This window comes from Streptomyces sp. NPDC007264 (genome assembly GCF_042869095.1).
Taxonomy (GTDB): Bacteria; Actinomycetota; Actinomycetes; order Streptomycetales; family Streptomycetaceae; genus Streptomyces.
In genome coordinates this window covers 167,918-225,103 of record NZ_JBIAFD010000009.1, presented here as the reverse complement: position 1 = coordinate 225,103, position 57,186 = coordinate 167,918, and the positions used below count along the sequence as shown (strand labels likewise).

At 73.0% G+C, this 57,186-nt stretch carries 48 protein-coding genes, 1 pseudogene and 1 riboswitch (1 of these 50 running past the window's edge); of the genes and pseudogenes, 21 read left to right on the top strand and 28 right to left on the bottom strand.

Annotated elements, in window-relative coordinates; translation table 11 throughout:
- A protein-coding gene (locus tag ACFYMU_RS18085) for an SAV_2336 N-terminal domain-related protein (protein ID WP_388373875.1) crosses the window boundary here: on the top strand, positions 1–182 show its end. Its footprint begins 3,193 nt before the window's first position; the window shows 182 of its 3,375 coding nt (coding positions 3,194–3,375); the start codon falls outside the window, past its left edge; its stop codon occupies positions 180–182.
- A 67-nt stretch (positions 183–249) separates the two neighbouring features.
- Here ACFYMU_RS18085 and ACFYMU_RS18080 read toward each other — a convergent pair whose 3' ends face one another.
- The 5 genes from ACFYMU_RS18080 to ACFYMU_RS18060 form a co-directional block, all read right to left on the bottom strand.
- Positions 250–1,239, bottom strand: a complete 990-nt coding sequence (locus tag ACFYMU_RS18080; RefSeq protein WP_388373873.1) for a malate dehydrogenase — start codon at positions 1,237–1,239, stop codon at positions 250–252.
- A gap of 458 nt (positions 1,240–1,697) precedes the next feature.
- Positions 1,698–2,894, bottom strand: a complete 1,197-nt coding sequence (locus tag ACFYMU_RS18075; RefSeq protein WP_388373871.1) for a DUF2690 domain-containing protein — start codon at positions 2,892–2,894, stop codon at positions 1,698–1,700.
- Positions 2,895–3,216: 322 nt separating this feature from the next.
- Entirely contained in the window at positions 3,217–3,753 is a 537-nt protein-coding gene (locus ACFYMU_RS18070) for a helix-turn-helix domain-containing protein (RefSeq protein ID WP_388373869.1), read from the bottom strand.
- A gap of 313 nt (positions 3,754–4,066) precedes the next feature.
- Positions 4,067–4,579 carry a DUF3017 domain-containing protein gene (locus ACFYMU_RS18065; RefSeq protein WP_388373867.1) on the bottom strand — a complete coding sequence of 171 codons (513 nt, stop codon included), beginning with the start codon at positions 4,577–4,579 and terminating at the stop codon, positions 4,067–4,069.
- A complete protein-coding gene (locus ACFYMU_RS18060) occupies positions 4,569–5,423 on the bottom strand; it encodes a bifunctional methylenetetrahydrofolate dehydrogenase/methenyltetrahydrofolate cyclohydrolase (protein ID WP_388373865.1) in 855 nt (284 codons plus the stop codon). The genes ACFYMU_RS18065 and ACFYMU_RS18060 overlap by 11 nt, the downstream gene beginning before the upstream one ends.
- Before the next feature lie 262 nt (positions 5,424–5,685).
- On the opposite strand from ACFYMU_RS18060, the gene ACFYMU_RS18055 reads away from it, so the two are divergent.
- Positions 5,686–6,273 (top strand): hypothetical protein, encoded by a 588-nt coding sequence (locus ACFYMU_RS18055; protein ID WP_388373863.1) that lies wholly within the window; start codon positions 5,686–5,688, stop codon positions 6,271–6,273.
- A 233-nt stretch (positions 6,274–6,506) separates the two neighbouring features.
- Here the strand turns inward: ACFYMU_RS18055 and purH are convergent, their stop codons facing one another.
- Together purH and purN are read right to left on the bottom strand one after the other, a co-directional pair.
- On the bottom strand, positions 6,507–8,069 hold the full coding sequence (purH, locus tag ACFYMU_RS18050) for a bifunctional phosphoribosylaminoimidazolecarboxamide formyltransferase/IMP cyclohydrolase (RefSeq protein WP_388373862.1): 1,563 nt from the start codon (positions 8,067–8,069) through the stop codon (positions 6,507–6,509).
- Entirely contained in the window at positions 8,066–8,716 is a 651-nt protein-coding gene (gene purN, locus ACFYMU_RS18045) for a phosphoribosylglycinamide formyltransferase (RefSeq protein ID WP_388373860.1), read from the bottom strand. Before purN ends, purH begins: the two co-directional genes overlap by 4 nt.
- Before the next feature lie 338 nt (positions 8,717–9,054).
- Between purN and ACFYMU_RS18040 the strand changes: the two genes are divergently transcribed.
- On the top strand, positions 9,055–9,867 hold the full coding sequence (locus ACFYMU_RS18040; protein WP_388373858.1) for a hypothetical protein: 813 nt from the start codon (positions 9,055–9,057) through the stop codon (positions 9,865–9,867).
- A 34-nt stretch (positions 9,868–9,901) separates the two neighbouring features.
- On the opposite strand, the gene ACFYMU_RS18035 is transcribed toward ACFYMU_RS18040, so the two are convergent.
- Complete coding sequence (locus tag ACFYMU_RS18035; protein WP_388373856.1) at positions 9,902–11,917, bottom strand: DUF6350 family protein; 2,016 nt, start codon at positions 11,915–11,917, stop codon at positions 9,902–9,904.
- 96 nt (positions 11,918–12,013) lie between these two features.
- On the opposite strand from ACFYMU_RS18035, the gene ACFYMU_RS18030 reads away from it, so the two are divergent.
- On the top strand, positions 12,014–13,027 hold the full coding sequence (locus ACFYMU_RS18030; RefSeq protein WP_388373854.1) for a helix-turn-helix domain-containing protein: 1,014 nt from the start codon (positions 12,014–12,016) through the stop codon (positions 13,025–13,027).
- A 68-nt stretch (positions 13,028–13,095) separates the two neighbouring features.
- Here ACFYMU_RS18030 and sucD read toward each other — a convergent pair whose 3' ends face one another.
- From sucD to ACFYMU_RS17990, 8 genes are all read right to left on the bottom strand, one after another.
- Entirely contained in the window at positions 13,096–13,980 is an 885-nt protein-coding gene (gene sucD, locus ACFYMU_RS18025) for a succinate--CoA ligase subunit alpha (RefSeq protein ID WP_388373852.1), read from the bottom strand.
- 20 nt (positions 13,981–14,000) lie between these two features.
- Positions 14,001–15,182, bottom strand: coding sequence for an ADP-forming succinate--CoA ligase subunit beta (gene sucC / locus ACFYMU_RS18020; RefSeq protein WP_388373850.1), 1,182 nt, complete (start codon positions 15,180–15,182; stop codon positions 14,001–14,003).
- A gap of 475 nt (positions 15,183–15,657) precedes the next feature.
- Positions 15,658–16,254 (bottom strand): hypothetical protein, encoded by a 597-nt coding sequence (locus ACFYMU_RS18015; RefSeq protein WP_388373848.1) that lies wholly within the window; start codon positions 16,252–16,254, stop codon positions 15,658–15,660.
- Positions 16,227–17,258, bottom strand: coding sequence for a hypothetical protein (locus tag ACFYMU_RS18010; protein WP_388373847.1), 1,032 nt, complete (start codon positions 17,256–17,258; stop codon positions 16,227–16,229). The genes ACFYMU_RS18015 and ACFYMU_RS18010 overlap by 28 nt, the downstream gene beginning before the upstream one ends.
- 296 nt (positions 17,259–17,554) lie before the next feature.
- Complete coding sequence (locus ACFYMU_RS18005) at positions 17,555–18,688, bottom strand: hypothetical protein (protein ID WP_388373845.1); 1,134 nt, start codon at positions 18,686–18,688, stop codon at positions 17,555–17,557.
- 211 nt (positions 18,689–18,899) lie between these two features.
- Positions 18,900–20,096, bottom strand: a complete 1,197-nt coding sequence (locus ACFYMU_RS18000; RefSeq protein WP_388373843.1) for a VWA domain-containing protein — start codon at positions 20,094–20,096, stop codon at positions 18,900–18,902.
- Positions 20,093–22,492, bottom strand: a complete 2,400-nt coding sequence (locus ACFYMU_RS17995; protein ID WP_388373841.1) for a DUF5682 family protein — start codon at positions 22,490–22,492, stop codon at positions 20,093–20,095. Before ACFYMU_RS17995 ends, ACFYMU_RS18000 begins: the two co-directional genes overlap by 4 nt.
- Positions 22,493–22,634: 142 nt before the next feature.
- Entirely contained in the window at positions 22,635–23,864 is a 1,230-nt protein-coding gene (locus tag ACFYMU_RS17990) for an AAA family ATPase (RefSeq protein ID WP_388373839.1), read from the bottom strand.
- Positions 23,865–23,998: 134 nt separating this feature from the next.
- On the opposite strand from ACFYMU_RS17990, the gene ACFYMU_RS17985 reads away from it, so the two are divergent.
- The gene (locus tag ACFYMU_RS17985; protein WP_388373837.1) at positions 23,999–25,351 is read left to right on the top strand and encodes an SWIM zinc finger family protein; all 1,353 of its coding nucleotides are present in this window, start codon (positions 23,999–24,001) and stop codon (positions 25,349–25,351) included.
- A gap of 124 nt (positions 25,352–25,475) precedes the next feature.
- Positions 25,476–27,095, top strand: a complete 1,620-nt coding sequence (locus ACFYMU_RS17980) for a DUF5691 domain-containing protein (protein WP_388373835.1) — start codon at positions 25,476–25,478, stop codon at positions 27,093–27,095.
- A 324-nt stretch (positions 27,096–27,419) separates the two neighbouring features.
- Here the strand turns inward: ACFYMU_RS17980 and ACFYMU_RS17975 are convergent, their stop codons facing one another.
- Positions 27,420–27,836, bottom strand: a complete 417-nt coding sequence (locus ACFYMU_RS17975) for a cobalamin B12-binding domain-containing protein (protein WP_388373834.1) — start codon at positions 27,834–27,836, stop codon at positions 27,420–27,422.
- Positions 27,837–28,524: 688 nt separating this feature from the next.
- Between ACFYMU_RS17975 and ACFYMU_RS17970 the strand changes: the two genes are divergently transcribed.
- A complete protein-coding gene (locus ACFYMU_RS17970; protein ID WP_388373832.1) occupies positions 28,525–29,376 on the top strand; it encodes an esterase/lipase family protein in 852 nt (283 codons plus the stop codon).
- A gap of 254 nt (positions 29,377–29,630) precedes the next feature.
- Positions 29,631–31,166 (top strand): M23 family metallopeptidase, encoded by a 1,536-nt coding sequence (locus ACFYMU_RS17965; RefSeq protein ID WP_388373831.1) that lies wholly within the window; start codon positions 29,631–29,633, stop codon positions 31,164–31,166.
- Positions 31,167–31,224: 58 nt separating this feature from the next.
- On the opposite strand, the gene pcrA is transcribed toward ACFYMU_RS17965, so the two are convergent.
- Positions 31,225–33,756, bottom strand: coding sequence for a DNA helicase PcrA (gene pcrA / locus ACFYMU_RS17960; protein WP_388373829.1), 2,532 nt, complete (start codon positions 33,754–33,756; stop codon positions 31,225–31,227).
- Positions 33,757–34,242: 486 nt separating this feature from the next.
- Positions 34,243–34,412, top strand: a riboswitch (cyclic di-AMP (ydaO/yuaA leader).
- 8 nt (positions 34,413–34,420) lie between these two features.
- Between pcrA and ACFYMU_RS17955 the strand changes: the two genes are divergently transcribed.
- Together ACFYMU_RS17955 and ACFYMU_RS17950 are read left to right on the top strand one after the other, a co-directional pair.
- Positions 34,421–35,617 (top strand): NlpC/P60 family protein, encoded by a 1,197-nt coding sequence (locus ACFYMU_RS17955; protein WP_388373827.1) that lies wholly within the window; start codon positions 34,421–34,423, stop codon positions 35,615–35,617.
- Between the two features lie 531 nt (positions 35,618–36,148).
- The gene (locus ACFYMU_RS17950; RefSeq protein ID WP_388373825.1) at positions 36,149–36,631 is read left to right on the top strand and encodes a TnsA-like heteromeric transposase endonuclease subunit; all 483 of its coding nucleotides are present in this window, start codon (positions 36,149–36,151) and stop codon (positions 36,629–36,631) included.
- Between the two features lie 254 nt (positions 36,632–36,885).
- On the opposite strand, the gene ACFYMU_RS17945 is transcribed toward ACFYMU_RS17950, so the two are convergent.
- Together ACFYMU_RS17945 and ACFYMU_RS17940 are read right to left on the bottom strand one after the other, a co-directional pair.
- A complete protein-coding gene (locus ACFYMU_RS17945) occupies positions 36,886–37,056 on the bottom strand; it encodes a hypothetical protein (protein ID WP_388373823.1) in 171 nt (56 codons plus the stop codon).
- 249 nt (positions 37,057–37,305) lie between these two features.
- Positions 37,306–37,650 (bottom strand): hypothetical protein, encoded by a 345-nt coding sequence (locus tag ACFYMU_RS17940; protein WP_388373821.1) that lies wholly within the window; start codon positions 37,648–37,650, stop codon positions 37,306–37,308.
- An 11-nt stretch (positions 37,651–37,661) separates the two neighbouring features.
- Between ACFYMU_RS17940 and ACFYMU_RS17935 the strand changes: the two genes are divergently transcribed.
- Positions 37,662–39,095 (top strand): TniB family NTP-binding protein, encoded by a 1,434-nt coding sequence (locus tag ACFYMU_RS17935; RefSeq protein WP_388373819.1) that lies wholly within the window; start codon positions 37,662–37,664, stop codon positions 39,093–39,095.
- A gap of 114 nt (positions 39,096–39,209) precedes the next feature.
- Here ACFYMU_RS17935 and ACFYMU_RS17930 read toward each other — a convergent pair whose 3' ends face one another.
- The gene (locus tag ACFYMU_RS17930) at positions 39,210–39,578 is read right to left on the bottom strand and encodes a hypothetical protein (protein WP_388373817.1); all 369 of its coding nucleotides are present in this window, start codon (positions 39,576–39,578) and stop codon (positions 39,210–39,212) included.
- A 127-nt stretch (positions 39,579–39,705) separates the two neighbouring features.
- Here ACFYMU_RS17930 and ACFYMU_RS17925 point away from each other — a divergent pair, with 127 nt between their 5' ends.
- From ACFYMU_RS17925 to ACFYMU_RS17905, 5 genes are all read left to right on the top strand, one after another.
- The gene (locus ACFYMU_RS17925; protein WP_388373815.1) at positions 39,706–40,317 is read left to right on the top strand and encodes an SMI1/KNR4 family protein; all 612 of its coding nucleotides are present in this window, start codon (positions 39,706–39,708) and stop codon (positions 40,315–40,317) included.
- Between the two features lie 975 nt (positions 40,318–41,292).
- Positions 41,293–42,102, top strand: a complete 810-nt coding sequence (locus ACFYMU_RS17920; protein ID WP_388373813.1) for an ABC transporter ATP-binding protein — start codon at positions 41,293–41,295, stop codon at positions 42,100–42,102.
- Entirely contained in the window at positions 42,099–42,860 is a 762-nt protein-coding gene (locus ACFYMU_RS17915) for an ABC transporter permease (protein ID WP_388373811.1), read from the top strand. Before ACFYMU_RS17920 ends, ACFYMU_RS17915 begins: the two co-directional genes overlap by 4 nt.
- A gap of 15 nt (positions 42,861–42,875) precedes the next feature.
- Positions 42,876–43,667, top strand: coding sequence for a MerR family transcriptional regulator (locus tag ACFYMU_RS17910; protein ID WP_388373809.1), 792 nt, complete (start codon positions 42,876–42,878; stop codon positions 43,665–43,667).
- 60 nt (positions 43,668–43,727) lie between these two features.
- Positions 43,728–44,732 carry a tellurite resistance/C4-dicarboxylate transporter family protein gene (locus ACFYMU_RS17905; RefSeq protein ID WP_388373807.1) on the top strand — a complete coding sequence of 335 codons (1,005 nt, stop codon included), beginning with the start codon at positions 43,728–43,730 and terminating at the stop codon, positions 44,730–44,732.
- Here ACFYMU_RS17905 and ACFYMU_RS17900 read toward each other — a convergent pair.
- Positions 44,710–45,063, bottom strand: coding sequence for a hypothetical protein (locus ACFYMU_RS17900; RefSeq protein ID WP_388373805.1), 354 nt, complete (start codon positions 45,061–45,063; stop codon positions 44,710–44,712). The genes ACFYMU_RS17905 and ACFYMU_RS17900 overlap by 23 nt on opposite strands.
- Before the next feature lie 480 nt (positions 45,064–45,543).
- On the opposite strand from ACFYMU_RS17900, the gene ACFYMU_RS17895 reads away from it, so the two are divergent.
- Positions 45,544–46,608, top strand: coding sequence for an NlpC/P60 family protein (locus ACFYMU_RS17895; RefSeq protein ID WP_388373803.1), 1,065 nt, complete (start codon positions 45,544–45,546; stop codon positions 46,606–46,608).
- Between the two features lie 13 nt (positions 46,609–46,621).
- Here the strand turns inward: ACFYMU_RS17895 and ACFYMU_RS17890 are convergent.
- Positions 46,622–48,157: pseudogene (locus ACFYMU_RS17890) on the bottom strand (PLP-dependent aminotransferase family protein); the annotation flags it as partial.
- On the opposite strand from ACFYMU_RS17890, the gene ACFYMU_RS17885 reads away from it, so the two are divergent.
- Entirely contained in the window at positions 48,156–48,986 is an 831-nt protein-coding gene (locus ACFYMU_RS17885; protein WP_388373801.1) for an L-histidine N(alpha)-methyltransferase, read from the top strand. The pseudogene ACFYMU_RS17890 and the gene ACFYMU_RS17885 sit on opposite strands and share 2 nt — an antisense overlap.
- A 342-nt stretch (positions 48,987–49,328) precedes the next feature.
- Here ACFYMU_RS17885 and ACFYMU_RS17880 read toward each other — a convergent pair whose 3' ends face one another.
- The gene (locus tag ACFYMU_RS17880; protein ID WP_388374049.1) at positions 49,329–50,078 is read right to left on the bottom strand and encodes a LuxR C-terminal-related transcriptional regulator; all 750 of its coding nucleotides are present in this window, start codon (positions 50,076–50,078) and stop codon (positions 49,329–49,331) included.
- 17 nt (positions 50,079–50,095) lie between these two features.
- The gene (locus ACFYMU_RS17875) at positions 50,096–51,424 is read right to left on the bottom strand and encodes a PspC domain-containing protein (RefSeq protein ID WP_388373799.1); all 1,329 of its coding nucleotides are present in this window, start codon (positions 51,422–51,424) and stop codon (positions 50,096–50,098) included.
- A 151-nt stretch (positions 51,425–51,575) separates the two neighbouring features.
- Here ACFYMU_RS17875 and ACFYMU_RS17870 point away from each other — a divergent pair, with 151 nt between their 5' ends.
- Both ACFYMU_RS17870 and ACFYMU_RS17865 read left to right on the top strand, forming a co-directional pair.
- Complete coding sequence (locus ACFYMU_RS17870; RefSeq protein WP_388373797.1) at positions 51,576–53,024, top strand: PspC domain-containing protein; 1,449 nt, start codon at positions 51,576–51,578, stop codon at positions 53,022–53,024.
- Positions 53,011–53,283, top strand: a complete 273-nt coding sequence (locus tag ACFYMU_RS17865; RefSeq protein WP_388373795.1) for a hypothetical protein — start codon at positions 53,011–53,013, stop codon at positions 53,281–53,283. The genes ACFYMU_RS17870 and ACFYMU_RS17865 overlap by 14 nt, the downstream gene beginning before the upstream one ends.
- A gap of 74 nt (positions 53,284–53,357) precedes the next feature.
- Here the strand turns inward: ACFYMU_RS17865 and ACFYMU_RS17860 are convergent, their stop codons facing one another.
- The 3 genes from ACFYMU_RS17860 to ACFYMU_RS17850 form a co-directional block, all read right to left on the bottom strand.
- Complete coding sequence (locus ACFYMU_RS17860) at positions 53,358–53,888, bottom strand: DoxX family protein (protein WP_388373793.1); 531 nt, start codon at positions 53,886–53,888, stop codon at positions 53,358–53,360.
- A 126-nt stretch (positions 53,889–54,014) separates the two neighbouring features.
- Entirely contained in the window at positions 54,015–55,304 is a 1,290-nt protein-coding gene (locus tag ACFYMU_RS17855) for a hypothetical protein (RefSeq protein WP_388374048.1), read from the bottom strand.
- A 358-nt stretch (positions 55,305–55,662) separates the two neighbouring features.
- Positions 55,663–56,457 (bottom strand): class II aldolase/adducin family protein, encoded by a 795-nt coding sequence (locus ACFYMU_RS17850; RefSeq protein ID WP_388373791.1) that lies wholly within the window; start codon positions 56,455–56,457, stop codon positions 55,663–55,665.
- A 201-nt stretch (positions 56,458–56,658) separates the two neighbouring features.
- Between ACFYMU_RS17850 and ACFYMU_RS17845 the strand changes: the two genes are divergently transcribed.
- Entirely contained in the window at positions 56,659–57,162 is a 504-nt protein-coding gene (locus ACFYMU_RS17845; RefSeq protein ID WP_388373789.1) for a pyridoxamine 5'-phosphate oxidase family protein, read from the top strand.
- Positions 57,163–57,186 lie beyond the last annotated feature (24 nt).

Genomic DNA, 57,186 nt, shown 5'->3' with positions numbered 1-57,186 from the left:
CCGGCCGGGACGTGCCCGCCGATGCCGCCGGACGGCTGGGCCTCCACGTCGGCCAGGTGGTCCATGTCCCCTTCGACTCGGCGCTGCTGACGCCCGGGTGGGACGTTCACCGGCTGCGCCCCGCGACCACGAGGGCGTTCCTGGAACTCGCGGAACTCGTCGTCGCGCCCGAGACGCACTGATCCCCGGGCGGCGGGGCCACCCGGGGACCGGAGAGCACGACCGGCGAGGCCGGGCGGGGGGGGAACGTCAGATGAGGCCGAGCCCGCGGACCGCCTCGCGCTCCTCCGCCAGCTCCTGGACGGAGGCGTCGATGCGGGCGCGGGAGAACTCGTTGACGTCCAGGCCCTGGACGATCTCGTACTTGCCGTCCTTGCAGATGACCGGGAAGGACGAGATCAGGCCCTCGGGGACGCCGTAGGAGCCGTCGGACGGGATGCCCATGGAGGTCCAGTCGCCGTCGGCGGTGCCGTTGACCCACGTGTGGATGTGGTCGATCGCGGCGTTGGCGGCGGAGGCCGCCGACGACGCGCCACGGGCCTCGATGATCGCGGCGCCGCGCTTGGCGACGGTCGGGATGAAGTCCTCGGCCAGCCACTTCTCGTCGTTCACGACCTCGGCGGCGTTCTTGCCGGCGACCGTGGCGTGGAAGATGTCCGGGTACTGGGTGGCGGAGTGGTTGCCCCAGATCGTCAGACGCTTGATCTCGGTGATCGCGGTGCCCGTCCTCTTCGACAGCTGGGTCAGCGCGCGGTTGTGGTCCAGCCGGGTCATCGCGGTGAAGCGCTCGGCCGGTACGTCCGGGGCGGCGGCCTGGGCGATCAGCGCGTTGGTGTTGGCCGGGTTGCCGACGACCAGGACCCTGACGTCGTCCGCGGCGTGGTCGTTGATGGCCTTGCCCTGCGGCTTGAAGATGCCGCCGTTGGCCTCCAGGAGGTCACCGCGCTCCATGCCCTTCGTGCGCGGGCGGGCGCCCACGAGGAGGGCGACGTTGGCGCCGTCGAAGGCGACGTTCGGGTCGTCGCTGATGTCGATGCCCTGCAGCAGCGGGAACGCGCAGTCGTCGAGTTCCATGGCCGTGCCCTCGGCCGCCTTGAGCGCCGGGGTGATCTCCAGGAGGCGCAGCCTGACCGGCACGTCCGCGCCGAGCAGGTGGCCGGAGGCGATGCGGAAGAGCAGTGCGTAGCCGATCTGGCCGGCCGCGCCGGTGACGGTGACGTTCACGGGAGTGCGGGTCATGGCGTTCTCCGTATGACAGCTGGCGGTGGGGCGCCGTCGCCCCGGGGTAGCGGGATCCCACCGGCCGGCTCGCGGCCGGTACCCGCCGAAGACGATCGATCAATGGAACGAATGATCGATCTCTTGGCGTCAAGAGAGATCCAGCCGTCAGGCTATCGCGCATCCGGGACGCCGGACGGCCGGGCCCGTGTGGCCCGCCCCACAACCCGGGCGGCGGCCGCCTGCCCGAGACAGAGGGGGGAACTGGGCGGCGGCCGCCGTGGGGATGTCCTGCCGGACTCCCGTGGGGGGTAATCCTGCGCTTGCCCCGTGGCGGGACGCTCATGCGCGCCGCGCGGAGATTCTTTTCGGGAACAAGCGCGCGGTGCGCTTCCACGCGCCCTCCGGCCGACGGCTGTGCCCCGGCGCACACCTCTGTCCCGACGTCCCCCGGGGCCGCCGGACACGCGCTGTGCCGGCTATGCCGTGCACCCCTTCCGGCCCGACACCAGCGTCACGCATGCCTTCGCCTCGGCCGCGTCCTTCACCGCCAGCATCGGGGTGTACGCGTCCGTGTCCGCGGCCTGGGTGACCGAGCCCGTCTGCCTCGGGGCGGACGCGCCCGCCGACACCTGGACGCTGTCGCCCTGCGCCGCCCGGGTGATGCGGGCCCACGCGGCGCCGCACGTCCTGCTGTAGCGGACCTCGACGAGGGTCGTGCCGACGGTGACGCTGGTGGCCGTCGTCGCCCGGGTCCCGCCGCAGCCCATGTTCTCCGGGTCCTTGCCGGTGCAGCCCGCGCCGCTGCACTTGACGCCGGCGGGCAGGTCGGCGCTCGGGCGCGCCGATGTCGGGGACGGCGCGGGCCCGGTCCGGGGCTTCCTGCCGTCGCCGCCGGTGAAATGGAACACCGCCCCGATCACCACGAGCGCCCCGGCCGCGCCCGCGAGGAACATCGTCAGCCGGCGCCTGCGCCGCCGCCCGCCGGACGGGCCCCCGGCGTCCGGGCGGGCGTCGCGGGGCTCGCCGTCGGCCGTCGTCGGCCCGTACGGCCGGGGCGCGCCCGGCGTACGCGCCGACGCGTCCGGCGGCGCCGGAGGTCCCTGGGGCGCGGCGGCCGGCCCGCCGGCCCGTGACGGCCCCCGGTATCCGGCGAGCCTCCAGGAGTTGTGTCCCGGGGAACCGGCAGGCGACGGCCGTCCACCGCTGCCGGCGTCCGCGCCCCGGCCGCCCTCCGCGGCCGTCGGCCGCACAGGCGCGGCGGGAGCCGCCCCGGCCGGTGCCGCGTCCCCGGGGGCCACGGTGGTACCGCGGGCCGCCGTGCGGCCGCGGGCCTCGGTGTCGGGGGCCGCCCCGAACTCCCCGAGCGCGGCGCGCGCCTGGGCGATCCGGATGGCCTCCATCGTCCGGTCGCGGCGCATCTCCGAGCGGCTCCACGCGCGCTCGGCCAGCTCCCACATGGTGGTCAGATGGACGGGGTCGGTGCCGGTCACCTCGGCGAGAGCGACGATCGCGCCCTTCGGCGCGAGCAGCCTGCCGTCGAGGTAGCGCTCCCAGGACGTCTTGCTGTAGCCCGTGCGGTCGGCCACGGCGGAGACGCTCAGCCCGCCGCGGTCCACGAGCCGCCGCAACTGGCTCATGAACTCCTTCACCTGCGGGTCGAGTTCATCGGGCAAGGCCCTCCAACGAGGCATTGCTTCCCCCTCTTTCCCCCTGGTACGTGCCGGTGTTCCTCCCGCACGCGGTGCCCGCTGCCGAGTCCCCGTTCTGACTACCCATCGGGATGCGCCCGGCCAGGATGTCAGTTCCCGGGGTGAGGGCGCACGGGAGCATTCGGGTGGAAACGCGCACCGCCGCGTGCGCCTCCCGCCGGTCCTCGTTCCGGCCTCACCACGGTAGCCCCGACGGGCTCCGGGTCCGGTGCACGTCCTCCGACTTGTCAACATATCGACACAACAGAGACACGGTGGCGACCTCGGCGGGCACAGGGGGAACAGGTCACCCGAGCGTGACGGCTCCGACGAGGACCACGGCGAGCATCGTCAGCAGCGCGAGGAGCGCGACGAGCAGGAGGCGCCGTCCGGCGGGCCGCGACTCGGGCTCCTCCAGCCGGTCCCACCACGGAAGCGTCGGATCGTCCTCGTACTCCCCCGGCACCGGACCGGCACCCGGCGCCTGCGCCGGCGCGGGGACGGGGACGGGGGCGGGGACCGGGGCGGGCGCGGACACCGGAACCTGTGCCGGGGCCGGCTCCTGCGGGCGGGGCCAGGCGTGCACGGCCAGCTCCCAGCGCACGGCGAAGCGTTCCGCCTCCTCACCCGGGAGCCCCGCGACCCGGCAGAGCGCGGCGACCGCCTGGCGGGGCGGCGGCTGGCCGGCGTTCAGATAGCGCTGCCAGGAGGACTTGCTGTACGCGGTGCGCGCACCGAGGGCGACGAGGCTGAGACCGGTGCGGTCCTTGAGGAGCCGCAACTGCTCCACGAAGTGCCGTACCTCCGGCGGCAGATCGTCCGGCAGTGGCTGCCAGGCGCCCATTGCTCACTCCTCCGCGTTGCCCGGTCCCAGAGCCTTTTCCGTTCGATTGACGACGTCAGGGGCTGCATCGGTTCCGTTGCGGGGCCCGGACACCGTAGCGGAACGGTCACTTCCGTGCCACAGCGGACTGCCAGGTGTTGAACAGCTCCGGCCTGTGGATCAGGGTGTTTCCCGGGCGGCCCCGACCGCCCCCGGCGCCCGGCCTCCCACGGGGGAGAGGCCGGGCGCCACCGCGTGTCCGGGCCTCCGGAACGACGGACGGGCCGTCCTTCCGGGGGAAGGACGGCCCGCCGTGCGCGCCGCGGACGCTCCGTCAGGTGCGGATCGTGAAGTGCAGCGTGTCGTCCAGGAACGGTATCTCCAGCAGCGGATGGGGCTGGGCCATCATCGCGAGCAGCACGATGGCACCGCCGAGGATGCCGTAGGTGACCATGTCGGTGAAACGGGAGCGCACGGCGAGCATGCCCACGTCGGGCAGCATCCAGCGCATCACCGCGCCGCCCAGCAGCGCCGTCCCGATCAGGATCGTGCCGAAGCGGAACGCGTCCAGCGCCGTCACCAGCAGCCCGAGGCCGACGACGCCCAGCACGGCGAGGATCGGCCACTGCCGTGCCGGCGCGGGCGCGCCACGCGGCGCCGCCCGGCCGCCGCCCTCGGGCCGCGCGGTGTCGCGGGTGATCCGCGGAAAGCGCCGCGTCACACGCCGCGCCGTCCCCTCGGCGTCGGGGGCACTGACGGCGTCCCGCACCATGGGCTCGTCGTCGGCGTCCGGCCGCCGGGCGGCGGCCCCCCGCGGGATGCCCTCGGGCCTGTCCTCAGCCGACACTGCGCTCCGCCGCCTCGACCACGTTGACGAGCAGCTGGGCCCGGGTCATCGGGCCGACACCGCCCGGGTTCGGGGAGATCCAGCCCGCCACCTCGACGACGTCCGGGTGGACGTCGCCCACGATCTTGCCCTCCGCGTTGCGCGACACGCCGACGTCGAGGACGGCGGCGCCCGGCTTCACGTCCTCGGCCCTGATCAGGTGCGCGGAGCCCGCCGCGGCGATGATGATGTCGGCCCGCCTCAGGTGAGCCGCGAGGTCCCGGGTGCCGGTGTGGCACTGGGTGACCGTGGCGTTCTCGCTGCGCCGCGTCAGCAGCAGCGGCATCGGGCGGCCGATGGTCACGCCCCGGCCGACGACCACCACCTCGGCGCCCTTGATCTCCACGCCGTAGCGGCGCAGGAGGGTGAGCACGCCGTTGGGGGTGCAGGGCAGCGGCGCCGGCTCGTTCAGCACCAGGCGGCCGAGGTTCATCGGGTGCAGGCCGTCCGCGTCCTTGTCCGGGTCCATCAGCTCCAGGACCCGGTTCTCGTCGATGCCCTTGGGCAGCGGCAGCTGCACGATGTAACCGGTGCAGGCCGGGTCCTCGTTCAGCTCGCGGACGACCGCCTCGACCTCCTCCTGCGTGGCCGTCGCGGGCAGTTCGCGCTGGATCGAGGCGATGCCGACCTCCGCGCAGTCGCGGTGCTTGCCGGCGACGTACTTCCGGCTGCCGGGGTCGTCCCCCACGAGGATCGTGCCGAGTCCGGGCGTGACGCCCCTCTCCTTCAGCGCCGCCACGCGGGCGGTCAGATCGGACTTGATCGCGGCTGCGGTGGCCTTGCCATCGAGAATCTGGGCGGTCATGGTCCCCATCCTCCCGGATGACCCGCCCCGGGTTCCAATCCGGGCAGCTTCCGAAGGTCCGCGTCCGTTTCGACCCATGATCAGCGATGTTGCACTTGCACAACACATGGGAAATGACGCTGGACAAAGGTCCGATCGCTTAACCACGATGAACTGCACAGTGCCGCGGGCAGTGCCGGGGGGACGCACCGCATCTGTAGTACTTCCTCCGTACGGTGCCACGCGTCGTCCCCGCACCTGAACAGACGGAGGAACGATCGCCATGAGTTTCGGCGACCCCAACAACCCCTACGGTGCCCCCCAGGGCCAGCCCGGCTACGGATACCCCCAGGGCCAGCAGCCCGGTTACGGATACCCCTCGGCCCCTCCGGTCCAGCCGCCGTACGGCGGCTACCCGGCCGGTCCGGCGGTGATGCCGGGCAGTGTGAAGGCGGCGCGTGTGATGCTGTTCGTCCTGGGTGGCTTCCAGGTACTGGGCGGCGTCGGACTGATGGTGGCCAGCGCCTGGTTCGCCAACAGGTTCGAGGACGCTCTCTCCTCCAACAACGAGGTCTCGTCCGCGGACGCGAGCAGGGCCGCCGACTTCGGCGCCGGAGTCATGATCGTCATCGGCGCGATCGTGCTGGCCTTCGCCTTCTGGGGGATCTTCACCGGCGTGAAGTTCTCCAGCGGGGGCGGCGGCGTGCGCGTCTCCGCGATCGTGTACGCGTCGCTGGTCATCCTGTTCAGTCTCCTGAGCCTGGTGGGTGCCAACGTCTTCGCCCTGCTCAGCCTGGTCATGGGCATCCTGATCATCGTCTTCTGCGCCAACAGGAACGGCAGCGCGTGGTTCAACCGCCCCCGCTACTGAACCCTGCGCGCCCTTCGCTCCCACGGCCGTGTTCCGCCCTGTTCGGGGGGACACGGCCGCAGTGCGTTCCCCGCGGTGCGTTCCCCCCGGACCGCATCGGCGCGCCCGGCGGCGTCCGTTCCCGAACGGTGCCCTGCCGGTACCTTCCCGGACCGCGACGCACGTGATGCCGGGCCCGTCGGCCGACGGGCCCGGCATCACCGGGGGCTCACCGCTTTCGCCGCTCGCGCGGCTCAGTGGAAGAAGTGGCGCGTGCCCGTGAAGTACATGGTCACGCCCGCCTTCCGGGCGGCCTCCACGACCTGCTCGTCACGGATCGAACCGCCGGGCTGGACGATGGCCCTGACGCCCGCGGCGATCAGGATCTCCGGCCCGTCGGGGAACGGGAAGAAGGCGTCCGAGGCGGCGTACGCACCGCGCGCCCGCTCCTCGCCCGCCCGTTCGACGGCCAGCTTGCAGGAGTCGACGCGGTTGACCTGGCCCATGCCCACACCCACCGACGCGCCGTCCTTGGCGAGCAGGATGGCGTTGGACTTGACGGCGCGGCACGCCTTCCAGGCGAAGGCGAGCTCCCGCAGCTCCTCGGCGCCGAGCGCCTCGCCGGCGGCGAGGGTCCAGTGGGCGGGGTCGTCGCCGTCGGCCTGGAGCCGGTCGGTGACCTGGAGCAGCGCCCCGCCGTCGATCTGCTTGACCTCGGCGGGGTTGTCCGGGCCGGTCGGGGTCTTCAGGACCCGGATGTTCTTCTTCTTGGTGAGGGCGTCGAGCGCGCCCTCCTCGTAGTCCGGCGCGACGATGACCTCGGTGAAGATCTCGGCGACCTGCTCGGCCATCTCCCGGCTCACCGGCCGGTTGACGGCGATGACACCGCCGTACGCGGAGACCGGGTCGCAGGCGTGCGCCTTGCGGTGCGCCTCGGCGACGTCCGCGCCGATCGCGATGCCGCACGGGTTGGCGTGCTTGATGATCGCGACGCAGGGCTCGTCGTGGTCGTACGCGGCACGGCGCGCGGCGTCCGTGTCGGTGTAGTTGTTGTACGACATCTCCTTGCCGTGCAGCTGCTCGGCCTCGGCGAGGCCACCGCTGCCGTCGACGTAGAGGGCGGCGGGCTGGTGCGGGTTCTCGCCGTAGCGCAGGGTGCTCCTGCGCTCGTAGGTGGCGCCCAGGAAGTCGGGGAAGACCGAGTCGTCGACGGGCGCGTACGCGGAGGCGAACCAGGAGGCGACGGCGACGTCGTAGGCGGCGGTGTGCCGGAACGCCTCGGCCGCGAGCCGCTTGCGGGCGGTGAGGTCGAAGCCGCCGTCGCGGACCGCGGCGAGGACGTCGGTGTACCGGTCCGGGCTGGTGACCACGGCCACGGACGGGTGGTTCTTGGCGGCGGCGCGCACCATCGAGGGCCCGCCGATGTCGATCTGCTCGACGCACTCGTCGGGGGAGGCGCCGGAGGCGACGGTCTCGCGGAAGGGGTAGAGGTTGACGACGACCAGGTCGAACGGCTCGACCCCGAGGTCGGTGAGCTGCTGCCGGTGGGTGTCGAGGCGCAGGTCGGCGAGGATGCCGGCGTGCACCTTGGGGTGCAGGGTCTTGACGCGGCCGTCCAGGCACTCGGGGAAGCCGGTCAGCTCCTCGACCTTGGCGACGGGGACGCCCGCGGCGGCGATCCTCGACGCGGTGGAACCGGTGGAGACGAGCTCGACGCCGGCCTCGTGCAGTCCACGGGCGAGCTCTTCGAGCCCGGTCTTGTCGTAGACGCTGACGAGCGCGCGCCGGATGGGCCGCTTGGTGCTCTCGGCGGTCACTGGATAACTACCTTTCGTCCCTCAATGCGATAGCCGTTGCGGGCGAGCCGCCCCACGACCTCGACGAGCAGCCTTCGCTCGACTTCCTTGATGCGCTCGTGCAGCGCACTCTCGTCGTCCTCGTCCCGGACCTCCACCACGCCCTGGGCGATGATCGGTCCGGTGTCGACGCCGTCGTCGACGAAGTGGACGGTGCACCCGGTGACCCTCGCGCCGTACGCGAGCGCGTCCCGCACGCCGTGGGCTCCGGGAAAACTGGGCAGGAGGGCGGGGTGGGTGTTGATGAACCGTCCACCGAACCGCGCGAGGAACTCCTTGCCGACGATCTTCATGAACCCGGCGGAGACGACCAGGTCGGGCTCGTACGCGGCGACGGCCTCCGCGAGGGCCGCGTCCCACTCCTCGCGGCTGCCGTGGTCCTTGACCCGGCACACGAAGGTGGGCAGCCCGGCGCGCTCGGCGCGGGCAAGGCCCTCGATGCCGTCGCGGTCGGCTCCGACGGCGACGATCTCGGCCCCGTAGGCGGCGGCGCCTCGCTCGGCGATGGCGTCGAGGAGCGCCTGCAGATTGGTGCCGGACCCGGAGACCAGGACGACCAGGCGCTTGGCCGGGGACTCGGTGACGGTCTCGGCCACGGACTCGGCCACGGCGGGGCCCTTTCTCGGGGGTGTGTTCGTGGGGTCGCTCGGACGAGCGTTTGTATGGTCGTACGAATGCTTCGCGCCCCGGGATACGGGGAAGTCTACGAAACGGACGACCGTCAGCAACGATACCGGCACACCGGACGGCCCCCGCGGGACGGGGGCGTGGCCGGAAGGTAGCGTCTGGGGAGGAACCGCCCAGGGAAAGCGCTTCGCCGCGGGGAACGCCGTGCCTGCGCGGGACGTTGACCACAGACGGGCGCGCCTGCCCGGGCGCACCCGCTCGCGGCTGGTCCCGTGGACGAGCCGCCCGCCAGAACCACCGAGGGGAAGACGCACACCTGATGCCGGACCGCAGTCTCCGACTCCCTCCGCTGCTGCTGCGCGAGCGGCACCCTTCGCCCGTGCCGCCGCGGGAGAGCGAGGAGGCACCCGAGAGCAGGGGTGACTCCGCGAGCGGTGGCTCCGCGGGGGGCGGGCGGAGCCCCGAGGCGCCCGCGGACGACAACCCCTTCGCGCCGCCGCCCGAGGGCGCGCCGGACCGGCCGTGGCAGCCGCGGCACCCGGCGCCCGGCCAAGGGCAGGGGCACGGACAGGGACACGGGCAGGGACACGGGCAGGGGCAGGACGGCTCCGGCGAGGGCGGGCACTCTCCGTGGGGCAGCCAGTGGAGCGACCGGCAGCCGGGCCCCGCGGCGGGCGGCCACTTCGGTGAGCGTCCCGGCGGGCAGGGCGGCCCCGAGGGGTCCGGCGGCCCCGGCACGGGACTGCGCTGGGACCCCGCGGACCCGTCCCAGCGCCGCGCACGGTACGCGCTGCTGGCCGGCATGTGGGCCTTCTTCTTCGCCCTCTTCAGCTGGCCGTACGTGGCCCTGCTGCTGGGCGCGCTGGCGCTGTACTGGGGTGCGAGCGCGCTCCGGGCCAGGCCGCGCAACCCGAACTCCCCGGCGGCCACCGGCCGCCCGCAGACGACGGCGGCGATCAGCGGCCTGGTCACCGCCTCCCTGGCGGTCGCGATGGTGGCGGCCACGTTCACGGCCCAGCTGGTCTACCGCGACTACTACACCTGCGTGAACGACGCCCTGACCACCGCGGCGAAGCAGTCGTGCGACGACCTGCTGCCGAAGGACCTGCGCGGGGTGCTGGGCACCGGCTGAGCCGGGCGGCCGCGCCCGCCCGCTCCGGTCCTCCTCACGACCGGCCCTCGGACCTGCGGCCCGGTCCGCCGCCGTGGCCGGAACCGTTCGGAGAGGGATCCGCCTCGTCCGGCAGCACCTGTCCGGCCCACCGTGCCCGCCCCGCCTCGGGCGGCTCCGGATCGGGCCCCTCCGCCTCCTCCCCTGCACGCGAGGCGGAGCCCCGGCCACCGGCCGGGTCCCGGGGCAGGCTCCCGGTCAGGTCCGGGGGCAGACTCCCGCCCGGGTCCGGAAGCCGGCTCCCGGCCGGGTCCGGAGTGCGCACGGGGACCCAGCCCCCGGCCGGCCCCGGGGGCGCATCGCCGACCGGCTGCGAGGTCCGACGCCCCGTCGGTTGCCCGGCCCACGCCCCGGTGGACTCCGGAGCCGACCCGCCGACCGGGCCCGGAGCCGACCCGCCGACCGGGCCCGGAGGCAGGCTCCCGGTCAGGTCCGGAAGCCGGCTCCCGGCCTGGTCCGGAGTGCGCACAGGGACCCCGCCCCCGGCTGGCCCCGGGGGCGCATCGCCGACCGGCTGCGGGGGGCGGCTCCCGGCGGGTTCCGGGGTCCGCAGCCCGCTCGGCCGCGGGAGCCAACTCCCGGGCGGTTGCGGGAGCGGCATCGGGAGGGGCACCGGGTGGGATCGCCGGGTGCGCCGGCGGCGCCGCTCCGGCTTGCCCTCCTCCCGGCGACCGTGCCCGGGCCGGGGGAGCCCCCGCAGCCGCCATGCCCGTACCACGCCCGCCACCGGCGCGCCCACCACCAGGGTCCATGCGGCCGCCGCGCCGCCCACCTGCCAGCCCACCGGCCCGAACCGGGACAGCGCCGCCACCCCCAGCGGCCCGCCCGCCGCCTCCGCGAGCCCGCCCAGCAGCGCGGCGCACATCGCCGCCGCCACCACGACCGCACCCGCCGTCCGGCCCATCGACCACGCCGCGTCCCGGTCCCGCTGCCGGCACGCCGCGCCCGCCACGAACCACCCCACCGTCATCCCCGCCGCGACCGGCACCGCCCCCACCGCCCAGTACAGCGGCGTGCCGCCGGTCGCCGGTACCGCCGTCAGCAGGGGAAACGGCGGCAGCGCCGCCGGGGGCGCCGCCGATGACAGCGGACCGGCGACGTGCCCCGCGCCCAGCAGGAAGCCCGGCCCGAGCCCGTACGCCGCCCCCCACACCGCCGCGTTCGGCACCAGCGCCACCGCCAGCAGGGCCACCGCGCACCGCCCCGACCAGCCCTCGGTCAGCTGGAGGAACGACGTCCGCGCCGCCTCCCCGTGCCACCCCAGCGACAGACCCACGAGCAGCGCGCCCCCGCCCACGAGCACGGCCGTCCCGCCCAGGGCGGCCCGCGCGCAGGCCCGCAGCCACGCCCGTCCGCCCCGGCGCGGCATCCCGGCGGTCACGGCCCGGCGCAGGCCCGTGGGCAGCCGGTCGAGCATCCGGCGCACCCGCCCCAACGGCCGCCCGTACGCCGTCCACACGCCCGTCCCCGCCGCCACCAGCGCGACCAGCGGCAGACACACCGCGGTCCACCTCCACGACGGCCGCAGCACCCCGCCCGAGGCGTACAGCGTGGCCACCGCGCCCACCGCGAGGTAGCCGGCCACCACGCCGGACCACGCCGTGCGCGCGGGCACCAGGGGCGCGGTGCCGCCCGCCGCCTCCACGCCGTCCCCGTCCGTCGCGTCGCGCGCCGCCCGGTGCAGCAGCCACACCGGCAGCACGACCAGCAGCAGCGGGGTGACGCCGACGGGCGCGGGCACCCCGGAGAGCGTCTCGGTGCGCACGAGCACGACGCCGTGCGCCAGCAGCCACAGCGCGGCGGCCGCCCGCAGCGCACCGCCGGGTCCGCTGTCGGGGTAGGGGGAACTGATCCACAGCAGCATGGCGAGCAGGGCGAGCGAGCCGAGTCCCAGCACGGCGGCGCCGGCACCGCCCAGGAGGCCGGCGCCCAGTCCGGGCGACCGGTCCCGCAGGCGGGCGCGCAGGGACGGCGTGGTTCGACGATCGGTCCATTGCGTCACGACCGCCATGCTCCCAATGGCACGCCTTTTCTCCGCGCAACAGGCGGAGTTCCGCTGTGTCGATCAATATACGTTTATGTACTTCTTCACCCGGAGGGCGGTCCCGTGACGCAACGCCCCGCCGCCCCGCTGCCGGCCCCCGAGGAGCGCCGACGCCTGCGCGAAGCCGGGTCGCTGACACGGGCTCAGGTCGCCGAGCGGCTGGGTGTCCCGTCGGAGACCGTGTGCGCCTGGGAGACCGGCCGCACCGTGCCGCGCGGCGCGGGACGGAGGGAGTACGCGAGACTCCTCGCGGAGTTGGCGACCGGGAGGCCGGCCCCGCCCCTGACCGCCCCTCAAGCCTTCGACGACCTGTACGCCTTCTGCGCCCCGACCCTCGTACGGCAGGCCTACCTGCTCACCGGTCGGCGCGACCTGGCCCGTGACGCCGTCGAGCGGGCCTTCCAGCTCGCCTGGCAGCGCTGGCCCGAAGTGGCCGTGGACCCCGATCCGGCGGGCTGGGTGCGCGCGCTGGCGCACGACTGCGCGCTCTCGCCCTGGCACCGCTTCCGCCGTCGCTACCGCCGGCCCGAGCCGCCGCCCGCGGACCCCTCCGACCGCCTGCTGCTGCATGCGCTCCTCGGCCTTCCGCCGGTCCACCGGCGCACGCTCGTGCTGCACGACGGCGTCGGCCTCGGCCTGCCGGACACCGCGGCCGAGACCGAGGCGAGCACCCCGGCCGCGGCCGCCCGGCTGCTGCGCGCCCGCCGGGCGGTGGCCGCGGTCGCGCCGGAACTCGCGGATCCGGAGACGCTCCACCGCAGGCTGGCCCGGCCGGCCCCGCCGGAACGCCTCGGGCCCGCCGGGCCGGCCTCGGTCCGGGCCGACGGCGAACGCCTCAGCCGCCGGTGGACCGGCGCCGCGGTGGCCCTCACCGGCACGGTCGTCGCCGCGAGCGCGCTGACCCTGGCCACGGCCCCGGACCACTACGAGGCACCGGTGCCGCGGGGAACCGCCGTCCGCGACATCCCGGCACGGGCCGCCCAGGGCCCGCTCTCCGCCGAGCAGCTGCACCTGCGGGCGAGGCTGAGGGCACAGGCGCAGAGCGGCCCCACGCGCGTGGCCCCGGAGGCCCGCTGAGCACGCGGACGGGCCCGCACCCCTCGCCGGGGTGCGGGCCCGTCCGCGTGTTCGAGCCTGTCGGCGCGTCAGCCGGCCAGGATCTCCCGGGCCAGCTTCGCCGTCTCCGTCGGCGTCTTGCCGACCTTGACGCCGGCCGCCTCCAGCGCCTCCTTCTTCGCCTGGGCGGTGCCCGACGAACCGGAGACGATGGCGCCCGCGTGACCCATGGTCTTGCCCTCGGGCGCGGTGAAGCCCGCGACGTAGCCGACGACCGGCTTGGTCACGTTCTCCTTGATGAAGGCCGCGGCCCGCTCCTCGGCGTCGCCGCCGATCTCACCGATCATGACGATCAGGTCGGTGTCGGGGTCGTCCTGGAACGCCTTGAGCGCGTCGATGTGGGTGGTGCCGATGATCGGGTCGCCGCCGATGCCGACGCAGGAGGAGAAGCCGATGTCGCGCAGCTCGTACATCATCTGGTACGTCAGCGTGCCGGACTTCGAGACCAGACCGATGCGGCCCGGCTTGGTGATGTCGGCCGGGATGATGCCCGCGTTCGACTGGCCGGGGGTGATCATGCCGGGGCAGTTCGGGCCGATGATGCGGGTCTTGTTGCCCTTCTTGCCGGCGTACGCCCAGAAGGCGGCCGTGTCGTGCACCGCGACGCCCTCGGTGATGACGACCGCGAGCGGGATCTCGGCGTCGATGGCCTCGATGACCGCGTCCTTGGTGAACTTCTCCGGGACGAAGATGACCGTCACGTCGGCGCCGGTCTTGTCGATGGCGTCCTTGACGCTGCCGAAGACCGGTACGTCGGTGCCGTCGAAGTCGACGGTCTGGCCCGCCTTGCGCGGGTTCACGCCACCGACGATGTTCGTGCCGGAGGCCAGCATGCGGCGGGTGTGCTTCTGACCCTCGGAGCCGGTCATGCCCTGGACGATGACCTTGGATTCCTTGGTGAGGAAAATAGCCATGGGTGTGTTGACCTCGTCCCTTACTTCGCGGCAGCAGCCAGCTCGGCGGCCTTGTCGGCCGCGCCGTCCATGGTGTCCACCTGCTGGACCAGCGGGTGGTTGGCGTCCGTCAGGATCTTGCGGCCCAGCTCGGCGTTGTTGCCGTCGAGACGCACGACCAGCGGCTTGTTGACCTCTTCGCCCTTGCTCTTGAGGAGCTCCAGGGCCTGCACGATGCCGTTGGCGACGGCGTCGCAGGCGGTGATGCCGCCGAAGACGTTGACGAACACGGACTTGACGTCCGGGTCGCCGAGGATGATCTCGAGGCCGTTGGCCATGACCTCGGCAGAGGCACCGCCGCCGATGTCGAGGAAGTTGGCCGGCTTGACGCCCTTGTGGGCCTCACCGGCGTACGCGACGACGTCCAGGGTCGACATGACCAGGCCGGCGCCGTTGCCGATGATGCCGACCTCGCCGTCGAGCTTGACGTAGTTGAGGTTCTTCTCCTTGGCCGCCGCCTCGAGCGGGTTGGCGGCCGCCCGGTCGTGGAACTCCTCGAAGTCCGGGTGGCGGAACTCGGCGTTGTCGTCCAGGGACACCTTGCCGTCGAGGGCGATGACGTCACCAGAGGCGACCTTGGCCAGCGGGTTGACCTCGACCAGGAGGGCGTCCTCCTTGATGAAGACCTCCCACAGCCTGACGAGGACGTCGGCGACCTGGCCGGCGACCTCGGCCGGGAACTTGGCCGCGGCGACGATCTCCTCGGCCTTGGCCCGGTCGACTCCGTCGATGGCGTCGATGGCGATCTTGGCGACGGCCTCGGGGCGGGTGGCCGCCACCTCCTCGATCTCCATGCCGCCTTCGACGGACGCGATGGAGAGGAAGGTGCGGTTGGCGCGGTCCAGGAGGAAGGAGACGTAGTACTCCTCCAGGATCTCCGGGGCGGTCTCGGCGATCATCACCTTGTGGACCGTGTGGCCCTTGATGTCCATGCCGAGGATGTCCGTCGCGCGGGCGACCGCCTCGTCCGGGGTGGCTGCCAGCTTCACACCGCCGGCCTTGCCGCGGCCACCGACCTTCACCTGCGCCTTGACGACCGACTTGCCGCCCAGTCGCTCGGTGATCTCGCGCGCCGCCTCAGGCGTGTCGATGACTTCACCGGCCAGCACCGGTACACCGTGCTTGGCGAAGAGGTCCCTCGCCTGGTACTCGAACAGGTCCACGCGCTTCCGTCCCTATCAGTGATCTCGCGGTTCGTTGGATGCGTGGGCGTGCCGCGAAGGGCAACGTGACGTCCGCTCTGTGTCACGCTCTGTGTCACAAGGGGAGCGCACACGGTGTCCGAGCGCGCGGCAGGTCCGTCTCGCAGGTTATCGCCGCTCGCCGTGGGGCCCTAAATCGCAGATCACACCTGAGCGGTGATACCTGTCACACGTGCGGAGGAGCGCCGGGCCGCGTCGGCGGAGCGCGGGTGGCAGGGTCCCACCGGGTTGGGGTTGGCCCGGTGGGACCCCTTGTGCCGCCCCCGCAGGGGCGTAGGACGGATGGGCCCCACCCCAATGGGGCCATCCGTCCTGTCCGCGGGGTTGCGGTCGGGCGGGCCGACGGTGTTCGGCCGCCCGGCCCCGGCCCCGCGGAGTCGGTCGGGGTGCCGCAGGGCGGCGCGCCCGGGCGCGCCGCCCTGCGGCACCCGGTGGCTCAGACGGAGTACGGCCGGTAAGGGCCCTGCGGCAGATGCCCCGGGGCGGCGGACCCGGCGACGCCCTGCACCCCGGTCACCGCGTGGCCCGCCAGGGCGCCGCCGGCCGACCGCACGGTCCCGGTCAGGTCCCCGGCGAACGGCGCGACCCGGCCCGTGGACTCCTGTGCGAACGAGCCGGCCTCGCCCCCGACGCCCCCCGCGAACGGCCGCACCTCACCGGTCACGCCGTACGCCAGGTCCGCGGTGCTGCCCACTACGCCCTGCACGACGGGCCGCACCGCGTCCTCCACGGTCCGCACGACCGGTCGCACCGAGCCGGCCACGCCGTACGCGAAGGGCCCCGCCTCGCCCGCCACGCCGTACGCCAGGTGCGTCGCGCCGCCGGCGACCCCCTCGGCGAACGGCGCGACCCCGCCGACGACGCCGTCCGCGAACGGCCGTACCTCACCCGCCACGCCGTACGCCAGCCGCGTCGTGTCCCCGACGGCCTGCCCGGCGACCGGCACGACACCGTGGACGGCGCTCCCGGCCACCGGCGGCAGCACGGACGAGGCCCCGTCCCGGGTCACCTCCCCGGCCGCGCCGTACGCCATCGGCCCCACGTCGGCCGCGGCCCCGTGCACCGTCGTGGACGCGTGGCCGACGGCGTGCCGTCGACGACCGGGCCGGCGACCGGCGGCACGACCGCGGCGGCCGTCTCGCCGACCACCGGCGTGACCGTGCCGGGCACCCCGGTGACCGTTCCGACGGCCCGCTGCCTCGCTCCCGTGACCGCGCCCGTGACATGGGCCGGGACGGCGGAGACACCCGCAGCGGCGGCGGCCTTCGCCTCCGCGGCCCGGCCCTCCGCCCCGGCGACCGTCTGCCGCGCGGCACCGGCCGCACCGGTCACACCGGTCGCGGTGCGGCCCGCGCCCGCGACCGTGCGCTGCGCCGTCGTACGGACCGCCCCGTCGACGCCCTGCGCCCGGGCGTGCGCGGCGGTCCGCAGTCCCTGGAGCCTGGTCTGCGCGGCGGCGAGCGCCTGCTCCAGTTCGGGGGCGAAGGCCGCGAGGGGGCCGAAGAGGTAGTCGATCTCGTCCTGCGGGGCGGTCGCGCCGGAGACGACGGTCCCGGCGGCGCCCCTGGCGTGCTCCGCGGTCGCGGCGGCCCCGGACGCGGCGGTGTGCGCGGCGCCCTCGGCGCCGTCGGCGTGCGCCCGGTGCGAGCCCGCCACGTCGGCGTCGACGTACCCGCGGGCCCGGTCGGCGGTGGACGCCGCCGACCGGGCCCCACTCCTCGCGGTCGCGGTCGCGGCCGTGTGCACGGGAGTGCTCGCGGCGTCGGTGGCGTCCGTGGCCCGCGCGGCCTCCGCGGCGGCGGAGCGCGCCGTGACCGTGGTGGCCGTGACGCCGGAAACGGTGTCCTGGACGTCGGCGACGACACCGCCCACCGTGTCGGTGACCGCGCCGACCGTGTCGGCGGTGCCGAGGCCCGCGTCGGGCGTCGACACGGACGTCGCCGGAAGCTCGTCCGCGCTGGCGACGGCGGAGCCGAGCGCCCATGCGCCGGTGACACCGGCGGCTATGACGATGGAGCGGCGGATGTTCTTGTTCATGCTGCGTCAGATCCTTCGGAGAATCCGGAAGTTCGGGAGGTGCCGATGCCGAGTTCCGCGACCGGTGGCCGGTGGCCGGTGGCTGGTGGCCGGTGGCCGGTGGCCGGTCCGGGGCCGATGGATCCGTGGAGTTCCGGCGGTTCTCAGGAGAACCGGCGGTCACGGATGCGGTCCGGCTGCGGCGGCTCGGGGTCGGCGGCTGCCGTCCGGAGGATCCGGGGACCGGAGGGGTGTCCGGACGGCGGGCAGACCTGTTCCGTCCCGCGCGTCAGATCGCGCGGGGAGGAGCTACCGCCCTAGCCGGGGAACTCGAGGATGTCCCGGTGCCTGTCCCGGGTCCCGTCCGCGGTGACGACCGCGGTGGCTCCGGGCACCAGCCGCAACGGCGCCCGGCGGCTGCCCGCGACGGCGTGCCCGTCGTGCCGCGGCGCGCCGCCGTCGGTGGCCGGCTGACCGTCGAGCGCACCCGTCGGCTCGCCGCCGGGCGCCTGATGCCGTGGCAGATGTGCGGACCGCCCGAGGTGGAGGGCCCGGTGCGCCTGTTGCCCCGCCGTCACGACGGCCCCGGTGGCCCGCGGCCCGTGGTCGCCGCCGTGCCGGTGCTCCACCGTGTCCCGCTGCGCCGTGCCGCCCCCCGGCTGCTGCGGCATCGCCGGTACGGGCAGGGTGTGCCCGGGACCGGTCGACGGCCCCGGCAGTTCCGGCAGTTCCGGCAGACCGGGCACGGACGGAAGGCCGGGCAGGGACGGAAGCGACGACAGCGGCGGCCACGGCGCCGGCGCGTCCGCCAGCCCGCCGGTCACCGTCTGCAGAAGGTCCCCGACGGGCCGGACGACGGTGTCGGCGACCGGCCGTACGAGTCCGTCGGTGACGGGCCGCACGGCTTGGCTGACGCTGTCGAAGACGGCGGGAAGCGTGCCCGTCACCGAGGTGACGGGATCGCCGGCGGGGGTGCCCGGCCCTGTCGGCACGGACCGGGTCACGGGAGCGGAGGGGCGCGTGGCGGGCGCGGTGCCCGGCTCGGTGGCGAGCGCGCCGGAGGGGCGCGCGGGCCGCGGGCCGGAGCCCGGCCGCGGGAGTCGGCCGTCAGACGCGTGCCCGGCGTCGGCGGCGGGGGCGAGGCGGCCCAGAGGCGAGGACGGGGCGGTGACCGCCCGTCCTGCCGCGGCACCGAGGGACCGTCCGGTCCGCCCGACCGTGTCCACGACTGCCCGTACGGCGTCTGCCGGGGTGCCCGCGGTCATCGGGGCGACGGAGGTCGTCGGGGCCGGCGGTGCTCCGTCCGCCGCCTGCGCCCGCTCCCCGCAGAGGAGCCCCAGGGCCAGCAACCCACCCACCAGCAGGGCCAGATGCAGCGCACGCCGCCCGGCCGCCGTGCGCATCGTGCGCAGTGCGGGGCCGGCGGGCGGAAGTGCGCTGGGCGGGGTCACGACGGGGAGAGCCTCCGTGCGGCGGGACGCGGCGGTGCGTGGCGAACGCGACGCACCGTCGATGGCGAAGCGCCGTCGATCCTCGCACGGCCCTCCCGCGGTTGCGCAAGCCCCCTGTTACCGATGGGTAGTCATGTCGGTTTCGCCCCCTGGCCTCCCTGCCGCGTCAATGGGTGTCCCTCTTGGCGGGTTCACTGCCCGTTGCCGGACGTCACACGCCCTCCGGTATCGGCAGCGGCCGCCTCTCGATCGCCGCCGCCATCACGTCCGGGAACAGGTCGGGCGTGCACGCGAACGCCGGTGCGCCCAGCGCCGCCAGCGCCGCCGCGTGTTCGCGGTCGTAGGCGGGCGCTCCCTCGTCGGAGAGCGCGAGCAGTGCCACGAACTGCACCCCCGACGCCTTCATCGCCGCCACCCGCTTGAGCATCTCGTCCCGTATCCCTCCCTCGTACAGATCGCTGATGAGGACCACGACCGTGTCCGCGGGCCGGGTGATCTGCGACTGGCAGTACGCCAGCGCCCTGTTGATGTCCGTCCCCCCGCCGAGCTGGGTGCCGAACAGGACGTCGACCGGGTCGTCGAGCTGGTCGGTGAGGTCCACCACGGCCGTGTCGAAGACGACGAGGCGGGTGGCGATGGACCGCATGGACGCGAGGACCGCCCCGAACACGGACGCGTACACCACCGATGCCGCCATCGACCCCGACTGGTCGATGCAGAGGACGACCTCCTTCTTCACGGACTGCGACGCCCGCCCGTACCCGATCAGCCGCTCCGGTACGACCGTGCGGTACTCCGGCAGGTAGTGCTTGAGGTTGGCCGCGATCGTGCGGTTCCAGTCGATGTCGTGGTGACGGGGCCGGCTGACGCGGGCACTGCGGTCGAGGGCACCGGTGAGGGTCGCCCGGGTACGGGTGGCGAGCCGCTTCTCCAGGTCCTCGACCACGGTGCGCACCACGGCCCGGGCCGTCTCCTTGGTGGTCTCCGGCATCGCCTTGTTCAGCGACAGCAGCGTGCCGACCAGGTGCACGTCCGCCTCGACCGCCTCGAGCATCTCCGGTTCGAGCAGCAGGGTGGACAATCCGAGCCGGTCGATGGCGTCCCGCTGCATGACCTGGACGACGGACGAGGGGAAGTAGGTCCGGATGTCGCCGAGCCAGCGCGCGACGGACGGCGCGGACGCCCCGAGCCCCGCCGAACGGTCCCGCCCCCGCTGCGGTTTGTCCCCGTTCCCGTACAGCGCGGTCAGCGCCCCGTCCATCGCCGCGTCCTGCCCGGTCAGCCCGTATCCGGTGCCGTCCGCGGTGTCGCCGCCGAGCACCAGCCGCCAGCGCCGCAGCCGCTCGTCGGCGGCGGCCCCCGTGTCCGCGGAGCCGGCGTCGTCGCGGCTGGTCGTGTGCGTGCTCATCGGGTCACCCCCACAAGGTCGTTGACATCACTGCCGCCGGGCTCGTCCAGCCCGAGCAGCAGGCGCAGCACCGGCACCACCGCGTCCGCCCGCCCGGCGTCGAGACCGGACGCGAAGCCCGGAACGCCCGACCCGGCCCCCGCGCCGCCCCGCGCGCCCGGCCCGCGTCGCACCAACTCGCCGAGTGTGCGCCGCACTCCCGGCTCGTACGCCGAGAACGTGCGCCGCAACAGCGGCAGGACGTCGGTGAACGCCTCCGCCGGCACCCCGGTCAGCCACGCGTCCACCAGCCCGAGCAGCCGCTCGTCGTGCACGAGCAGCATCCCCCCGCCGGAGCCGCCGCCGACGAACCCCTCGATCCACGCGGCCGCGTCCGCCGGCGCCGTGCCCGGTGACAGCACGAGCCCCATGAGCCGGGCCGCCTCGTCCTGCGCCAGCTCCCCCTCGTCCAGGAGCAGCCGTACCGCACGGCCGCGGACGACACCCGGCACGGTCTCCCGCAGGGACAGCACCCGCAGGACGGAACGCCACCGCCCGCGTATGCCGCCGCGGGCCGCCGCGTCCGTCTCCCCGAGCAGGCCCACCGCCCCGTGCACCGCGTCCACATGGCGGCGCATCTCCTCGGCGGCCTCCGTGTCGAGTGCGGCGCAGGCCGGTGGCAGTCCGACGAAGACACGCTCGGCGAGTCCCGCCGCGACGTCCGCCAGTGCCCCGGTGTCCGTGCCGCGCACGTCTCCGTAGCGCAGGGAGCGGACCAGGGCGGGCAGGGCCTGGGCGAGATGACCGACGTCGGTGTCGAGGGCGGCGCGGTCGGCGAGGACCCGCATCACCACGGGCAGCGCGTCCGGCAGCTCCGCCAGCAGACAGCGCTCGGCGAGCGCCGTGATGTCGGCGAGCGCCTGCGCGGCGGCCGCGTCGGCCTCGGCCTTGGCGGTCGCGGCGGCGAGCACGGTCGTCCCCCACACCCCCGCCTCCGCGACCCGCACCGCCAGCTCCGGCTCCCAGCGCAGCCGCCAGGTCTCGCGGAACGTGCCCGTGCTGCCGCGCGAGGCCGCGGGTTCGCCCCAGCCGATGCCGAGGAGGCACAGCCGGTGGAGCAGCCGGCTGCGCCCGGCGTCGGTGTCCTTGCGCAGGTCCAGCTCCAACTCCCTCTCCAGCGGTTCCGGTTTGAGGCGCAGCCGCTTCTGGAGCCGGGCGAGGTCACGCTGCAGGGGGACGGCGGGGGCCGCCGCCGGCACCTCGCCCAGGACGTCCCCGACCACCAGCCGGTCGCGCACCAGCGCCAGCGGCACGTCCGAGCCCTCGCACATCACCGCCCGCACCGCGTCGGTGGTCTCGGACAGCCCCGGCAGCGGGCGCCCGCGCAGCACCGCCAGCGTGCCGGCGAGCCGCACCGCCTCGATGACATGGGCGGACGACACGATCCTGTCCTCCTCGCGGAGCAGCCCGGCGACCTTGGTCATCCACCGCTCCACGGGCCGGTCGGGCGCCCCGAACAGATGCCCGTACCAGCCGGGCGAGTCGATCCCCGCGCCGTAGCCACTGGCCCGGGCCAGCCTCCGATGGGTCCAGGGCACCCAGGTCATGTCGGTCTTCACCTTGGGCAGCCCCTTCAGCAGGGCGCGGTCGGCCGTGACGGCGGTCCGCTGCCGCAGCGCGGGCACATGCCAGGCCCCGCACACCACGGCCACCTCACGGCCGAACTCCCGCTGGGCCGATCGCAGTTGGAGTCGCATGTACGCCTCCCGCACGAGGTCCCGCCGGTGTCCCCCGGTGCCGAACTCCTCCCGCAGCGCGGTCATCGCCTCCTCCAGCACGGCGAACGGCGCGAGCGCGTCGCCCCTGCCCGCGCCCCGGTGCTCGACGACGTCCTCCCACCAGCGCTCCGGATCGTCGTAGCCGGCGGTCTCGGCGAGCACGGCCAAAGGGTCGATCCGGACGGTGCCGTCGGGGCTCCCGGGCGGACCGGACGCTTCCCGCTCCGCGGCCGGCTCGGCGTCCCCGGGCACGTCGTCCGCCGAAGCCGGCTCCTCCCGCTCCCAGGCCAGCGTGTGCGTCGCCGGGAGATCGACGAATCGGGCCGGAACGCCCTGTTCCAGGGCCCAGCGGATCGCCACCCACTCCGGGGAGAACTCGGCCAGCGGCCAGAAGGCCGACCGGCCGGGCTCGTCCACGGCGTGCGCGAGCAGCGCCACCGGCGGCCGCATCTCACGGTCCGCCGCGAGCGGGATCAGGGTGTCCGCCTCCGGTGGCCCCTCGATCAGCACGGCCCGCGGCCGCGCCTCCTCCAGGGCGGCCCGCACGGCTCGCGCGGACCCCGGTCCGTGGTGCCGCACCCCCAACAACAGCGGCCCCTCGCCGGCCGCCCAGCCCGACGGCCCGTCGACGCCCGTCACACCGTCCCCCTCGCCACCGGAGCCGCCCCGGCTCGTCGTGCCCCGTCCTTCCCCGTGCCGCCCCGGCCCCCGGCAGCGGGCGTCCTCGCTCCGCTCACCGCGCCCCCGCGCCCGGGACGTCCCGTGGCGGAGCCGGAGTCGTTCATGCGGACACCTCCCGGCACGCGCGGTAGAAGTCCGTCCAGCCGTCACGCTCGCGGACCACCGCCTCCAGGTACTCCTGCCAGATGACGCGGTCGGCCGCCGGATCGCGGACGACGGCCCCGAGGATGCCCGCGGCGACATCGCTCGCGCGCAGCACCCCGTCCCCGAAGTGGGCGGCGAGCGCGAGCCCGTTGGTGACCACGGAGATGGCCTCCGCCGTGGACAGCGTGCCGCTGGGCGACTTCAGCTTCGTGCGGCCGTCGGTCGTGACACCGCCGCGCAGCTCACGGAAGACCGTGACGACACGTCGGATCTCGTCGATGCCGTCGGGGACGGCCGGCAGGTCGAGCGAGCGGCCGATCTGCTCGACGCGGCGGGAGACGATGTCGACCTCGGCCTCGGGGCTCTCCGGGAGCGGCAGCACCACCGTGTTGAAACGGCGGCGCAGGGCGCTCGACAGGTCGTTGACACCGCGGTCGCGGTCGTTGGCCGTCGCGATCAGGTTGAAGCCGCGGACCCCCTGCACCTCCTGCCCCAGCTCCGGTATCGGCAGCGTCTTCTCCGACAGGATCGTGATCAGCGTGTCCTGGACGTCGGCCGGGATACGGGTCAGCTCCTCGACCCGGGCGACCATCCCCTCGGACATCGCGCGCATGACGGGGCTGGGCACCAGCGCGTCGCGGCTGGGGCCGTGCGCGAGCAGTTGCGCGTAGTTCCACCCGTAGCGGATCGCCTCCTCCGGGGTCCCCGCCGTGCCCTGGACGAGCAGGGTGGAGTCGCCGCTGATGGCCGCCGCCAGATGCTCCGACACCCAGGTCTTCGCCGTGCCGGGCACGCCGAGCAGCAGCAGCGCGCGGTCGGTGGCGAGGGTGGTGACGGCCACCTCGACGATGCGGCGCGGCCCCACGTACTTCGGTGTGATCATCGTGCCGTCCGGCAGCGTGCCGCCCAGCAGATACGTGGCCACGGCCCACGGCGACAGCTTCCAGCGGGCCGGGCGGGGCCGGTCGTCCTGCTCGGCCAGCGCGGCGAGCTCGGACGCGAACGCGTCCTCGGCGTGCGGCCGCAGCGGCTCCGCCGCGTTCTCCTCCCCCGGCACCCTGCCTTCCGTGGGCGTGCGCACGGGTGCGGACACCGGCCCGACCGCATCTGCTGGGCCGCCCCCGTTCGCGGGCGCGGACTCGCTCGGGCTCGGTCCCACGGGCTTCGGATCGATGGACACACGCATGGCCAGGTCCCCCTCCAGCTCGGCCGGTTCGGATCTGCCACCAACCGTGCACCACACCACTGACAATGCGCTCCGACCTGCGCAGACGCCGCTGCCCACGGCGATTGTCAGTGCCGGGACCTACCGTCGACGACATGACTCAGCAGGGGGTGCGCTGGACGACGGACCAGGTGCTGGCACTGGCGCCTGACGCCGCGTCGCGCAAAGCGGGCAGCAAACTCGGCGCGGCCGGGCCGTGGTCGGAGGCGGGCAGTTCCGGCGAGGGGACGGTGTGGGGGCTGTGCAAGGGCAGCGGCGGCAAGCCGTATCAGACGGTCGTCGACATCGCGGACGTGACGGGGCCTGCGTACAAGTGCAGTTGTCCGAGCCGCAAGTTCCCGTGCAAGCACGCGCTGGGGCTGCTGTTGCTCTGGGCGGGCGGGGACGACTCGGTGCCCCCGGGGCAGGCGCCGGACTGGGCGGAGCAGTGGATCGAGGGGCGCAGACGGCGTACGCAGGACAGCCGGGCGGCGGGCGGCTCGCACTCCGGCGGTTCCGCGGACCCCGAGGCGGCCCGGCGCAGGGCGGAGCGGCGGGCCGAGCGGATCACCGCGGGGGCGACGGAGCTGGAGCAGCGGCTGACCGATCTGCTGCGCGGCGGCCTGGCCGCGGCCGAGCAGGCGGGGTACGGGCTGTGGGAGGAGACGGCCGCCCGCATGGTCGACGCGCAGGCCCCGGGACTGGCCGCGCGGGTGCGGGAGCTGGGGGCGCTCCCGTCGTCGGGGCCGGGGTGGCCGGTGCGCCTGCTGGAGGAGTGCGCGCTGGTGCACCTTCTGGACCAGGGCTGGCTGCGCCGGGATCGGCTGCCCGACGGCCTGGCTGCCACGGTCCGCTCGCGGGTCGGCCTGCCCGGCTCGGCGGACGGCCCGCCCCTCCGCGACCGCTGGCTGGTCCTCGCGCAGTACGACACCTCGGACAGCCGGCTCACGACACGGCGGATCTGGCTGTACGGGGCGGACTCGGACCGCACGGTGCTGCTCCTCTCCTACGGGGCTGCCGGGCGCGCGCCCGAGCTGGCGCTGCCGGTGGGGCTGGCCCTGGAGGCGGAGGTGTCCGCATATCCGGGGGCCGGACAGCTGCGGGCCGCCCTGGGCGAGCGGTTCACGCCCCCCGCGCCGGCCGCGGTACGGCCGCCGGTCGTGACCGCCGCCCGGGCGGCGGCGCGCTACGGGGAGGCGCTGAGGGCCGATCCCTGGCTGGACTCGTTCCCGGTGACGCTGGGCCGGGTGGTACCGACGCCGGTCGAGGAGGGCTGGCAGCTGGCGGACGCGGACGGCGGCACGGCCCTGCCGCTGACGCCGGCCGCGGCCGCCCGCCCGGGCCTGTGGCGCCTGGTCGCCCTGTCGGGCGGTGCCCCGGTCACGGTCTTCGGCGAGTGCGGCCACCGCGGCTTCCACCCGCTCACGGCCTGGCCCGAGGGGGCGGGAGAGGCGGTCCCGCTGTGCTGACGCCGCCGCGGGCGACTCCGCTCCCCCGGAAGGGATCTGCAGGAAGGACCAGGAAGGACCAGGAAGGACGTGGCATGGGGGACCTGACCAGGGATCCGGCGAGGCATCTGACGAGGGGTCTGACATGAGTGCCGCACCGACTTCGCCGGACACTCCCCACGCCGCGCCGTGGGAGGAGCTCGTGACCGTTGCCCTGCTGGGCACCGACCGGCGTACCCCGCCGTGGCTGCCGCCGGGCCGGGATGCGCCGACGGCTCTGCTGGACCTGGCCGCGGTGGAGACCGTGCGCCGCCGGGCGGGGCTGACCCCGGCACCGGCCGGGGCACGGCTCGAGCCCGCGGCGGCCGACCCGCGGCCGTCGCTGCCGCCCGCCGCGGTCCGCAGGCTGGCCATGCTGCTGTCCGACCGCCCCGGCACCGGCGGCGGCCGCCGGGGAACGGCACCCGACCTGATGGAGCTGCTGCCGCAGTGGCTGTCCCTGGCCAATGAGCGCGGCTTCGCGGCGCCCCCGGAGATGCTGCCGGCGCTGCTGGACGCAGCCCGCGGGCGCACGGATCTGCGGCCGACGGCCCTGGCCTTCGCCGGCCCGCGCGCCCTGTGGCTGGCCCGTCTGAATCCCGACTGGCGCTTTGCCCTGCGGTCCGTGCCCGGCGGCGGCTCCGAACTGCCGCCCCCGCAAGACACGGACCGCATCCGACGCCTGTGGCAGGAAGGTCTGTTCGCGGAGCGGGTGGCCCTGCTCGGCGGGCTCCGCTCGCGACAGCCCGCCCTCGCCCGTGAACTGCTGGCCACCACCTGGACGACGGAGCGGGCCGAGGACCGCCTGATGTTCCTCGATTCGCTCCGCACGGGCCTGGAGACCTCGGACGAGCCCTTCCTGGAACAGGCGCTCTCCGACCGCAGCCGCAATGTGCGGGCGACGGCGGCGGAACTGCTGTCGGCGCTGCCGGGTTCGGCCCTGGCCGGGCGGATGGCAGCACGGGCGGCGGCCTGTGTCGCGGTCGACCGTACGGGGGGCGAACCGACGATCGCGGTGGAGGCGCCGCACGAGTGCGACCCGGGCATGGAGCGCGACGGGGTGGTGCCGAAGCCTCCCGCCGGGCGCGGCGAACGCTCGTGGTGGCTGGGTCAGTTGGTGGAGGCGGCGCCGCTGGGGTCGTGGACGGCCCGGCTCGGGGGGCGCACGCCGGAGGAGATCGTCGCGCTGCCGGTGGCGGACGACTGGCGGGACGAACTGCACGCGGCATGGTGCCGGGCGGCGGTACGGCAGCGGGATCCCCGCTGGTCGCGGGCCCTGCTCGGACCGCCGTCGGCGCCGGAGGCGGGGGGCCCGGGCGCGGTGTCGCTGGCCGAGCGGGCGAAGCTGCTGTCGATGCTGGACGCGGAGGAACGGGCCGAGTGGGTCGCGGGGTTCATCGCCACGCACGGTCTGTCGGAGGCGTTCCAGCTCCTCGGGGTGTGCGCGGTCCCCTGGTCGGCGCCGCTCGGGCGGTCGGTCGTGGACGCGCTCGACATCGCACGGGACGCGGGAAGTTATCCGTGGAGCTTCAGCGGAGTGATGGGACTCGCGGAGCGCTGCCTCGATCCCGTCGAGGCGAGCCGTCTGGATGCTCTGACGGCGATACCGGACGAGACGGAGGACACCTCACCGGGGGCGGGCGGCTACTGGGCCGAGGCGTTCCAGCGCCTGACCACCACGCTGCGGCTGCGCGCGACGATGCGGGAGGAACTGGGGGAGCCGTGAGACGGGGCGCGGTCCGGTCGGGCCCGGTCCGGGCCTGGGGCACCCCTCACCGGGACGCGCCCCGGGGCTCCGCCACCGGCAGCCCGTGCCGGATGCGCCCGCGGCTCCCCCACCGGCACGCCATGCCGGGGTGCGCGCCGGGGCTCCGCCGCCTCCGGCCCGCGTCGGAGCGGACCCCTCCGGACCGCGTCGCCGCGGGGCAGGGACGCCCTCGCCCGGGAGAGGCAAGGGCGTCCCTGCCCCGCTCCGAGAGCGTCGGCCCGCCCCCGCTCCAGTCGGGGAACCGCCGCCGGGCGAGGCGGCCCGCCCCGCCCGAGCCCGTCGCTACGCCTGCGCCGGCTGGCGTACGTTCGCCCGCACCCAGTCCACGATCGACGCGGTGGTCGCCCCGGGGGTGAAGATCTCCGCGACACCCTTCTCCTTCAGCGGCGCGATGTCCGCCTCGGGGATGATGCCGCCGCCGAAGACCAGGATGTCCTCCGCGTCGCGCTGCTCGAGCAGGTCGATCACCGCGGCGAACAGCGTGTTGTGCGCACCGGAGAGGATCGACAGCCCGATCGCGTCGGCGTCCTCCTGGATCGCCGTGTCGACGATCTGCTCCGGCGTCTGGTGGAGGCCGGTGTAGATGACCTCCATCCCCGCGTCGCGCAGCGCCCGCGCGATCACCTTGGCCCCGCGATCGTGGCCGTCGAGCCCCGGCTTGGCGACCACCACGCGGATCGGACCGGCTGCCACACCCATCACTGCCTCCATGAAGCGACTACTCCACCCTGTACCGACGTACCACCCGCCGCCACACGACCGCACCCGCAGGCAGGCGCACCGCACGGCCGGCACACTCCGCGCCGAGGGGCCCGCAGGCCGCACGGACGGCTCGGCCCGCACGGACCACGTGCGCCGCAGGGCTTACGGCACAGGCGCCCCGCGCCGCATCGACCCGGGAAATGAACGAACGTTATCGCCAGCATCTCGCACCAGGCAGTTTCACGGTGGAGACCGAGGGGGAAATCACACAGTGGGACACATTCGCCGCGCAGGGTCCCCCTCCCGCGGCACGCGGGCCGCCGTGACCAGCGGCTCGGGCGCCCCGGGCGGAGTGGACCGTGCGCAAGGAGAGCCGCCACCAGGCAGCCGCACCATCGCCGCGTCGGCCGGCGCCCCGATGGTGGGGTTCGTCGGCGAAAGACATGCAAAGGGCACGACTGCGGGATCAGGACCCGTACGAGGAGGACGGGGATCGAGCCACAACGACGCCAGGGACGACGTCATCATGACGACAAGGCTCCCGTCGCGTCACAGGCGCCCACACACCGCATCCGCGATGAGCGCCGACCCGCGGCACCAGCCCCGCAGGCCGGCACCACCGCGGCTTTCCGCAAGGGCTCACGGGGGACAGAGGCGTCCTCGGTGCGCCGACGGGAGGTCGGCCATGAAGGTCACTGGGGCGGTACAGCCCATTCTTCCGCTCTGCCAGCGCCTGTTCCCCGGCAGACTGGCCGGACTTTCCATGGATCTGCTGAAGGCGACCGCCCTCGAGCTGGCGATCCTGGCCGGACACCTGCTCCTCTACCCGTCGGGAATCGCCCAGGAGCGCCCCTCCACCCCGGCCCTCCTCCCACAGGGCACCGCCGCCCCGCTGCCCAGCGGAGCCAAGCCGCCGGTCGTGCTGCTCCACGGGTTCATCGACAACCGCTCCGTCTTCGTCCTGCTGCGCCGTAATCTCGCCCAGCACGGCCGCCAGCACATCGAGTCGCTCAACTACTCACCGCTGACCTGCGACATCCGGACCGCGGCCCGACTACTGGGACGGCATATCGAAGAGCTGTGCGAACGCACCGGGCAGCCGCAGGTGGACATCGTCGGACACAGCCTGGGCGGGCTGATCGCCCGCTACTACGTGCAGAGCCTCGGCGGGGACCTCCGCGTCCGCAAGCTCGTCACGCTGGGCACGCCCCACTCCGGCACCCGTGTCGCGCCGCTCGCGAACGCCCACCCGATCGTCCGTCAGATGCGTCCGGGCTCCCCGGTGATCGAGGAGTTGCGCCAGCCGGCCCCCGGCTGCCGCACCCACATCGTGAGCTTCTGGAGCGATCTGGATCCCCTGATGGACCCGCTGGAGTCCGCCTGCGTCGAGCACCCGGACCTGCTGACGCAGAACGTGCGGGTCAGCGGCATCGGCCACCTCGCCCTGCTGGTGCACCCGGCGGTCGCCGCCGGGATACGGCAGGCCCTCGACCTCGAGCAGCCGGGAGCCACCACCGAGGCCCTGACGGTGGCGTGACGCCGCGGCGCACTCCGCCGGCAAGGCCCGCCACCGCCCCGCCCGACGCCCTCCCGGCACCTCCAGGACGCCCGCACACCCTCGAACATTCATCGAACAAAGAGCCAAGGTCGCGCCCAGGACCGCCGAAACACAGCCGAATGCCCGTTTCCTACTGACGGGAAACCTGCCGAAGATTGTCGCGCCCGCGTACCGCCGGGTACAGTCGCCGCACTGCTCTGGCAGCCCCTGTTGTCGAGGCGAAAGAGAAGTTGGTGGACGACCGTCACCCGTCGGGGACCGCAAGCCCCCCGGCTCCGGCCTCCGATGCCGCCTCGACGCACTACGCGCCGTACGGCTTCCAGGACGGCCACCACGGTGAGTTCACGACCTACACCGACCTCTCCACGGGCGCTTTCGGCACCGGCGGCCCGACGGCCGCCGCCTTCGCGGCCGACCCCCTCTTCGGCGACCTCCCGGGCAGCGGCCCGACCGGCGCGTACGACGCCACCCAGTGGTCCACCGGCGGTGACGCCACTCTCGGCACGGGCAGCCACCAGACGATGGCCTACGACCCGTACGCCGCCCAGCACTACGCCGCGTACGACACCGGGTCCCATGACACGACCGCCTGGGCGGCCGGCTATCAGCAGCTCGCCGGCATCCCCGCGCAGGCCGCGGCCCCCGACGCCACCGGTCAGTGGGACGCACACGCCTGGCTCGAGGCCGGCCGACAGCCGGAGCAGACCCAGCAGTGGGAATGGGGCACGCACTCCTTCGACACGGGCGCGTACGACGCCACGCAGTGGAACTCGGCCGACGCCGCCGAGCACGAGGCGCGGCATCAGCACCCCGCGGACGCCCCTGAATCCCCCGATTCCTTCGAGTCCTTCGAATCTTTCGAGTCCTTCGGCTCCTTCGACTCCTCCGAGCAGGTCCCGTACGAGCACGCCGCCGCTTCGGACGACGAGCCGGATCCCGGTCACGAAGCGTCCGCCGAGGCGTCCCTCCTGCTGGAGGACCAGGAAGAGGTCGCCTTCGTCCCGGCCCCGCGGTCCGCCTCCCGGTCCGCGAACCGTTCCCGGCGCCGCAGCCCGGCGAAGCGTTCCGCGCTGCTGACGGTCGCCGTGCCCTCGATGTGTGTGATGGGGGTCGCCGGCATCGCCGCCGCGACCGTCGACGTGGGCGGGGACGACGGCAAGGAGACCACGGCCAGCGCGTCCGACGCGACCGCGGTGAAACCGTCCGCCGTCAACAACAAGCTGGACTCCCAGCTCGAGGGCCTGTCCGCGGGCGCGCACGACTTCGCGGACCGGGCGAGTCGCACGCAGGAACGTATCGACCTCAAGGCCCAGCAGGTGGCCGAGAAGAGGAAGGCGGCGGAAGAGGCCGCCCGCAAAGAGCGGCTGCGTCCCAAGTTCGCGCTGCCGGTCCTGCAGAGGGGGCTCAGCGCCTACTTCGGGCAGGCAGGCGTCAACTGGATGTCCGTGCACACCGGCATCGACTTCCCGGTGTCGTACGGCACGACCGTGATGGCCGCCACCGACGGCACCGTCCGCACCCAGTGGAACAGCGCCTACGGCAACATGCTGATCGTGACCGCGAAGGACGGCACGGAGACGTGGTACTGCCACCTCTCCAGCTACCGGGTCCCGTCGGGCTCCGTAGTCAAGGCCGGCCAGCCCATCGCATACTCCGGCAACTCCGGCAACTCGACCGGGCCGCACCTGCACTTCGAGGTACGGCCGGGCGGAGGTGCCGCGATAGACCCGCTGCCCTGGCTGCGCAGCCACGGCCTGGACCCGACCTGACCGACTCCTCGGCGGGCCCCGCCGACCGGCGCGGCCCAGCACCGAGCAGGACCGGGACCTACAGCTTCTCCACCGGCGCGTACCGCAGCAGCAGCCGCTTCGGCTTCGTGTCGCCGAAGTCGATCGTCGCCTCCGCGTTCCCTCCCGTGCCCTTCACCCCGACCACCGTGCCCAGCCCGAACTGGTCGTGCGTGACGCGGTCGCCGACCGCCAGGGAGATCACCGGCTTCTCCGTCGCGCCGCCTGCCCGTCGGGTGGCGAAACCGGCCGCACCCGCGGCCGAGGACCGTGACCGGGTCGACGACAGCGACGCCGCCACACCGGAGAGCGGCCCCGCCGGGACGGGGGTGGAGGGGGCGCCGGTGCGCTTCCACTCCACGTGCTGGTCCGGGATCTCCTCCAGGAAGCGCGAGGGCGGATTGTACGAGGGCTGCCCCCAGGCGCTGCGCAGGGCCGACCGCGTGAGATACAGCCGCTCCCGGGCACGGGTGATGCCGACGTACGCCAGGCGCCGCTCCTCCTCCAGTTCCTTGGTCTGGCCCAGCGCGCGCATGTGCGGGAAGACGCCGTCCTCCATGCCGGTCAGGAAGACCACCGGGAACTCCAGGCCCTTGGCGGTGTGGAGGGTCATCAGCGTGATGACGCCGTGGCCGTCCTCCTCGTCGGGGATCTGGTCGGAGTCGGCGACCAGGGCGACCTGCTCCAGGAAGTCGGAGAGCGTGCCCGGCTCGCCTTCCCCGCGCTCCTGCTCGAACTCCAGTGCCACGGCGGCGAGTTCCTGGAGGTTCTCGATGCGGGTCTCGTCCTGGGGATCGGTCGACGCCTGCAACTCCGCCAGGTAGCCGGTGCGTTCGAGGACCGCCTCGAGGACGGTGGCCGGTCCGGCGCCCGACTCCACGATCGTCCGCAGGTCCTCCATCAGCGCGTTGAACCGCTTGACCGCGTTCGTCGAGCGCGCGGCCATGCCGTACGCCTCGTCCACGCGGCGCAGCGCCTGCGGGAAGCTGACCTTCTCCCGCTGGGCGAGGGCGTCGATCATCGCCTCGGCGCGCTCGCCGATCCCTCGCTTCGGCACGTTCAGGATCCGCCGCAGCGGGACGGAGTCCTCCGGGTTCGCCAGCACCCGCAGGTACGCCAGGACGTCCCGGACCTCCTTGCGCTCGTAGAAGCGGACGCCGCCGACGACCTTGTAGGGCAGGCCGACGCGGATGAAGACCTCTTCGAAGACGCGGGACTGGGCGTTCGTGCGGTAGAAGACGGCGACGTCGCCGGCCTGCGCCTCGCCCCGGTCGGTGAGGCGGTCGATCTCGTCGGCGACGAACTGGGCCTCGTCGTGCTCGGTGTCGGCCACGTAGCCGGTGATCCGGGCGCCCGCGCCCGCGTTGGTCCACAGGTTCTTGGGGCGGCGGGACTCGTTGCGCTCGATGACCGCGTTGGCGGCGCTGAGGATCGTCTGGGTGGAGCGGTAGTTCTGCTCCAGGAGGATCGTCGTCGCGTCCGGGTAGTCCTCCTCGAACTGGAGGATGTTGCGGATGGTCGCGCCGCGGAAGGCGTAGATCGACTGGTCGGCGTCGCCGACGACGCACAGCTCGGCGGGGCGCAGGTCGTCCTCGCCCGGCGGCACGTCCTCGGGCCGGCCGCCGCCCGCGGGGCCGACGAGCTCGCGCACCAGGGCGTACTGGGCGTGGTTCGTGTCCTGGTACTCGTCGACGAGCACGTGGCGGAAGCGGCGGCGGTAGTGCTCGGCGACGTCCGGGAACGCGCGGAGCAGATTGACCGTGGTCATGATCAGGTCGTCGAAGTCGAGCGCGTTCGCCTCGCGCAGCCGTGACTGGTAGAGCGCGTACGCCTGGGCGAGGGTCTTCTCGAAGCCTCCCCCACTCTCGGCTCCGCTCGAGCGGGAGGTGCCCCCAGCCGCCCCGGCGGCGAAGTCCTCCTCGTCGATCAGCTCGTTCTTCAGATTGGAGATCTTGGCGCTGAAGGACTTGGGCGGGAAACGCTTGGGGTCGAGGTCCAGGTCGCGGCAGACCAGCGCCATCAGCCGTTTGCTGTCCGCGGCGTCGTAGATGGAGAAGGAGGACGTGAAGCCGAGCTTCTTGCTCTCCCGCCGCAGGATGCGCACGCAGGCGCTGTGGAAGGTCATCACCCACATCGCGTGGGCGCGCGGCCCGACGAGCTGCTCGACGCGCTCCTTCATCTCGCCCGCGGCCTTGTTGGTGAAGGTGATCGCGAGGATCTGGCCGGGGTGCACGCCTCGCTGGGCCAGCAGATACGCGATGCGGTGGGTGAGCACGCGGGTCTTGCCGGAACCGGCGCCGGCCACGATGAGCAGGGGGGAGCCGGCGTGCACGACGGCCGCGCGCTGGTTCTCGTTCAGCCCCTCGATCAGCGCCTGCGCGTCGAGGGCGGGGCGGGGCGCCCCGTCGCGGTAGTGGGAGTCGCGGTCCGGCGGCAGGTCGAACCGCCCACCGAACAGATCGTCCGGAACCGGCTCCGCTCCGTGATCGTCGTCGGGCGGCGGGGGCTCCTCCTCGTGGGCCGGGGTGCCCTTGAGGTCCGCCAGGAAGCTGTCGTCAAAGAGGCTGCTCATCGCTCTCCGAGTCTAGGCCGCCCCACCGACAACCGGTCGCCGCCCCGAGAAGTCCGTCCGGTCGGATCCGGGTCCGGCTCCGGGTCCGGGTCCGGGTCCGGGTCCGGATGCGGATGCGGATGCGGATCCGGTCGGATCCGGGCCCGGTGATCTTCCGCCGCCACCCGCCCGAGCCGTGTCACCGTGCGGGGCCGTGCCGTGACCGGTGGTGACACCACGGCGTGAAGCCTCCCGCCCGCACACCGGCCGCGAGCGGCGCCCCGGGGAACCGGGCACACGGCCCGACTCCGCCCGACTCCACCCGACTCCGGGAGAAACGGCCAACACCCCCCAGACCCCTCCGCATTGACCGAGGAAGACCACACCCACGACCAAGGTCACGAAAATGTATCGGGCATATCGCACATCAACCTTCACACGGGCCGCATCAGTTGGCTACGGTTCCGGGCGGGCCGCACGACCCCCACCGGCGAAGGTCGCCGGGCCGCGCGGCCTCCGCCGAGTCCGGTGCGCCCGCGGGCAGCCGGAGCCGGGGACCCAACCGACCTTGGGGTGAATCGGCCGACCGCCGCGCGGGGGACGGCCGTAGGGCACACCTTCCGGAACCACCCGCCCGAACCCGACAGCTAACTCGGTAGGCGGTGTACGGAAGGAGTCGCCTCCCATGGCGCCGCACCGCAAGGCGCGCCCCTCGGGCACGCGTATCGCAGGCATACGGACTCCCGTCCTCGCGACGGCGGCCCTCACCTCCGTGGCCCTGCTCTCCCAGACGGCGAACGCCGCACCCTCCACCGACGGCAGGCCGAGCCTCGAGGAGGTCGAGAAGAAGGTCGACGAGCTCTACCACCAGGCCGAGTCCGCCACCGACACGTACAACGCGGCCAAGGAGAAGACGGCCAGGCAGCGCAAGCGCGTCGACACGCTCCTCGACGACGTCGCCAAGCGCACCCAGAAGCTCAACGAGGCGCGGGACGAACTGGGTTCGTTCGCCGCGGCGCAGTACCGCACGGGGGCCGCGGCCCCCGACACGGCCACCTTCCTGCTGGCCGACTCGCCTCAGGACTACTTCGACCAGACCCAGCTGATGGGCCGGCTGACCAGCCGCCAGAAGGACGCGGTCGACGAGTACGTCACCGAGCAGTCCACGACGATGCAGAAGCGGCGGGAGGCCACCAAGAGCCTCCAGACGCTCACCGAGTCGCAGGAGAAGCTCAGGACGACCAAGGCGGACGTCCAGAAGAAGCTCGCCACCGCGCGGCAGCTGCTGTCCGACCTGACCGCGGAGGAGAAGGCGCGGCTCGCCGCGATCGAGAAGAAGAAGCAGGAGGAGGCCCAGCGTCAGGCGGAGGAGCTGGCACGGCAGCAGGCGGCCCGGCAGCAGGCGTCCTCGGGCACGACGACCGGCACCTCGGGGTCCTCTTCCACGTCCACGGGATCCACCTCCACCGGATCCACCTCCACCGGATCCACTTCCACGGGATCCACGTCCACGGACACGTACGCGACGAAGGCCGCGAAGGCGCTGGACTTCGCCCGGGCGCAGATCGGCAAGCCGTACGTGTGGGGCGCGACCGGGCCCGACTCCTACGACTGCTCCGGCCTGACCCAGGCCGCGTGGAAGGCAGCCGGGGTGACGCTTCCGCGGACGACGTACGACCAGGTCAACGCCGGCACGACGGTCTCGCTCACCGATGCCCGGCCCGGTGATCTGATCTTCTTCTACGACGACATCAGCCACGTCGGCATCTACATCGGCAACGGCATGATGATCCACGCCCCCAAACCGGGCGCTTACGTGCGCGAGGAGTCCATCTACTACGCCGGCGCGTCCATCATCCACAGCGTGGTGCGGCCGGCCTGAGGCCGCGTACAAGGCCGCCCCACAACTGTCGGATTCTCGGTGATCTGTCGTCAGCTCGTCGTTGGCGACAGATCACCGAGAGTAAGAAGTCGAAGGCTGTCCCGTCTCGCTGAGCTTGGATGAGTCTCATTAATCCGGGCTGGGCGGCCTCGGTTCTCAGGTTTGGTGGCTGCCGTCGAGAGTGCTGTCACTCTCTGGGGTGACTTCCGTCCCGTTCTGGGTGGCTTGTCTCACGGAATCCGTGATGGTCATGCTCATGGGTGGGCTACGAGCGTTGAGGGGCGGCGCTCCGCCGCAGGTGTCGGATTTCGATCTGGCCTGGCTGTCGCACGGAGTCGAGGTACGGAAGCCTCTGGACCATGCGGCCGAGGTGGCCTTCGAGAAGGCGGCTCCGGTCCGGGACTTCCCGTCGTACCGAGGGCAGCGGCACTTTCCCGGGCTGTACTGGGCGGCAGCGACCGAGCGGCATGTCGGGTTCGAGTCGTGGTTGGAGCGCGATCACGCGATCCTCTTGGACTTGATCCGCAGGTCGTGGGGTTCGCTTCGCAGCCGTTCTGGTTGTTCTGGCGTGATGAGGCGTCGGGCCGTGGCCGCTCGCACGCGCCGGACTACTTCGCACGGGCGGACGACGGAACGGGCCTGGTGCTGGACTGCCGTCCGAAGGATCGTGTCGATGCCCGGTCCGCCACGTCGTTCGCCGCGATGCGCCTCGCGTGTTCACAACTGGGCTGGGCCTACCGGCTGGCCGGGGAGATCCCCGCGGTGCGGGCGGCGAACCTGCGGTGGCTGGCCGGCTACCGCCACCGCCGGTATGGGGAGTCGGCGGGTCTGAACGCGGCAGTGACCGCAGCCTTCGCCGTCCCTGCACCGCTGGTGACCCAGGCCGCAGCGGTCGGCGACCCCATCCAGGTTCTCCCAGTGGTGTTCCACCTGCTGTGGTGCGGACAGCTGACTGCGGACCTGTCCTACCCGCTGAGCGACCGCACCCTCGTGAGCCGGAGTGAGGAACGATGAGGCAGGCAAGTCCCCCCGCGTGGGGTTCTGCGCGTTGGCGATCGCGTTCGCTTCGATGGGCGGGTCCATTCGGTGGCCGGACTCGCGGGAACCACGGTCCGACTGATCGACAGCAGCGGGGCGCCATCGTGGGTGATGTTCAGCCACCTGATGGCCTCCAACGGGTTCGAGCTTCTCGACTCCGAGCCGGACACCCCGGCGCTTCCGGCGTTCGGATTGCTGGACACAGTTCCTGAACCTGCTGTGCGCAAGGCTCAGTTCTTCGAGCGCCACCTGATCGAGACCGAGACCGGGGTGCCTCCGGATTCACCACCGGGCACGGCTCCCCAGCCGGAGTTCGATCCGAAGTGGCGCACGATCAACGAGCGGATCGTCGCGAAGGCCGCCGAGTTGACCGCTTCGGGGACACCGGTCTCGGAGCGCACGTTGCACCGCATGAGGGTGAGGTGGCGTGACTCGGGTGTCTGGGGTCTGGTCGATCGGCGGGCCACTCGACTGTCCATGCCAAGTACCGGGCGGGCCGACGAACGCCTGGTGGAGGCCCTTGTCGAGGTGCTGGCCGATCAGGAGGACAAGTCGACCGGCACTCGGAGCCGAGTGATGCGCCAGGCGGAAAGGCTGGTGGCCGAACGTCACGGTGAGGGGGTGGTGCCCATCCCGCCTCGGTCGACTCTCTACCGGCTGGTCAAGGTTCTTTCCGAGGGCCGGCACAGTTTCGATGCGGCCACGACCAGGCGGTCGCTGGCCCGCCGGCCGGAGGCGCCGTTCACTCCGACGATGGCGGCTCGGCCGGGCGAGATCGTGCAGATCGACACCACTCCGCTGGACGTGCTGGCTGTCCTGGACGACGGGGTGACCGGCCGGGTCGAATCGACCATCGCTGCCGATGTCGCGTCGAGGACGATCTGCGCGGCCGTTCTTCGACCGGCTGGCACGAAGGCCGTCGATGCCGCCCTGCTGCTGGCACGGATGATGGTGCCCGAGCCGATGCGGCCCGGGTGGGCGGACGCGTTGCGCATGTCGGCCGCTGGTGATCGTCTCGACTCCGACGATCCGCCATGCCGAAGCGACCGGCCGCAAGCGCATCCTGCTCAACCGGCACCAGCACTCGGCCCGCCGGGGACTGATCGTCTCCGGTCTCGCCGGGACCGGGAAGACCACCGCTATCACCCAACTGGGCAAGAACTACGAACAACTGGGGCGACGTCGGGGAGAGATCCCCCCGAAGGCCCTGCCGGTCGTCTACGTCACGGTCCCGCCGGCCGCGGCCCCGAAGATGCTGGCCATCGAGTTCGCCCGGTTCATCGGACTGCCGCTGCCGTCCCGCTACAGCCAGGTCGAAGTCACCAACAGGGTCTGCGACCTGCTCTGCACACTCGGCTGCCGCCTCGTCCTCATCGACGAGCTGCACAATCTCGACATCGGCACACGGGTCGGTGCGGAGGCGTCGGACCAGATCAAGTACCTCTCCGAACGCATCCCCGCGACGTTCGTCCTGGCCGGCGTCGACGTTGAGGGAACCGGGCTGTTCGCCGGACGCCGCGGCGGACAGATCGCCAGCCGCTACAGCCTCATCCCCAACCAGCCCGTTCCGGCACAAGACCGCGGAAGAACGGGCGGCTCGGCAGTCGCTCGTCGCGACGCTGGAGGAAGCGCTACGGCTGCACGCGCACCGGCCGGGCACCTTGCTCAAACTCAGTGCCTACCTGCACGACCGCACGGGCGGCGTGATCGGCAGCCTGTCCCACCTCGTCCGGGAGGCAGCCCTGGACGCCATGCTCGACGGCACGGAAAGGATCACACGCGCCTCTCTGGAGCGTGTCGACCTGGACGAGAGCGCCGAGCAGCAGAACCTCCCCCGCGCACGCCAGCGCCGCGCACGCGCTTCGAAGCGAACCGCGTGATCACCGGGCTGCGGGTTCTCCCCTTCACGCCACCACCCGTTAGCGGCGAGACGATCGGCTCCTACCTGAACCGGCTCGCCGACGCGAACCACCTCACCATCGGGCACCTCTCGTCCTTGATCGGCCCGGGTCGCCGATATCGCCGAGATGACAACCGAGTCGGCTATTGGACGACCTCGATGCTGCCCCGGCTGGCCGCCCTGACCGGGCGGAGCGTGTCCTCGCTGGTCCACGCGATGCCTCCGCTCGGCACGATCAGCGATCCGGGTCTGCGACTGCCGCCCTCCCTTATTGAAGAGATCACCGAGCCTGGTTCACCGCCGATGCCAGCACACCGGCGCTTCAGCAGCGATGGCACGATCGACTCCACGTGCTGGGAGAGGACCCCTTCGGCGACCCATACCGTCCATCCGACGCACGAATCGAGCTGGCCACCTATCCCGAAGCCGTTGTTCTCACTGAATTGTTCGTCTCACCGCACTGGCGAGACCATCCCCAGTTGCCCGCAGAAGCGGCACGGCGTCTCGGCATCTCTCCCCGGCAGCTGCCACCTGACGTGACCAGGAAACCGCGACTTCAATGAGAACCCTGACGCGGCCGTCTCAGACCTCTCTCGTGGGGTGCTCAAGGCGATCCGGCGTTTCAAGGTGATGCAAAGTCATGAAGCGTCAAGCTCAAGCCGAGTCGTCCAGATGGTGGAAGGCTCCTTCGAACTCTCCAGACGCGAGAAGCTCGGCGATCACGCTCACCATCCCTCGGATGCCGGGATCCCGAACGATCAGCCCGTCCGAGCACCAGAAGCATCGGCCGCCTGCGGCTTCTCCCGTCTCCTCCCACCTCTTCATCAACCGGCTGACCTCGGCGACTGTGAAGATCGTCGCACTCCAGCGTGAGCCATTTGGGAGGTGAACCTCAGCATCGACGTTGCAGACCTGGTCGAGTACCTCACCAGGGTTCGGGAGGAAGAAAGCCTCGAAGCCATCGGTTCGGACGCGATAGTAAGGGCCGTCCCATCCGGCCTCGGAACGCAGTTCCGTGCTCATGCTGGTCACCTGGGGAGGATCCCAGCCCGCGACGGCGGGCACAACTGGCTTGCGGGCAGCTGATCACACTGGTGACACCCAGGCCAGTGAGCAGGTAGTTTGCGGGACGACAGAGAGAAGAGTTCGCATGGACTCCCGGATCATCCGCATCCGACGCAAACTAGCCAAGGTGCCCTACGCCGCGCTGCGAAGCCACTCCTTTGGTGAAGAGAAGCACCGGTTCCGCCTCGAACCCCCGCTGCCGGACACGAAGGCCGCCGAGTTCGAGGCCGATCACGACATCGAACTGCCCGATCCCTACCGCAGCTTCCTGACCACACTGGGCGGGGGCGGAGCATCGCCTTTCTACGGCCTGCTGCCGTTGCAGTCATGCCGACCGTTCACGATGGACCACCAAGACGAGCCCAGCCGCCCTCGGGGGTTCACGTTCGCCAGCTGCCCGCCTCACCGAGGTGACCTGTTCCTGCACATCATCGAGGCAGGGTGCACCGACCTGGTGCTTCTCGGTATCACCGGTCCCCTGACGGGCCGCGTCGTCACCGGAAGCGCTGACGGCTTCTGGGGCCCCAACGTCTCGTCCGCCACTGACTTCCTGGCCTGGTACGAACGCTGGCTCGACCACATGCTCGCCGGGCGCGACAACCGTGACCTGGAACTGACCTCACCAGCCCTGCGAGCGCCGGTCGACCGCATCCTGAGGCAGCACCGGAACTGCGCCCGAAGGGTCCATGCCGCATAGAACGCCAGCATCACTTCGATCGCGCCAACGATCATGGAGTAGCCCATGGGTGCGCTACCGCGATGTCCCGCGCGTGTCAGGACCTACAAACGCAGCCATCCGTTGCTTGGAGCGCGATCGACTGATACCCGGGATCGTCGCCACGGCCGTGAGCGTGTGGTCCGCCCGAGTCCACGGGACCCAGCGACGTTGGAGGCCATGGGAGGCCGAATTCACCTGCGCCTGCTGCGGCGAAGGCTGGGCCCGCGACAAGCTCGAAGAGACTATCTTCATGCTTCCGCCCCGAGCCTCAGGCGAACTACGAGCACGGGTCGATGGTCTGGACTCAGTGTTGCTGCGGCGGACCCATCACGAACCACAGGCAGCTTCCGAACTGGCCTGGTGGCACCGCAGGTTCTGATCACGGGAGCTCGCGTTCGTCGTCCCTGGAAATGCCATCTTCAATGAGACTCTCGCCACCGACGTCTCAGCAAAAGTGACAATTCGCAGGCCAGGGCCCCCTTGTCAGACCGTGATCGACGGGATGGCCATCCCCTCCTGATCAGGCACACCACCAAGGCGTCGGGCCCACCCGCCTCGAATCCCAATCAGACCTGACAACACGCAGGTTAAGTAGACATCTATATGTCGCCATGAATGAGACGGGACAGTAAGAAGTCGAAGGCGATCCCGCGACAGCCGGGGGCCACGAACTCCCGCACCAACGGAAGCAGTCGCTCCGTACTGCTGGCGCCTGCGCCGTGGAACACCACGGCGGTGACCCCGGAAGGATCACCGCCGCACACCGCTGAGCCGTTCGCCGCCGGTGTCTGTCCTTGGGCAATGAGCCGCCGCCGTCTTGAACTGGCAGGCCAGGAGCCTGCCGGGATGCCGTGGCGGCAGTGGCTTGACCTTGACGCCGGGTCAACCCTCCATCCTTCCGGCAGGAGCTTCCTCACAGCCGACCGGAAAGCTCCGTGAAGGGGGCAGACGACCATGGCGACCCGATCGATCGCCGGTCCGGCGATTCGCGTGCGGGGTCTGGAGAAGTCGTACGGGAAGCTCGAAGTGCTGCGCGGCGTGGACTTGGACGTGGCGCGGGGCACCATCTTCGCCCTGCTCGGCTCCAACGGGGCGGGCAAGACCACGACCGTGAGGATCCTCGCCTCGCTCCTGAAGGCCGACGCGGGGACGGCCAGCGTCAATGGCTTCGACGTCGCCGTACAACCGGCGCAGGTGCGGGGGTCCATCAGTCTCACCGGACAGTTCGCGGCTGTCGACGAGATCCTCAGCGGTCGGGAGAACCTCGTGCTCGTCGCCAGGCTGCGCCACCTCGAGGACCCGGGCGCGATCGCGGACGACCTGTTGAGGCGTTTCTCGCTGACCGACGCCGACACCCGGAAGGTGTCCACGTATTCGGGTGGGATGCGCCGCCGGCTGGACATCGCGATGAGCCTCATCGGGAATCCGTCGGTGATCTTCCTGGACGAGCCGACGACCGGGCTCGATCCCGAAGCGCGCATCGAGGTGTGGGATGCGGTCAAGGAACTCGCCGGCCATGGAACGACGGTGCTGCTCACCACGCAGTATCTGGACGAGGCCGAGCAACTGGCCGACCGGATCGCGATCCTCCACCAGGGGCGGATCATCGTGAACGGCACCCTCGTCGAGCTCAAGCAGCTCTTCCCGCCCGCCAAGGTCGAGTACGTCGAGAAGCAGCCGACTCTGGAGGAGATCTTCCTCGCGGTCATCGGCGGTGACCAGAAGACCGACGCCACCGGCACGACAACTGGAGGACAAGGATGACCGCGTACTTCTTCAGCGACACTGCCGTGCTCACGGGGCGGACGCTGCGCCATGTCACACGCAGTACGGACACCATCATCACGACGGTCATCACGCCGGTCGCCATGATGCTGATGTTCGTCTATGTGTTCGGCGGCGCCATTGACACCGGGTCGGTTCCGTACGTGAACTACATGCTGCCCGGCATCCTGCTCATGACCATCGCATCAGGCATCTCCTACACCGCGTACCGGCTGTTCACCGATGTGAAGAGCGGAATCTTCGAGCGATTCCAGTCCATGCCGATCGCACGGTCGGGTGTGCTGTGGGCCCACGTCGTCACCTCGCTGGTCGCCAACCTGATCGCGCTCGTGCTCGTCGTGGGCGTCGCTGTGCTCATGGGCTTCCGCTCAGGGGCAGGAGTGGCGGCATGGCTCGCGGTCGCCGGCATCCTCCTCTTGTTCACCCTGGCGCTGACCTGGCTCGCCGTGATCCCCGGGCTCTCCGCGTCGTCGGTCGAGGGAGCGGGCGCGTTCGCCTACCCGCTCATCTTCCTGCCGTTCGTCAGCTCGGCGTTCGTGCCCACAAAGACGATGCCCGGCCCGGTGCGCCGGTTCGCCGAGCATCAGCCGGTGACGTCGATCGTCAACACGATCCGTGCCCTGTTCACGGGGCGGCCGGTCGGCGACGACATCTGGATCGCGCTCGCCTGGTGCGTGGGCATCCTCGTCGTGGCGTACGTCTTCGCGATGATCGCCTATCGCCGGAAGATCGGCTGAGGCAGGCTGAGCCCCATGCTCACCATCAGCCGGCTGGCGGCGTACGCCGGGGTGACGGTAAGGGCGGTACGCCACTACCACAAGATCGGGCTGCTGCCAGAGCCCGAGCGCGACCGGTCCGGGTACCGGACCTACGATGCCGCCGCGGTCGTACGACTGATCCGGATCCGCGCCCTGGCCGATGCCGGCGTGCCGCTGGCCAGGGTGCAGGAACTCCTCGACGCCGGCCAGGAGGAGTTCACCGGCGGCGTCCAGGAGATCGACAAGGATCTGCGCGCCGAGATCCGGCGGCTGCAGGACACCCGCAAGCGGCTTGCCCGGCTCGCTGCCGGAGAGCACCTGGCGCTACCGCAGAGCGTCGTGGACTACCTCGACCGGTTGCGTGGTCTCGGCGTCGGGGAGCGGTACATCGAGCTGGAGCGGGATGCCTGGATCATGATCGCCGCGCAGGTGCCGGACCTGATCGACGCCGTGATCGTCAGGAAGCACCAGGAGCTGGACGATCCCGACATGGTGAAGCTCTACAGCCTTGTCAGCGGGGCACCCGACTGGTCAGCCGACGATCCGCGGGTCGTCGAGGTCGCCGACATCCTGGAGCGCCTGATGATTCGCACCCTGGAAGCCGGCGAGGTGGGTGACGACGGCTTCGACGACCAGTTCGTCGCCCTGCTGGATTCAACCATGCTCGAGTCCGCACCGGGCGCCGCGCGGCTGTTGGCGATCCTGAAGGAGCGCGGCTGGAGGGGCTGGACCCGCATCGAGCGAGTGCCCGCCGACAGGCTCAACACCGAGCTGCCGTCGTCCTGAAGGCACGTCAGGGCGTTGCGACGGGGCGAACGTCGCCTGCTGGGGCCTAGCATCGGGCGCATGTCAGGCACCTCCGCGCTGCGCACCCGGTGGGTGCGGCGTCCGCCCGCCACCGGTGGCGCCGTGCTGGCGACCGGCGTCCTGTCGGTCGGGCTGCACCTGGCCGGGTACGAGGTCCTCTCCCGCATCGCCCTGGCCCTGGCCTGCGCCGCCTGGCTGGGCCTCGTCGCCGACGTCGCCGTGCGGCTGCTGTGGGTGCCAGGGCCGTGGGAGCCGGCCCGGGCGGGCTCCCCCACCGGGCTCACCCCGGTCGCGGCGAGTGCCGTGCTGGGGGTGCGGGTGTCCCTCCTGGGCCTGCATCGGCTCGCCGAGGCGCTCCTCGCGCTGGCCCTCGCCCTGTGGGTGGGGCTGGTGTACCCGGTTCTGCGGCGCTGGGAGCGCCGTCGGCCCGGGGCGGTGTTTCTCGGGTGTGTGGCCACGCAGGGGATCTCGGCGCTCGGGGCGGTGCTCGCCGCGGCCACGGACGTGGCGTGGCTCGCGCACCTGGCCCTGGTCCTCTTCTGGCTCGGGCTGGTGCTCTACCTGGTGGGGCTGTGGCGCTTCGATCCGCGGCAGGTGCTGACCGGTGCCGGAGACCACTGGATCGCCGGCGGCGGGCTCGCCGTCTCCGCGCTGGCCGGGTCCCGGCTCGTCGCCGCGGCGCACCGGGGACCGTACCTCTGGAACGACGACGACAACGGCGTCCTGCGGGCCGCCACCGTCGCCCTCCTCGTCCTCACCCTCGCCTGGTCCTGCGTGCTGCTCGTGGCCGAGGCGCTCCGGCCGCGGCTCGGCTACGACGCGCTGCGCTGGGCCACCGTCTTCGCGCTGGGCATGACGGCGGCGGCGACGCTGTCCGTCGCGTCCTCCCCGGGGGTGCCGTGGCTGCGCGGTCCCGGCCGGGTGCTGTTGTGGATCGCGGTGGCCGTCTGGTGCGTGGTCCTCGCGGGAGCCGCCCGTGCCGTCGCGCGAGGGCTCCGTCCCCCCGGCGAAGCCGAAGGCGTCAGACCCAGAGCACCGCGATGAAGATGTTCACGCAGGTCAGCGCGCCCACGAGCCCGAAGAGGGGTGCCTTGACCCGCTCCTCGTCGCGCTGGACGTAGACCAGTCCGAGGATGACGACCAGCACGGCCAGCTTGATGCCGATCTTGACCATGTTGAGCGTGTAGTCCTGCGCCTCGTTGACGCCGACCAGGGCGACACCCGTGACGAGCATGGTCAGCGCCCCGTGCAGCATCGCGGGCACGAAGCGGGCGGTGCCCTGACCCATGACCTTCATCTGGGTGAGGAAGCCGCCGAGGAGCGCGCCGATGCCGATGATGTGCAGGCCGACGAGGAAATGGGTGAGTACGTCCATGGCCGGAGCCTAATCAGGGCCCCTGCGGCTCCCGACACCGGCCCACGGGTGGGACGGCGCTCGCACCGCTCGGGCTCCGTTCGGGCTCCGTCCGGGCTCCGCTCGGGCTCCGTCCGGATCGGCCCGCCCCCGTCCCGCATATATGCGGCCCATAGCAGTGCGTCACCGCCCTGTCGCACGGAACCGCCGTATCGGTCAACGCACAGCGTGAATCCGCGGGGCCCAGGCCGGCATCGCGGTCACATACGGTCACCAGGCAGTCCGGTCACGCCAGTTCCGTACATTGCGTCACCGACTCGTCACGCTCCGGATTACGGTCCTTCCCCAGGTGACCGGCTCCCCACCGCCGCCCGACCGGGCGGCCGCCGGCCACCCCCGCCGAGAAGATCCGGCGGCGGCCCGTTTCCCCTGTGCGGGCCGCCGCCGGAGCCGTCGCAGCGCCCGCGGCCCGGCGGCCGTACGAAAGGACGTGACGTCGAGTTGGCAGCGCACCGCAGGACCGGACCGCGTTCGCCCGGCGGGGGCAGGATCCGCACCGCCGCCACGATCGCCCTGGCGGGAGCGGCGTCCCTGACCGGCCTCGACGGGACGGGGCACGCCGAGCCGCCGCGCTCACCGGCGCAGGTCGAGGCCGAGGTCGGCAGGCTGTACCACGACGCGGAGTCCGCGACCGAGAAGTACAACGGGGTGAAGGAGCAGGCCGACCGGGCCCGGGAACGGCTCGACGCGCTGCAGGACGAGGCCGCTCGCCGGACCGACCGGCTCAACACGGCGCGCCGGGCGCTGGGTTCCGCCGCCGCGGCGCAGTACCGCAGCGGGGGCCTGGACCCCGCGGTGCAACTCCTGCTCTCCTCCGACCCCCGGCAGTACCTCGACAAGGCCGCGTTCGCCGAGCGCGCCGACGGTCGGCAGGCGGCCGCCGTGACGCGGGTGCGCCGGCAGCTGCGGGAGATCGAGCAGGTGCGCGGGGCGGCACGCGTGGAGCTGGCCTCCCTGACGTCACGGCAGGCGGAGCTGCGGCGGCAGAAGCGGACGATCACCGGGAAGCTGCGCGAGGCCCGGCGGCTGCTGTCCGGGCTCACGCGGGAGGAGAGGGCGCGTTTCGCGGCGGGCGGCACCGGGCGGGTGGCACGGTCCGCGGCACGGGACCTCATGGGGCCGGTGTCGGCGTCGGCGGCGGCCGCACAGGCGCCGGACGCGCGGGCGGCGGCCGCCGTGGCCTACGCGTTCGGCAAGCTCGGCAGCCCCTATGTGTGGGGCGCCACCGGGCCCCACGCCTTCGACTGCTCGGGCCTGGTACAGGCCGCGTACCGCTCGGCGGGCGTCGCGCTGCCGCGGACGACCTACACCCAGATCGGGGCGGGCCACCACGTCCCGCGCTCCGAGCTCCTCCCCGGTGACCTGGTGTTCTTCTACTCCGGGATCAGCCATGTGGGGATCTACGTGGGGCAGGGGCGGATGATCCACGCACCCAATCCGTCGGCACCGGTGCGGGTGGCGCCGATCGACGAGATGCCGTTCGCGGGGGCCACCCGCGTGGTGTGAACCGCTCGTGCGGCGCCGTATCCGCCAGTGCCTCCGCGATGCCCGCGACCCCTTCGGTGATGGCGCCGCCCGGTGTCGCCGCGTAGCCGAGCAGCAGTCCCGGCGGTCCCGGGCATTGCCGGTGCCACGACAGCGGGTGCGTCTTCACGCCCCGGGCGAGCGCGGCCGACGCCAGCTCCGTGTCCTCGAAGCCCGCGCCCTCGAACGTGATCAGCAGATGCAGCCCGGCCGCGGCACCGTGCACCACCGCGTCCGGCAGCCGCTCCCGGATCGCCGCGATCATGGTGTCGCGGCGACGGCGGTGGCGGCGCCGCAACAGCCGAAGGCGGCGCTCCAGTTCACCGGACTCCATGAGCCGGGCGAGGACGAGCTGCGGCAGCACGGGGTTGCCGAGGTCGGCGAAGCGCTTGGCGGCCACCAGCGCGTCACGGTGGCGCGGCGGGGCGATCAGCCATCCGGTGCGCAGGGCGGGGGCCAGCAGCTTGGAGACGCTGCCGGCGTAGCAGACCCGCTCGGGCAGCATGGACCGCAGCGCGGACACGGGCGGCCGGTCGTACCGGTGCTCCGCGTCGTAGTCGTCCTCGACGATCAGCCCGCCGTCCCCGGCCCAGCGCATCAGCTCCCGCCGTCGCGCGCCGCCGAGCACGACCCCGGTGGGGAACTGATGGGCCGGAGTGAGCAGCACGGCTCCCCCCGGCGGCAGCCGGTCGACCCGCACGCCGTCCTCGTCCACGGGCACGGGCGGCGTGCGCAGGCCCTGGCGCGCCAGGTGCTGCCGGACGCCGAGGGATCCCGGCTCCTCGACGGAGATCTCCTCGACGCCGTCCTCGCGCAGCACCTGCCCGATCAGTGCGAGGGCCTGGGCGGTCCCGGCGACGATCAGCACATCCTCGGCGTCGGCCCGGATCCCCCGGTACCTCCCCAGCCAGCGCGCCACGGCCCGCCGCAGCTCCGGTGCGCCGCGCGGGTCCCCGTACCCGAAGCCGCTCGCCGCGACCTCGTCGAGCACCGCTCGCTCGGCCCTCAGCCATGCCGTGCGCGGGAACGCCGTGAGATCGGGCACGCCGGGCGAGAGGTCGATACGGGCGGGGGCGGCGCGGACGGTGTCGAAGACGTCGTCGCCGGGCGGGACGCGGAAGGGGGATGCGGCCGCCCCCGATCGGTGCGGCACCGGCCGGGGCACGCCGTAGGCCGTGGTCGGTCGCGCCACCACCACGGTCCCGTTCCGTCCCCGCCCCGTCACATGGCCGTCCTCGGCGAGCCGCTGGTACGCCTCGGTCACCACGCCCCGCGACACGCGCAGCTCGGCGGCGAGGACGCGGCTCGCAGGGAGCCGGCTCCCCACCGGCACCCGTCCGTCGGAGATGGCCCGTCGCAGCTCCCCCGCCAGCCAGTCGGCGCGCCCGCCGACGGGCGCCTGACGGACGTCCAACTGCAGGAAGTCGGCGCCGGGGCCGGGACCTGCCGGGGAGTGCCCGCTTATGGACCCGTCGTTTCCCTCTCCATTGGCCCTGTCCACCGGGCCATTGTGGAGCAATGCTCGCCCCATGACCACATCCCTCGCCTACGTCCACGGCTACTCCGCCGACGAGGCCCGCCGCCTCGGCGACCAGGCCGACACCCTGGCCGCGCTGCTCCACTCCGGCACGTCCTACCCGGCGGGCAGCCGGGTCCTGGAGGTCGGCTGCGGTGTCGGCGCGCAAACCGTGCACCTGGTGACGGCGAGCCCGCAGGCGGAGTTCGTCGCGGTGGACGTGTCGGCCACGTCACTCGCCGAGGCCCGGGACCGGGTGTCGGCGCATTTTCCCGCCGCCCGCGTCCGCTGGCTCCGGGCCGACCTCTTCGACCTGCCCTTCCCCGACGCGTCGTTCGACCACGTCTTCGTCTGCTTCGTCCTGGAGCATCTGCGCGCCCCGCACCGGGCGTTGACCGCCCTGCGCCGCGTGCTGCGCCCGGGCGGCACACTCACGGTGATCGAGGGCGACCACGGCTCCGCCTTCTTCCATCCGGACAGCGCGTACGCCAGGGCGGCGGTCGACTGCCAGGTCCGACTGCAGTCGGCGGCGGGCGGCGACGCCCTGATCGGCCGCGCCCTGCACCCCCTGCTGACGGACGCCGGCTACGAGGAGGTGGCGGTGCGCCCGTACACCGTCTACACCGACCGCTCCCGTCCCGCCCTGGTGGACGGATTCACCCGCGACACCTTCATCGCCATGATCGAGTCCGTGCGCGACCGGTCCCTCGCGGCCGGCCTGATGACCGCCGCCGACTTCGACCGCGGCGTCGCCGACCTGCACCGCACCACGGCCCGGGACGGGACGTTCCACTACACGTTCTTCAAGGCCGAGGCGATGAAGCCTGGCACGGGCGCGGGTTGAGCGCCGAACGACTCGCGGCCGCGGACGCGGGTGGGTGGGTTGGTGGTGGGGTGGGTGGTGGGGGCGGACCACCCGTCCTCACTCTCCACCTGACCTGCTCGAACTGGGCGTCTGCGAGAGATCGCCGGGACCGGGCAGGCCCGTGAAGAACGGAGTACGCCTGGGTTGCGAGTCGGCGACGGACCGTTCGGAAGGGGAGATTGCGGGCGATCGTTGAGCCATGCCCGGACGTGCCGACAAGCGGCCCTCCGGCGGAGAGGGCGCCCTCACCGCAGGTTGTCTCCTGCTTCTCGTTGCTCACGTGCACAGCGTGGTGTGATCGTCGGCGTGCCTGCCGAACGGTCACACCAGCCGTCGGGCCGTCGCCCAGCGGGTCAGCTCGTGGCGGTTGGACAGCTGGAGCTTGCGCAGCACCGCCGAGACATGGGACTCGACCGTCTTCACCGAGATGAAGAGCTGCTTGGCGATCTCCTTGTACGCGTAGCCGCGGGCGATGAGGCGCAGCACCTCGCGTTCGCGCTGGGTGAGGCGGTCGAGGTCCTCGTCGACGGGCGGGGCGTCGGTCGACGCGAAGGCGTCGAGGACGAAGCCGGCCAGCCGGGGGGAGAAGACGGCGTCGCCCTCCTGGACCCGGAAGATCGAGTCGACCAGGTCCGAACCCGTGATCGTCTTCGTCACGTACCCACGGGCTCCGCCGCGGATCACGCCGATCACGTCCTCGGCGGCGTCCGACACCGACAGCGCCAGGAACCGGACCGGCCGCGCGGCGTCGGACATCAGCGCGGCGCAGCGGCGCAGCACCTCCACCCCGCCGCCGCCCGGCAGGTGGACGTCGAGGAGGACCACCTCGGGCCGCACCGCCGTGATCACCGACACCGCCTGGTCGACGTCCGCGGCCTCCCCGACCACCTCGACCCCGGTCCGCTCGGTCCGCCCGATCTCGGCCTGGACGCCCGTGCGGAACATGCGGTGGTCGTCGACGAGCACGACCCGCACCCGCCGGCCGCCGGCATCGGCGCCCGCAGCGGCATCGGCGCCCGCAGCGGCACCGGCACCGGACACCGCGGACTCGTCGGCGCCGCTCTGCCCCATTGCCCCGTTCACGTCGCTCATGACGTCCTCTCCGCCCTCTCCATCTCCAGCTCGACCTCCGTGCCGCCGCCGGGAACGGCGCGCAGCCGCGCCGTGCCGCCGTTGCGCTCCATGCGGCCGATGATCGATTCTCTGACACCCATCCGGTCGGCGGGTATCGCATCGAGGTCGAAGCCGGGGCCGCGGTCGCGCACGGACACGAAGACCTTCCCGCCCTCGACCTCGGCGTAGACCTGGACGGCGCCGCCGTCGCCACCGTACTTGGCGGCGTTCACCATCGCCTCGCGCGCGGCCTGCATCTGTGCGCCCAGCCGCTCGTCGAGGGGGCAGTCGCCGACGACGACCACCTCGATGGGGACACCGTGCTTGTCCTCCACCTCGGCCGCGTTGCGCCGGACCGCCTCCGCGAGGGTGCCGGGCCCCTCGTCCTCCTCTGTGCCGGTGCCCTCCGGGTTGTAGAGCCAGGCGCGCAGGTCCCGCTCCTGGGCGCGGGCGAGTCGGCGCACCTCGCCCGCGTTCTCCGCGTTGCGCTGGATCAGGGTCAGGGTGTGCAGCACCGAGTCGTGGACGTGGGCCGCGACCTCCGCGCGCTCCTGGGCGCGGATGCGCATCAGGCGCTCCTCGGACAGGTCCTGGGTCATCCGCACCAGGTACGGTCCGGCGAGCAGCGTGACGCCGACCAGGACGGCGAGCGCGGCCTGCAGCACGGAGCCGAGGTGGGCCGCGGAGCCCTGCAGCACGAACATGCCGGAGACCCCCGCGGTGACCAGCAGGACACCGGCGGCGGCGCGCAGGAGGGTGAGGGTCCGCCGGCGGCTGCCGACCTCCATCCAGCGGGCCCGCCGCGCGTTGTCCGCCTGCCGCCACACCAGGGCGACGCCCGCGGCGACGAGGACGGCCGGGATCAGATAGGCCTTGGCCCCGCTGCCGAGGTTCACGCTGCCCACGAAGGTCAGCGCCATGACGACCATGAGGAGCAGGGCCACCATCTGGCCCCGGTCGGGCTTGCGGGCGACGAGTCTGCGCCGGCCGTCCGGCGAGGTCTCGGTGGTGACCAGCGACGGGGGGCGCCGGTCGTCGACGCCGCCGACGCCGAGCGGGACGAAGAACCAGAACGCGGCGTACAGCAGCGCGCCGAGGCCGTCCGCCATGAAAAGGCCGACGAAGACGAGGCGCACCCAGATCACGGGCAGGCCGAGGTGCCCGGCCAGCCCCCGCGCCACGCCCCCGAGCCAGCGTCCGTCGCTGCTGCGGTAGAGCTTGCGCGGCGGCCGCGGATCGGTGAGGGGCACTGCTGCGGCGTCCGGCATGCCATCGATGGTCACACGACCGGTCCGGCGGAGCATCAGGGTCGGCCCCCTAGACTCCCCTGATCTCCACATCCGTTGATCATCCGTTGATCGAGCGCTCCCCCGGGTGGCCGGCGGGGCCGATTTCAGGGTTCGGCCAGGGTCGTCCCGACTGCCGCCGGGCGGCCGGGGCAGGGACCATGGACGCATGACAGATCAGCAGCACGCGGCGGCGGGGGCCGGCCCCGGCGCGGGCCGGGGCGCCCGTCCGCCGGGCGACGGTCCGCGGGGCACCGCCCCGCGGGATGCCGCGCCGGCGTCCGGCGAGCGCACGGCGGCCGGGCAGGGCACGGCGGCCGGCGAGCGCGGGCCGGTGCGGGACGACGCGGCCGTCGCCGAGGGGCCGGGTCCCTTCCGGCGCGAGCGTCGGCACAAGATGCTGGCCGGCGTCTGCGCGGGCCTGGCCCGTCAGTGCGACATGGACCCGGTGATCTTCCGGATCGTGCTCGCAGTGCTCTCCGCGACCGGCGGCCTCGGCCTCATCTTCTACGGCTTCGTCTGGCTCTTCGTCCCGTACGAGGACGAGGACGAGAACGAGATCCGCAAGCTGCTGACGGGCCGTGTCGGCGGCCAGGGCCTGGCCGCCGTCCTCTTCGCCCTGGTGGGCTGCGGGGTCTTTCTGTCGATGCTGAGGAACGGCGGGGTGCTGACCTTCGCCGCCGTCCTGTCCCTGCTGCTGGCGGGCGCGGGCTACTGGTCGCGGCAGCGCGACGCCGCGGACCCCGACCCGCTCGCGGCACAGGCCGTGGCCGACGCGCCGCCGGAGGCGACGGCGCCGCCCGTCCCCGCCGTCCACCCCTCCTGGTGGCGGGAGCCCATCGTCAAGGACGGCACGCATGTGGGCGGTACGGGGTATCTGTGGGGGCCGAGCGACACGCCCAGCCGCGAGGTGGCGGCGGCGGTCGCCACCGCCCGCGGCACGTCGTACGGCAGAGGGACGGGGGCACAGCCGCCGAGGCCGCGGGGTCCGCGCTGGATCGGTGGCTGGGTGTTCCTGGCGGCGCTGCTCGCCGGCGGTCTCGGCGCCCGTCTCACCTGGGACGCCGACGCGCTGGGCACGAGCCTGCAGACGGGGCTGGCGTACGCGCTCGTCGTCTTCGGGGCGGGCATCGCGGTCAGTTCGCTTCTGGGCCGTACGGGAGCGGGCTCGGTGTTCCTCGCCGTGATCACCGCGGGTCTGCTCGCCGCGTCGGCGGCCCTGCCGAAGGACATCAGCAGCCACTGGACGCGCACGACCTGGGCCCCGGCCTCGGCGGCCGCCGTGCACAGCACGTACGACCTGGGCACCGGTGTCGGCACGCTGGACCTCACCCGGCTCGAGCCCCGTGGCACGCAGACGGTGACGACCCGGGCGGAGGTGGGCGTGGGCCGGCTCGCGGTGGTCGTTCCGCGGAACGCGACGGTGAAGCTCGACATCCGCGCGGGTCTGGGCGACATCCGGTTGCCCGGCGAGAGCGAGAAGGACGTGGACGTGGCACCCGGCAAGCACAAGCGGTTGACGCTCTCCCCGCCGTCCGGCACGAAGAGCGCGGCCACCTTCGACCTCAGCCTGGAGGTCGGCATGGGCCAGGTGGAGGTGACCCGTGCTGCGTCATGAGTTCCAGCCCGGCCGACTGGTCGCCGGCGTCTCCCTGATCGTCGCGGGCGTCGTCTACGCCGGTGACGCGCGGGGCGCCTGGGAGACGCCGTGGTTCGTGATCGTCCCGGTCCTCGTCGGCGGACTCTGCCTCGCGGCCGTGACGGGCCTGCTGGCCCGCTCACTGCGCAGGGCCCGCAAGGCCCGCAAGGCCCGCAGGGCCGCCGCGGAGGCGCGCGCCGGTGAACACACCGGACAGGACCGGGCCGCCGCCGCGTGACGGCCGGGGCGTGTCCGGTGCGTGTCCCTGTCAGCGGGACCGGGCCGCCGCCGCGTGACGGCCGACGGCTGTCCCTACCAGTCCGCGCCCGAGCGGTTCCGGCGCCGGGAACGGATGGCGGCGTCCAGGGAAAGGACCGGGGCGCCGGCGAGGACCAGGGGCAGCCAGGCCATCAGGTACGCCAGGTCGTTGCCGTAGTAGTAGGGGCTGGACTGCCAGCTCACGGTCAGCCACAGGCTCATCGAGATGAGCGCGCCGCCGAGCGCGGCGAGCCGGCCGAGCAGGCCGACGAGGGTGCCGATGCCGACGGCGAGTTCACCGAAGGCGATGGCGTAGCCGAAGCCGACGGGGTTCTTCAGCGCGAGGTCGACCATCGCCGGGATCGCCGAGGAGTCGCGTACGGTCCGCATCAGGTCGCCGACCGAACCGTTGCCGGAGGCGTGCAGGAAGGCGTTGTCGGTGAGCTTGTCCACGCCCGCGTAGACGAAGGTGACGCCCAGGAACACTCGCAGCGGGAGCAGGGCGTACCGGGTGGCGGTGTCCCGCCAGGAGCGGCCCTGGTCGAGGTAGGGGGTGTGGGTCTCCGTGCGCATGCCATGAGCCATCGTGTCCGCCGCCTCTCGTGCGCCATGTCGTTGACTCCTCAACAGACCATACGTGCACAGGGCGGGGCCCGCTCAACCGCTGTGCGGCGACTTTCCCCCTGATTGTCGCCAGCGGCCGGGGACCTGTCAGTCCGTCACCTCGATGGCCACCCGATTGGTCTCCACCCCGGCCGCCGTCACCACCTGCACCTCCACCCGCCCCGGCTCGACATCCGCCGGTACCGGAACCGTCAGGAGGGTGTCCGTCGGATTGCTGAAGCCGCCGGGCACGGGGACCAGGGGGACATGGACGTGGATGGCGCCGATGCGCACCACCATCCGGGACAGCCGGTCCGCCGTCTGGGCGCCGGGCGGTACGAAGCCCGCGCCCCGGATCTCGATGTCGTCACCCGTACGGATCGGCGCGTCCAGGTCGCCCGCCTCTCGCGCCCGGACCACGGAGAGCACCACCGGGCGGCCGCCCTCCGCGTACTTCCCGGCGAGGTAGGTGGCCGCCGACACCAGCACCAGCAGCGCCAGCCCCCACGGCAGATCGGGCAGCTGGTCCGGTCGCCGGGCCAGCCGGACCAGCGCGAAGGCCAGGGCGACCGCGCTGATGACCACGTACTGCGTGTCCGCGAAGCCGCCCCGCCCGGAGTCGTCCGTCAGCAGGTCGGCGGCGCGCGGCCGGTCGGCGCGCACCTTCTGCAGGCGCTGGCCGAGGACGCGCAGCCCGACCACCCTGCGCACGAGGACCGCGATCCCGCTCACCACCGCGATCACGGTGACCGCGCCCGCCCCGCGCGCGAGGTCGAGGCCGGCGATCAGCGCGTCACGCCGGCCGTGCGCGGAGGCCGCGGCCAGCTCACCGGCCAGCACCAGCACCGCGTACACCGCGAACAGCACCCAGCTCGCCGCCACCGCGCGCGAGGTCGACAGCCGGTTGTCCTCCCCGATGACGGGCGCGAGCGCGCCGCCGCGCGCCCGGTGCAGATATGCGGCGGCGGTCAGCGCGGATCCCATCAGCACCGCCGCGGCGAGCCCGGCCGTCCGCGCCACGGTCCACCCCGCGCCGATCGCCGTCAGCGCCTGGGCCAGCAGCAGGACGCCCACCGTGCCCCACACCGCGACGGCCGTGCGCCGCCACAGCCCGGCCAGCCAGGCCGCGCCGTCGGCCCTGCGCCGCTCGGCGACGAGGTCCGCGGACTGCGTCAGCTCGTCGGAGACCCACTGGCGGGACGCGGACGCGGAGTACGCGACCGCCGCGGGCAGCCCCCGCCCGGACGCGAACTCCTCACGCCTCGCCAGGAACTCCGCGACCGCGCGCCGGTGTCCCTCGCGTGCCCCGTGCGGGCAGTCGCCGCAGGTGCAGCCACCCCCGTGCACGCCCGGACCGCCCCCGCGCCCCGCATCCTGCCCCGCCTCCTGCACCGCCACGCCCGCTGCCGCCTTCCCCGCGCCGATCTCCCTGCCGCACCCGGCCACCACCTGGCCGGACGGCTCCACCCGGCCGCCGCCCGACCGGGTTCTGACACGCACGACCGCCGGACGGCGATGCCGTACAACTGCCCTGCGACGACAGCGAATTGTGCCGTATGAATCACACCCCGCGTTCGCCAGGTCCACCCGGACGAGTGAAGGGCAAGCCCTTGGTTGACGCCGTCGGGGACCGTCCGACCGTCCCCCGGACCGGTCGCGTCGGCCACCACGACGGCGACCGCGACGGCGACGGCGACGGCGACGGCGACCGCGACCGCGACGTGCGGACGCCCAGCGCGGTCCCCCAGCGGTCGGTTCAGCTCAGCAGATCCGGTTCACCGCGGCTGATGTCCTGCCACAGCGGCTGGTAGTTGATCCAGGCCACCAGGTCCCCGCCCAGCTGCTCCCGGGTCGCCACCGCCTGCCGGTGGTCGATCAGGACCGGCCGTCCCGCCGCCCTGGCCGTGAGCTGCACCTGGCAGGAGCGTTCCATCGACAGGAACCACCAGGCCGCCGCGTCCACCGAGTCGCCCACGGTCAGCAGCCCGTGGTTGCGCAGGACAAGCGCCTTGCGCGTGCCCAGGGCGGTGGCGATCCGGCGGCCCTCCTCGGCGTCCACGGCGACGCCGGTGTAGGCGTCGTAGACGGCGTGGTCCTCGTAGAACGCGCAGGACTCCTGCGTGATGGGGTCCAGCAGATCGCCGAGCGCCGCGAGGGCCCGCCCGTGCACGGAGTGGCAGTGGGCGACGGCGACGACGTCCGGCCGGGCGGCGTGCACCTGGGTGTGCACGGTGAACGCCGCCTGGTTCACGTGGTAGCGGCCGTCGATCACCTGCCCGTCCTGGTTGGCCATCACCAGGTCACTCACGGTGACGTGCTTGAACGGCATCCCGAACGGGTTGACCCAGAAGCAGTCGGTGAACTCCGGGTCGCGTGCGGTGATGTGCCCGGAGACGCCGTCCTCGAAGCCGAGCCGGCCGAAGATCCGCAGCGCTCCGGCCAGCCGCTCCTTGCGGTGCCGACGCTCGTCCTCCAGGGATTCGTGCATCGGGGGCATGGCGAACTGCAGCTGATCGGTGGGCAGGGGCAGCGGCGGGGTCGGCCCGTGCATGTGTCCTCCAGCACTGGGTTCCTTGACGAAGCGGAAGTTACCGTCGGTCTCCGCAGGAGAACAGAGCCGTGCGGTGAAGAGAGTGCGCAACCGTAACGCGGGTCCTCGCACCGCGGCACCGGAGCCGGAGCCGGGGAAACACTCGCGTGCGGCCGTGGATCATGACAGGTGATGTCGGGTATCCGGGGTCAGACTCACGGTATGACACCCAGCCCCCTCCCATCGAGCCGCACGCCGTCGAGCTGGGCGGCCTTCACCGCCGCCGAGCCCGTCCTCGCCCGCCTCGCCGAGGAACGCTTCGGCGCCTTCACCCATCACGTCCTGGCGACCCTCCGCAAGGACGGCTCGCCCCGCACCACCGGCCTGGAGGTCCGCTTCCTGAACGGCGAGCTGTGGCTCGGCATGATGCCGGACTCGCTCAAGGCGCTGGACCTGCGGCGCGACCCCCGCTTCGCCCTCCAGGCGAACCCGGGACCGGGGACCGGGATGGGCGGCGGTGATGTGCGCGTCAGCGGGCGGGCCGTCGAGGTCGAGGACGGCGCGGCGAAGAGCGCGTACGTGGAAGAGGTGAAACCGCCGCAGCCGTTCCACCTCTTCCGCACCGAGCTGACGGAGGTCGTGCGGACCTACGTCGAGGACGACACGTATCTGGTCGTCCAGGTCTGGAAGCCCGGAGAGCCGGTGCGCACCCTCCGGCGGACATGACTCAGGGGGTGGTGGCCCCGGGAC

Coding starts and splice junctions, on each gene's coding strand:
- ACFYMU_RS18080 (WP_388373873.1), bottom strand. CDS start 1,239: ATGACCCGCACTCCCGTGAACGTCACCGTCACCGGCGCGGCCGGCCAG.
- ACFYMU_RS18070 (WP_388373869.1), bottom strand. CDS start 3,753: ATGGGCGCCTGGCAGCCACTGCCGGACGATCTGCCGCCGGAGGTACGG.
- ACFYMU_RS18060 (WP_388373865.1), bottom strand. CDS start 5,423: ATGACCGCCCAGATTCTCGATGGCAAGGCCACCGCAGCCGCGATCAAG.
- ACFYMU_RS18055 (WP_388373863.1), top strand. CDS start 5,686: ATGAGTTTCGGCGACCCCAACAACCCCTACGGTGCCCCCCAGGGCCAG.
- ACFYMU_RS18040 (WP_388373858.1), top strand. CDS start 9,055: ATGCCGGACCGCAGTCTCCGACTCCCTCCGCTGCTGCTGCGCGAGCGG.
- ACFYMU_RS18035 (WP_388373856.1), bottom strand. CDS start 11,917: ATGGCGGTCGTGACGCAATGGACCGATCGTCGAACCACGCCGTCCCTG.
- sucD (WP_388373852.1), bottom strand. CDS start 13,980: ATGGCTATTTTCCTCACCAAGGAATCCAAGGTCATCGTCCAGGGCATG.
- ACFYMU_RS18015 (WP_388373848.1), bottom strand. CDS start 16,254: ATGGCGTACGGCGCGGCCGGGGAGGTGACCCGGGACGGGGCCTCGTCC.
- ACFYMU_RS18010 (WP_388373847.1), bottom strand. CDS start 17,258: ATGAACAAGAACATCCGCCGCTCCATCGTCATAGCCGCCGGTGTCACC.
- ACFYMU_RS18000 (WP_388373843.1), bottom strand. CDS start 20,096: ATGAGCACGCACACGACCAGCCGCGACGACGCCGGCTCCGCGGACACG.
- ACFYMU_RS17990 (WP_388373839.1), bottom strand. CDS start 23,864: ATGCGTGTGTCCATCGATCCGAAGCCCGTGGGACCGAGCCCGAGCGAG.
- ACFYMU_RS17985 (WP_388373837.1), top strand. CDS start 23,999: ATGACTCAGCAGGGGGTGCGCTGGACGACGGACCAGGTGCTGGCACTG.
- ACFYMU_RS17980 (WP_388373835.1), top strand. CDS start 25,476: ATGAGTGCCGCACCGACTTCGCCGGACACTCCCCACGCCGCGCCGTGG.
- ACFYMU_RS17975 (WP_388373834.1), bottom strand. CDS start 27,836: ATGGGTGTGGCAGCCGGTCCGATCCGCGTGGTGGTCGCCAAGCCGGGG.
- ACFYMU_RS17970 (WP_388373832.1), top strand. CDS start 28,525: ATGAAGGTCACTGGGGCGGTACAGCCCATTCTTCCGCTCTGCCAGCGC.
- pcrA (WP_388373829.1), bottom strand. CDS start 33,756: ATGAGCAGCCTCTTTGACGACAGCTTCCTGGCGGACCTCAAGGGCACC.
- ACFYMU_RS17955 (WP_388373827.1), top strand. CDS start 34,421: ATGGCGCCGCACCGCAAGGCGCGCCCCTCGGGCACGCGTATCGCAGGC.
- ACFYMU_RS17940 (WP_388373821.1), bottom strand. CDS start 37,650: ATGCGCAACGCGTCCGCCCACCCGGGCCGCATCGGCTCGGGCACCATC.
- ACFYMU_RS17930 (WP_388373817.1), bottom strand. CDS start 39,578: ATGAGCACGGAACTGCGTTCCGAGGCCGGATGGGACGGCCCTTACTAT.
- ACFYMU_RS17925 (WP_388373815.1), top strand. CDS start 39,706: ATGGACTCCCGGATCATCCGCATCCGACGCAAACTAGCCAAGGTGCCC.
- ACFYMU_RS17920 (WP_388373813.1), top strand. CDS start 41,293: ATGGCGACCCGATCGATCGCCGGTCCGGCGATTCGCGTGCGGGGTCTG.
- ACFYMU_RS17915 (WP_388373811.1), top strand. CDS start 42,099: ATGACCGCGTACTTCTTCAGCGACACTGCCGTGCTCACGGGGCGGACG.
- ACFYMU_RS17910 (WP_388373809.1), top strand. CDS start 42,876: ATGCTCACCATCAGCCGGCTGGCGGCGTACGCCGGGGTGACGGTAAGG.
- ACFYMU_RS17905 (WP_388373807.1), top strand. CDS start 43,728: ATGTCAGGCACCTCCGCGCTGCGCACCCGGTGGGTGCGGCGTCCGCCC.
- ACFYMU_RS17900 (WP_388373805.1), bottom strand. CDS start 45,063: ATGGACGTACTCACCCATTTCCTCGTCGGCCTGCACATCATCGGCATC.
- ACFYMU_RS17885 (WP_388373801.1), top strand. CDS start 48,156: ATGACCACATCCCTCGCCTACGTCCACGGCTACTCCGCCGACGAGGCC.
- ACFYMU_RS17880 (WP_388374049.1), bottom strand. CDS start 50,078: ATGGGGCAGAGCGGCGCCGACGAGTCCGCGGTGTCCGGTGCCGGTGCC.
- ACFYMU_RS17875 (WP_388373799.1), bottom strand. CDS start 51,424: ATGCTCCGCCGGACCGGTCGTGTGACCATCGATGGCATGCCGGACGCC.
- ACFYMU_RS17870 (WP_388373797.1), top strand. CDS start 51,576: ATGACAGATCAGCAGCACGCGGCGGCGGGGGCCGGCCCCGGCGCGGGC.
- ACFYMU_RS17860 (WP_388373793.1), bottom strand. CDS start 53,888: ATGGCTCATGGCATGCGCACGGAGACCCACACCCCCTACCTCGACCAG.
- ACFYMU_RS17850 (WP_388373791.1), bottom strand. CDS start 56,457: ATGCACGGGCCGACCCCGCCGCTGCCCCTGCCCACCGATCAGCTGCAG.
- ACFYMU_RS17845 (WP_388373789.1), top strand. CDS start 56,659: ATGACACCCAGCCCCCTCCCATCGAGCCGCACGCCGTCGAGCTGGGCG.